Raw genomic sequence first — 57,671 nt, forward strand, 5'->3', positions numbered from 1 at the left:
TTGCTGACGAATTGGGCATCAACGTCGGTGACTATGTCACTTTGATGATCCCACAAATGGGCACTGGCAATAACGTTCAGGCACCAAAGCGTGTTCGAGTTCAGGTCATCGGGTTTTTAACCTTGAATGGCCAGATAGATCATTCGCTCGCGTTAGTCCCGTTAGCTGACGCACAGCAATATGCACGATTGGATGATGGTGTTACCGGTATTTCTCTCAAAACGAATGATGTTCTTAATGCCCCGGAAATCGTGCGTGAAGTGGGCGGTTTGGTCGATGTATATGTCTATCTGAAAAGTTGGCAGCTGCAATTCGGTTTCTTATACCGAGACATTCAGCTGGTACGAACCATCATGTATTTGGTTATGGTGCTGGTGATTGGTGTGGCATGTTTCAATATCGTTTCGACATTGATGATGGCAGTAAAAGACCGAGCAGCGGAAATCGCGATATTAAGAACGATGGGAGCAAAAGACAGCCTGATTAAGCGCATCTTTGTATGGCAGGGTGTATTTTCTGGTGTCTTTGGCAGCTTAGTTGGTAGTGTGGTTGGTGTGCTTGTCGCATTAAATCTCACGCCACTGATTACGGGGCTCGAGCGTTTAATTGGGCACCACTTCCTGTCGGGCGATATCTATTTTGTCGACTTCCTACCTTCACAACTCCACTGGCCTGATGTGGCTTTGGTGTCGATAACCGCAATTGTTTTGAGTTTGTTGGCAACCTGGTATCCCGCGTCGCGAGCGGCCAAGTTAAATCCAGCGGCGGTTTTGAGTTCCAAGTAAAGCGGGGCTCCTTTAGCTGAGCATAAAAAACAGAAAAAGGACCGATTACGGTCCTTTTTCGTATTTCCTATCAATTTGTCATTCGTGGATGACATCTCTTTTCAGTCAATCTGTTATTTGAGCCTCAGTACATATCCAAGGCGCTGATTTTTATGTAATGACGATTTATCTTACGTTTCGTTTTTGCCAACTGCGGACCACTGAGTAGCGCCACAATCCGCGAATGCCAAAGTATCCGATGATGGCTGAAGCAACACCACAAATAGCACATCCTAAAAGAAACGGAGGTCCAATCGTGCTCATCTGTTGCATGATGAATTCCCAAGACAGTTCAAAAGTGAAAGGCTGCGGCGGAACATGCATCACCAGTGCCCCGAGCTTATAAGCAAAGTAGAACAAAACTGGCATGGTGATCGGGTTGCTTACCCAAACCAAAGCCACGGAAAGCGGCAGATTGACGCCCATTAAAATAGCTAAACCTGCTGCCATAAGCATTTGGCTGGGAAGCGGAACAAACGCCATAAATAGGCCAACGGCAAAAGCACCTGACGCAGAACGACGATTTAAGCACCACAGGTTCGGGTTGTATAACACATTGCCGAAGACCTTTAATGCTTTTTGGCGCTTGATCACTTCGTGATCTGGCATGAAGCGTTTTATCAGCTTTCTAGGCATAGGACAGCATGACTCTCTCAGAAAAAAGTTTGACCTTGGCATTATTTGTAGCAAGCGTTGTTTCATCAGCGTGGTGGCCGACGATGCCAGACTGGCGTTGGTTGCTACTGGGAATCATTACCACAGGCTCAATAATTAAGTTACGCCGCGGCCTAATTAGCATAGGCGTCATTTGGGGCTGCATGGTTGTCATCATCCACGGCAATGCTATTGAGTATCAGCGACAAGCCCTTTTTAGAATTGGGGAGAATATTACCATAATTGGCAAAGTTGACAGCTCTTTTAAACAAATAAGTCATGGATATGAAGGTGTCGTAACGATCAAGCAGGTAAACGACCAAATTCTGTTACCTTTTTTCAAACCTAACGTGCGTTTAATAACTAAATTTCCTATCTCTGTTAACAGTGAATTCACGACTTCTGTTTTATTTAAACCAATTATTGGTCTTCGCAATGAAGCGGGTTTTGACGCTGAAAAGCAGGCAATGGGAAATGGCATTGTGGCCCGAGCCATAGTGCCTGAAGATGCGCGCTGGATTATCCGAACCAACCATTCCTGGCGGCAGATCATTATTGACAGAGTCATGGATGATCTATCCCATCTGAATCACCTGGCGCTGATTAAAGCGCTGGCTTTTGCAGACCGCACAACGCTGAGTGACGATACTTGGCAAGCGCTCAGAGACAGCGGATTGCTGCATCTGGTCTCGATTTCTGGCTTACACATCGGTATGGCCTTTAGCTTTGGCTTGTTGCTTGGGAGATCCATTCGAACTGCCTTTCCCGGGTTTGAGTTCATTCCCTCTATATTTGGATTGGCGGTTGCACTGGCCTATGCATGGTTAGCTGATTTTTCTCTGCCAACGACACGTGCTGTATCGGTATGTGTTATCTATGTTGCACTCAAATACGCTCTGGTTCATTGGAGTGTTTGGCGAGTCGTCCTTCTGGCCGTCGCTATACAGTTATTCTTTCAACCTTTTGCATCCTTAAGTATGAGCTTTTGGTTGTCGTATTTGTCGGTTTGTTTGGTGCTTTTTGCGATTAACTTAGTGCAAAAACAACAGGGAAATTGGTTAGTCAAGCTAAAGGTTTTGCTCGTCACGCAATTGGCGCTAAGTTTGTTAGTTATTCCTCTAAGCGGTTATTTCTTTTCCGGATTTAGCGTGTCAGCGATGGCTTATAACCTGATTTTTATTCCTTGGTTTGGGTTTGTCGTCGTTCCCTTAATGTTTCTGGCATTGTGTTTCTCCTTAATTAGCTCGGCATACGCGAAATATATTTGGCAGGGGGTGGACCTTTCTTTGTGGCCTTTGAGCGAGTCAATTCAGTATGCGCTTGGCAGTTGGCAGCCTTTGTCGATTCAACTCACATGGTTACTCATCCTGCTTAGCGGTTGTTTTATTATCAAACGCTTTTTGTCCAGACAGGCATGGTTACTGCTGTTCGCTGTGGTGGTCAGCGTCTTTTTATTATCGGAGCAGAGAAGGGGTGAGTGGAGAATTGATATTCTCGATGTGGGGCATGGGTTGGCTGTTGTCGTTGAAAAAGACGGAAAAGTGCTGCTTTATGACACCGGTAAAGCCTGGCCGGACGGCAGCATTGCTGAACAAGTTATTACGCCAGTACTTCATGGAAGGGGATACGTAACTATCGATACTTTGGTGCTCAGTCATTCCGATAATGATCACGCTGGAGGGAGGCATGTAATTGAAACCCATTTTTCTCCTGTCATTAAACGCAGTAGCCAGCAGTTTGATGGTTATCATACGTGCCATAGTGGTGCTGACTGGGATTGGCAGGGGCTAAATGTCGAGGTGTTATGGCCGCCTCAACCCGTGAAAAGAGCTTATAACCCTCACTCCTGTGTATTCCGGATTCGTGATCCAGCGTCGGGCTTTAAGGCGTTGTTTACAGGAGATATCGAAGCCATCAGTGAGTGGATACTGTTAAGAGAACCGGACAAACTTCGCAGTGACATCATGCTTGTGCCACATCACGGCAGCAAAAGTTCTTCCAATCCGCGCTTTATTGACGCGGTCTCACCGACGTTAGCCATCGCATCGTTAGCGAAAGAGAATCAGTGGGGAATGCCAGCAGAATCTGTCGTCGCTTCCTATATCGAGGCGGATTCCATTTGGTTAGACACTGGACATCGTGGTCAAGTTACCGTGAGGGTGAGCGAAGGAGAGTGGCGTTTTAGCACGAAACGAAGTGATACATTTGAGCCTTGGTATAGGCAGATGCTGCGTAAGCGGGTAGAATAAGCGCCTTAATGTAAGAAAATAAAGCACTTCTATGTCGATAAATACTGATGAAACGACTTGGCAGACGTTTAAGCGTCTATGGGTACATATCCGACTTTATAAAGCTGGTCTTATCGTTGCTATCATTGCATTAGTTATTAATGCTATCTCAGATACCTATATGATTTCTCTGCTGAAACCTTTGCTTGATGAAGGTTTTGGAAGCACAGATTCTGATTTCCTACGCACACTTCCGCTGATCATTTTTGCCATGATGTTTATTCGTGGTACCAGTGGGTTTGCCGCCGATTACTGCTTGAGTTGGGTTTCTGGTAATGTCGTCATGCGGATTCGTCGCATGGTATTTAACCATTTCATGCACATGCCAGTGTCTTATTTTGATAAAGAAAAGACAGGCAATTTGTTGTCCCGAATTACTTATGATTCGGAACAGGTCTCTGCTGCAACAAGCCGGGCCTTAGTGAGTATTGTGCGCGAAGGTGCAAGCATCATTGGTCTTCTCGTATTGATGTTTTACAACAGTTGGCAGCTTTCATTGGTGCTGTTTGCTGTTGCTCCGGTTGTTGCGTGGGGGATTGGGGTTGTTTCAAAACGCTTTAGAAAAGTGTCCAAAAACATGCAAACCATGATGGGGAACGTAACGGCTTCTGCTGAACAAATGCTGAAAGGGCATAAAGTTGTTTTGAGCTACGGCGGCCAGGACATAGAGCGTGAACGGTTCGAAAAAGTCAGCAACCAGATGCGTCAGCAAAGCATGAAGTTGGTAACGGCACAAGCCGCTGCTAACCCAATTATCCAGATGATAGCATCTGTTGCTATTGTCGCTGTGTTGTATCTGGCGAGCATTGATTCTATTAAAGAACAGCTTACTCCGGGTACCTTTACGGTTGTATTTTCTGCGATGTTTGGTTTGATGCGTCCTCTGAAAGCTCTGACTAACGTAACCTCTCAGTTCCAGCGAGGCATGGCGGCAAGCCAAACGCTATTCGCACTTATCGATCTGGATCCAGAGAAAAATGAAGGTAACCATAAAGTTGAACGTGCGAACGGTGATATATCCGTAAAAGACATTACGTTCACATACGAGGGGGCAGAGAAGCCTGCGTTAGAACATGTCAGCTTTGATATTCCTCGTGGCAAGACGGTTGCCTTGGTTGGGCGCTCAGGTTCTGGTAAGAGTACTATCGCGAACTTGTTTAATCGTTTTTACGATGTGGATAGTGGTGCGATCATGCTGGATGGGCACGACATTCGCGATTATGAGCTTAAAAACTTGCGTGAACAATTTGCGCTTGTTTCTCAAAACGTCCACCTGTTCAACGATACGATTGCGAACAATATCTCTTACGCGACAGAAGATAAGTTCCAACGTAGTGATATTGAAAAGGCGGCTGAGTTGGCCCACGCGATGGAATTTGTCAGCAAGATGGAAAATGGTCTCGACACGGTGATTGGTGAGAATGGCGCAAGTCTTTCTGGCGGTCAGCGTCAGCGTATTGCTATTGCTCGAGCGTTACTTCGTGATGCACCAGTTCTGATTTTGGACGAAGCGACTTCTGCGCTTGATACTGAGTCTGAACGCGCTATTCAAGCAGCACTGGACGAGCTGCAAAAAGATAAGACGGTACTGGTTATCGCTCACCGTCTGTCGACAATCGAAAAAGCCGATGAAATTCTGGTCGTTGATGATGGCACGATTGTAGAACGTGGCACTCATGCCGATCTGATTGCAAAAGATGGTGCGTACGCTCAGTTACACCGTATTCAGTTTGGCGGTTAAGTTGTGATCGAAAAAATCTGGTTCGACAACCATCCACTCAAATATCTCTTATGGCCGCTGTTGTGGCCACTGAGTCTGTTGTTTGGTGCAATCAGTCAGTCAAAACGTAAGCAATACCAAACCGGAAAAAAGCTCGCTTATAAAGCACCTGTACCTGTTGTGGTGGTCGGAAATATTACCGCTGGCGGCAATGGTAAAACGCCAGTGGTAGTGTGGCTGGTGGAACAATTACAGCAGCTTGGTTATAACCCGGGGGTTGTTTCTCGCGGCTATGGTGCTAAGGCACCGCAGTATCCATTAGTTCTGGATGACCAAACACCAGCGAAACATTGTGGGGATGAGCCTAAGCTTATTTGCGGTCGTACAGGTGCGCCTGTTGCGGTTGATCCGGTACGAGCGAATGCGGTCAAAGCGCTGCTGGAAGTCGGCGTGGATATTATTATTACGGATGACGGCCTGCAGCATTATGCCCTTGCACGAGACATCGAATTAGTGATTGTTGACGGAAATCGACGCTTTGGTAATGAAAGCTTGATACCTTTGGGGCCATTGCGCGAAGGTATAGAAAGACTGAGTGAAGTGGATTTCGTGATCACCAATGGTGGACATGTTCAACAAGATGAAATTGCGATGTCACTTGCGCCTGAGAAAGCAATTAACCTCAAGACCAATCAGCATATTGATGTGTCAGAGTTAAAAGAATTAGTTGCATTTGCGGGCATTGGGCATCCTCCGAGATTTTTTAATACACTGAATGTAATGAATGCTGATGTCAAAGTAACCAAAGGCTTTTCCGACCATCAAGACTTTGACCAGCAAGAATTAGAAGCATTGGCTCAACAAGGAGCGAATGTGATCATGACAGAGAAAGATGCCGTTAAGTGTCGCGATTACGCACAGGACAACTGGTGGTATCTACCTGTATCTGCACAGTTTAATTCAAACGACGCAGAGCGAATTTTAAATAGAATAAAAGAGGTTAAAGCGACTTATGGATCACCGTCTGCTTGAGATTGTAGCTTGCCCTGTATGCAAAGGTAAGCTGACGTACGACAAAGATAATCAAGAGTTGATCTGCAAATTTGATCGCCTTGCGTACCCGATAAAAGAGGGGATTCCTGTTCTGCTTGAGCCGGAAGCACGAACAATGAGCATGGACGAGGGACGCTAATGTCTTTTACTGTCGTCATTCCCGCTCGTTATTCCTCTACTCGCTTACCGGGTAAACCACTGGCTGATATTGGCGGAAAGCCGATGGTGCAGTGGGTGTATGAACAAGCGATGCAAGCTGGTGCGGAAGATGTGATCATCGCGACGGATGATGATCGTGTTGCTGCTGCGGTTGCGAAGTTTGGCGGCAAAGTCTGTTTGACATCGCCAAACCATGAATCTGGCACTGAGCGTTTGGCTGAAGTGGTCGAGAAAATGGCAATTCCTGCGGATCACATTATTGTGAATGTCCAAGGTGATGAGCCGTTAATTCCTCCTTCAATTATTCGTCAGGTCGCGGACAATCTTGCAGGTCGTGATGCTCCGATGGCCACACTGGCAGTAGAAATTGAGTCGGAAGAAGAAGTCTTCAATCCCAATGCGGTTAAAGTGGTGACAGATTCTCGTGGTTATGCGCTGTACTTTAGCCGTGCAACGATTCCATGGGATAGAGATAATTTTGCCAAGCAAGACAAAACGATCGTAAATCCTTTGATGCGCCACATTGGTATCTATGCGTACCGGGCTGGTTTCATCAATACGTATGTCAATTGGGCTCCGAGCGCATTGGAGCAAATTGAATGCCTGGAGCAGCTTCGGGTGCTTTGGTATGGCGAGAAGATTCACGTAGCAGTTGCTAAGGAAGCGCCAGTTGCGGGTGTTGATACGCCAGAAGATCTCGAAGCAGTACGAGCGATAGTAGCAACTAATACCAATCACAGTAAGTAAGTGACCATAAATAGCGCAGGAAAAATGCTTGAGAACAAGGCAGGATTTTTCGATAAGTAGTTATTCTACAATCAAAAATTCTAACGCAGTTATCGAGTATTTTAACAAGCTAGAATGACCAGATATTTACTACGATTGGTATAATGCAAAGTGAGTTCTCCTGACAATAAAAAGGCTCCGATTAAGGAGCCTTTTGTGCTTCAGGGGAGTGACATTTAAGGGGACTGCTCAGGGGTATCAAATATTATTATTGTTGTCATATTGATTACGCTTAGGGCAGGTTGCCAGCGTTTCTCTATGACCGGTATCTTTCACTTCTTGCAAAATAACGTCGAAGCCCCATATACGGTACACGTGTTTTAACACCTCATCATAGCTCTCATCTAATGGGATACGATTATGAGGAACATACTGAAGCGTCAGTGATCGGTCGCCACGGACATCAACGTTGAACACCTGAATATTCGGTTCAAGATTCGATAAGTTATATTGCGCCGCGAGTGTTTCTCGTATGCGTTTATAACCCACTTCGTCATGAATGGCCGCTATTTCAATGAAGTTTTTGTGGTCGTCATCTTTAATGGCGAACAGTTTAAAATCACGCATTATCTTTGGTGAAAGGTATTGGCTGATAAAACTCTCATCTTTAAAGTTGTGCATGGCAAAGTGCACCGCTTCAAGCCAATCTGTACCCGCCAAATCAGGGAACCATTCGCGGTCTTCATCGGTTGGTTCTTCACAGATGCGTTTGATATCACGGAACATGGCAAACCCAAGTGCATAAGGGTTTATGCCACTAAAATAAGGGCTATTGTAGGCTGGCTGAGCCACTACGCTCGTATGGCTGTGTAAGAATTCCAGAATGAATTTTTCAGACACCAAGCCTTCATCATAAAGATGGTTAAGAATGGTGTAATGCCAGAACGTTGCCCAGCCTTCGTTCATTACCTGAGTCTGTTTTTGTGGGTAAAAGTATTGGCTGATTTTACGCACAATACGGATGACTTCACGTTGCCATGGTTCAAGCAATGGCGCGTGTTTTTCAAAGAAGTACAGTAAGTTTTCCTGAGGTTCACTCGGGAAGCGCGCTACGATGTCCTCCTCTTTTGTTTTCGCTCTTGGTACAGTTCGCCATAGGTCGTTAATTTGCGATTGAAGGTAAGCTTCTCGCTCTTCTTGGCGTGCTTTTTCCTCAGTGATGGAGATTTTCTCTGGTCGTTTATACCGATCGACACCAAAGTTCATCAGTGCGTGACAGGAGTCGAGGAGTTTTTCGACTTCCAGAACGCCATACCGTTCTTCACACTCTGCAAGATACTTTTTCGCAAACAGCAAGTAGTCAATGATCGAACTGGCGTCTGTCCATGTCTGGAACAGATAATTACCCTTAAAGAATGAATTGTGTCCGTAGCAGGCATGGGCCATCACCAATGCTTGCATCGTGACGGTATTTTCTTCCATTAAATAGGCGATACAGGGATCTGAGTTGATCACTATTTCATACGCCAAACCCATCTGGCCGTGTTTATAATGTTGCTCCGTTTGAATAAACTTTTTACCAAATGACCAGTGATTGTAGTTTATAGGCATACCGATACTTGAGTATGCGTCCATCATCTGTTCTGAAGTGATCACTTCAATTTGATTTGGGTACGTGTCGAGACGATAGTGCTCAGCGACACGCTTGATCTCTTTGTGGTATCGCTCTAACAGTTCAAATGTCCAGTCCGGGCCATCTGGCAGAATCTTGCTCTTACTGTTGCGCTTCTTTTTTGGAGCCTCTTCAGAGAGGTTTTTTGTTGCTGTACTCATCCTAGCCTCCTTACGCCGTTTCTTTATGGAATAGTTCACGGAAGACAGGGAAGATATCCTCCACAGCGCGAATATTCTTCATAGCGAAGTTCGGAAATTCGTCAGTGAGTTTTTCATACTCATGCCACAATGTCTGATGAGAACGGCGTGTGATTTCAATATATGAGTAGTACTGACAGTTAGGTAGTAATTTATTGACCAATATGTCACGGCATCTCGGTGAGTCATCTGCCCAGTTATCGCCGTCAGATGCTTGGGCTGCATAAATGTTCCATTGCCCAACAGGGTAACGCGCTTTCACTATCTCATCCATGAGCTTTAACGCACTGGATACAATTGTGCCGCCCGTTTCCTGAGAGTAGAAAAACTCATGCTCGTCGACTTCCTTCGCTTGAGTATGATGGCGAATAAATACGACTTCGACGTTTTCATAAGTACGAGTCAGGAACAGATAAAGCAAGACGTAGAATCGTTTAGCGATATCTTTGGTTGCCTGATCCATTGATCCTGAGACGTCCATCAAACAGAACATGACCGCCTGACTGGATGGTACGGGGCGTTTCTCGTAGTTCTTAAAACGCAAATCGAACGTATCAATAAAGGGTACGCTTTCAATTTTTTTACGAAGTTCCGTTATCTCCTGTTTGATACGAGTTTCTTCAAACGGTTGAGCTGGTTCAGTGTTTTTAATGCGTGCGAGCTCTTCCTCTAACTCTTTAAGAAGGCGCTTTTTACCCGCCGTCATTGCGGTTCTGCGCGCCAGTGATTGCTGGAGTGAACGCACAACGGCTATGTTGGAAGGAATACCGGCGGTTTTGAAACCAGCACGATGTGTTTTCCACTCGGTAATCTTCGCTATTTGGTTTTTTTCTAAATTTGGCAGTTCAAGATCTTCAAAGAGAATATCGAGATATTCATCTTTCGAAATTTGGAACACAAACTCATCCTGGCCTTCGCCGTCTGCACTTGCATTACCTTCTCCAGAACCACTCCCTTGACCTCCGGACTTCGGACGTTCGATTTTATCACCTGTGATGAACTGGTCGTTTCCTGGGTGAACACGTTCACGCAACCCACCGCGTCCTTGATGAAAAATCGGTTCGTTAATGTCTTTGTGCGGTATAGAGACGTCTTCGCCCGTTTCCGTATTCGTGATCGAGCGTCGATTCACTGCGTCTGCTACCGACTCTTTGATTTGCTCCTTATGGCGCTTCAAGAAGCGCTGTCTGTTAACAGCGCTCTTGTTCTTGCCATTGAGCCTGCGGTCTATAAATTGCGCCATGAAATAGCCCTCTTCATGTTTCACAAGCGACCTAACTCAACACTGGGTTAGGATGACTTACGTACTCGTAGGTACCACTCAGAAAGTAGGCGAACCTGTTTCTCGGTATAGCCTTTTTCCATCATGCGAGCGACAAAGTCGTCATGTTTCCTCTGATCTTCAGAAGAGGTTTTCGCATTAAATGAGATAACCGGAAGTAGTTCTTCGGTATTGGAGAACATTTTCTTCTCGATCACTGTGCGCAATTTTTCGTAGCTGGTCCAAACAGGGTTTAGACCATTGTTAGTCGCTTTCGCACGAAGCACAAAGTTGACGATTTCGTTACGGAAATCTTTAGGGTTTGAGATGCCCGCTGTTTTCTCGATTTTCTCTAGTTCGGAGTTTAGAGAAGAACGGTCAAATAGCTGCCCGGTTTCAGGATCGCGGTACTCTTGGTCTTGGATCCAGAAGTCAGCGTAAGTGACGTAACGGTCGAAGATATTCTGACCATATTCAGAGTATGACTCTAAGTATGCGGTCTGAATTTCTTTGCCAATAAACTCGACGTAACGTGGAACCAGATACCCTTTCAAAAACTCGAGGTATTTTTCAGCCGTTTCTGTTGGGAACTGTTCACGTTCGACTTGTTGCTCAATGACATAGAACAGGTGGACAGGGTTCGCTGCCACTTCGGTTTGGTCAAAGTTAAACACACGCGACAGGATTTTGAAGGCGAAACGAGTGGATAGACCATTCATACCTTCATCAACACCTGCGTAATCACGATACTCTTGGTAGCTCTTCGCTTTCGGATCGGTGTCTTTCAGTGTTTCACCATCGTACACTCGCATTTTTGAGAAGATGGACGAATTCTCAGGCTCTTTCAGGCGTGAAAGAATACTGAACTGTGCCAAGGTCTCTAAGGTACTTGGTGAGCAAGGTGCTTGAGATAATTCACTATTTTCAAGCAGTTTTTTGTAAATCTTCACTTCTTCTGAAACGCGCAGACAGTACGGTACTTTAACGATGTATACACGGTCTAGGAACGCTTCGTTGTTCTTATTGTTACGGAATGTTTGCCATTCGGATTCATTCGAGTGCGCTAAAATCATGCCATCGAATGGAATCGCAGAAAGCCCTTCAGTACCGTTAAAGTTGCCTTCCTGAGTCGCGGTCAGCAATGGGTGAAGTACTTTGATTGGCGCTTTAAACATCTCAACAAACTCCATCAAGCCTTGGTTAGCTTTACAGAGCGCACCAGAGTAGCTGTAAGCATCTGGGTCATCTTGTGAGTAGTGTTCAAGTTTACGGATGTCTACCTTACCAACCAAAGATGAAATGTCTTGGTTGTTTTCATCGCCTGGTTCAGTTTTGGCCACACCGATCTGGTCGAGAATAGACGGACGTACTTTGACGACTTTGAACTTGGTGATGTCACCACCGAATTCATGTAAGCGTTTTGCTGCCCATGGCGACATGATTGAACGAAGGTAACGTGGGTCAATGCCGTACTCTTTTTTCAGGATCTCACCATCTTCAGTCGCTTTAAATAAGCAGAAAGGGTGGTCATTAACCGGGCTTCGTTTACCATCGGCACTAAGAATATAGATAGGCATCTGCTCCATTAGTGCTTTCAATTTTTCGGCAAGCGATGATTTACCACCACCAACAGGGCCGAGTAAGTAAAGAATCTGTTTACGTTCTTCCAAACCTTGAGCTGCGTGTTTTAGGTACGCAACAATTTGTTCTATCGCATCTTCCATACCATAAAAATCTTTAAACGTTGGATAACGCGATATCACTCGGTTTGAAAAGATACGGCTTAGTCTTGGATCTTTGGCTGTATCGATTATCTGAGGCTCACCGATTGCCATCAGTAGGCGTTCTGCTGCATTAGCGTATGCACTTTTGTCATCCTTGCACAGGGCTAAAAACTCCTGTAACGACATCTCTTCATCTTTTGCAGCTTCATATCTGGATTGATAGTGGTCGAAAATACTCATGTCGCTTTCCCCTTTAATAGTCAGTCTACCGACGAACGTTGATTAAGGCTTACCCACCTGTTGTCATGCTCTTGGTTGTCTAAATGTATACGTACGTCCATCTAATTTGGTTTGTACAGCACACAAGATTGGCGACACCAAAGACTTTTGTTTGTAGACAGATTTATCATCACAACGGTGAGAGGTGGATTTGAATCATTCAATCTCAGCCTTTCTCTACTTAAGACTAGTCTGGGATTTGCAATTTTGCTTAACAATTATGAATTTATTGCAAAAGTGACATTTTCATCACTCTTTGATAATTGGTGTAATTGTATTGGTTGTTGCACATTGATAAATCAAATGTTTGGCGCACTGGTGCCAACATTAGTGATTCATGTTTGGGATTAAACAAAGATTGAAAAAATCGTGCTAAAGGAAAAAAGAGGGGGCGACAGCGGAATAAAAAAGGAGAGCATTTGCTCCCCTTAGTAAATAGTTACATATTTATGCACTAAAGATTTGTGCCAGCTCGTTTGGACATAAGTGGTACTGACGAGGGCAATTGCGCCATGTTTGTAGCATACGACGGTATTTGTTCAGCATTGGCATCTGACTATTAAAATGATGGTCAGCCTTGTCAAATTGCGGATATAAGCCTTCAGAGTCCACTAAAAAGCGTACGTAGTGTACTTGCTGAGCTTCTGTTGCAATGTCAAAACCAAGAAACTGCAGACGGCGTTGATCGACTTTGCTTCGTTCTTCGGTTTCGAGTAAGTTGTTGGACTCTTGCATTGCATGATACATCTCCATGATGTCGATAATTTCACGACATTCTGCTTCCGTAATGCAGCCAAAATTTTTGTTTAGCTCGCACATTTGCAATCCGTATCCACGTTCAACTATCGTCTGTAGGCGTTTGTATTTCGCGGCATTACTTGGATCGAGTTGAGACATTAGGTTGTACTGGTTTGATAGAATCAAACGTTGAGCGTTTGACATTTCCATGATGACCTCACTAAATAATCTAATACATTTTTAATGTGCTTAGGTTAACGCTTCAGACATGAGTGAAACATGATCTCAACACATATTTAATATGAAAAAATGACAAGAATTACTTAATACATCTAGTCGTCAGCACGATATCTTTCAAACTAATGCTATTTTTTATGGTAGTGGTTGTATATGTAATCTCTATCGGAGAAGACTCTCAACCATTCGGGTTTGAAGACCGTAAGTACGGCAAGTGACATGCCATTTAACAAACCTTCAGGAAAGGCGAGCAGAGGGACAAAAATAAAGTAATTGTGTTGAATGGTTTCCCAATCGTAGTGACCGACAGTTAAGTGATAGAACGAATTGATCAGCAAGTGCAGGCTACCGGTAATGGCCCCGTTAAAGAAACCTGCAACGAAAATAAAGACAAAAATATTGCGTGGCAAATAGTGGTAGCTGAGCAGGAATACAAAGTAACTGATCAGAATAGGAAGTAGGGCGGAGAGGATCAGAGAGCTTGGCAGCAAGACGAGACACACACCTTGTATCCAATGATTAACGACCATGGCGGGAATGCTTATCAAGAACGCCATTCGCCATCCATACATCATGGTTAAGGTAGTGACTGCGAGAAAGTGGATTTTTAGCCCATCTTTTACGCCCGCCTGAGCGGACCACAAAATCGTTAACAGGAACACAGTGGCAAAAACAATGTGCTGAAAAGATTTTTCTGTTTCAAGCTTAGGCCAAACTGTCTTTCTCCAATCAGGTAAGCAAAAGGCAATAATTACCCAAATGATGACAGCGAATGCTCCTAAGTTAAACCAATCCATGATGACTCCCTGATGCTACTTTTTGTTACGTTTACGTTAAGAGTTTTGATGGGGTGCTATTGTACACATAGGACGAATTGAAATAAGGTATTCGACTCCACGAAACAAAAAAATACCAGCGTGAAGCTGGCATTTTTCTCTAGGGCGGAAGTGGTTTGATTTAGTATTTTACATTCGAGTGGTACTGAGAAAGGATCGATTTGATTTCATCCATGGTCTCTTTAGACGGTGGGTTTACGCCCTCAAGCGGATATTCGAAGCCCAGCGCTTCCCACTTATGGGCACCCAGCTTGTGGTAAGGAAGCAGTTCTACTTTCTCAATGTTATCCATGTCTTTGATAAATTCACCAAGCATGTGCGCTGCTTCTGGGTCGTCGGTATAACCTGGAACCACAACGTAGCGAATCCACGTTTTTTGGCCAATTTTATGTAAGTATCGAGCGAAATCCAAAGTACGCTTGTTCGATACTCCGATTAAGTCCTGATGAACCTCATCTTTCATGTGCTTGATATCCAACATCACTAAATCGGTGACATCGAGCACTTCGTCAATGACTTCGGTGTGTTTACGGACATAGCCATTGGTATCAAGGCAGGTATGAATACCTTCTGCTTTCGCTGCTCTGAAAAAGTCGCGCACAAACTCAGGTTGCAGGATTGCCTCTCCGCCAGAACAAGTCACACCACCACCAGATGCATTCATGAAATGACGGTATGATTTCGCCTCAGCAATGATTTCTTCAACAGTGACTTCTTTACCTGTATGCGTATCCCAGGTATCGCGGTTATGGCAGTACTTACAGCGCATCAAACAACCCTGCAAGAAGACGATAAAACGAATACCAGGTCCGTCTACGGTACCACATGACTCAAATGAGTGAATACGACCAGTTGTTGACATCTTTTGCTCTCATGACTAGTAAACTGTTGCTGTTATTTTATTACAAAAAGCAGGGTTAAAACAGTCTTGTAGGCGTTTAGCTTGTGGAATGAAGGCAAACAAAACGTCCAATGGAGTTTTCATCGGTCTTAGGCCGGGGGTTATTTAAAAAAAGGCGAAGACAGAGAAAGAACCAGTACCGTATACGTCGGTTTGAGCCTCTTTATATTCGGGAGTTTTGACCGTAAACGTAACGCTCGCACCGTAACTTTGGTTATACCAGGCCGCTCCAGCTACGGCACTGCTTTGCCAGTGCGCCAATGTGACGTCGTAAACGTCTGAGTCACCAGAAATACCGGAACGATCACCTTCGATAGTGATATCGTTGAAACGGTAATGGCCTTCCAATCCAGCAAATAGGAACCAGCTGGTGGTGTTTCTCGCTAACATGCTAGCTGAAAATGGGCTTTCCACGCTGATATTGGCCGCGCCAATGCTATTGGATAAGTGGGTTCCCCAGCGGAACATCACGCCCTGAGAGATATCACTGCGAAAGTTACCAGCATTGATATTGTTAATGTTGGTGACTTCCCACTGAGTACGGTTCCCCTCACTGCGAATTAACTTATTGAATGCTCGGTAGCCAACACTGAACGCCAGATAATCATCGATTTGGTAATCCCACCCTTGTGGATCGGGAGAGCCGGTAATGGTGTGAACCAGAGATTGTGCTTTTTCTGATAGCGCTCGTTCACCCGTAGTGCCAATAGTAAAGTTATAACGCACCGCTTTATCTGCGGTGAGAGAAAGGTAGTTGAGTTCCGTATGCAAATAACCGGCATATGGGCGCTCGTTTGCCAGTGGATAATCGGCATCTATATCTCTTGGCGTCCACATTTTATGGCCCAGCACCAGTTCTATTTTATCGATGCTGGAGGATTCCGGGTTGCTTAGGCTCAGCCAATCCCATTCTCTCTTTTTTGTTAGTTGTCCGGTTGCGTAGGAGAGAAAGATCCCATTTGTATAATCGTGATCCACACCGAAGATACCGTCATTGTCGAGTGTAAATGAAACGGTGGATTCGGTGGATGCGAAAGCAGCAGGTGACAAAAGGGCAAAGATAAGTAATTTTTTATACGTCATATAAAGCACTAACAAATATTTATTTGCATGATACGTAAGAATGACAGTGAAATCCTTTGCGGTGTCACAAGAATGAAGTTGAACATAAAAAAAGCCGATGCATTCTCAGCATCGGCTCTTGTGGTATTACTAAAACGTTATGTCGCTAAAGTCTTATAGAGACTCTGTGAATGTACGAGCGATAACGTCAGCTTGCTGTTCTGCAGTCAGAGAGTTGAAACGTACAGCGTATCCAGATACACGGATAGTTAGCTGAGGGTATTTCTCTGGGTGTTTAACTGCGTCTTCTAGAGTTTCACGGTTAAGCACGTTTACGTTTAGGTGCTGACCACCTTCAATGCCTGCTTCGTGGTGGAAGTAACCATCCATCAGACCAGCAAGGTTAGCACGTTGGCTGTCTTCTTCTTTACCTAGTGCGTTAGGTACGATAGAGAAGGTGTAAGAGATACCATCTTGAGCGTCAGCAAACGGAAGTTTCGCTACTGAAGTCAATGATGCTACTGCACCTTTCTCATCGCGACCATGCATTGGGTTTGCACCTGGAGCAAATGGAGTACCAGCACGACGACCGTCAGGCGTGTTACCAGTTTTCTTACCGTATACCACGTTTGAAGTGATAGTAAGAATTGACTGAGTAGGAATCGCGTTGCGGTAAGTCTTAAGCTCACGGATCTTGTTCATAAATACAGAAACAAGTTCACAAGCAATGTCATCTACGCGAGGGTCGTTGTTACCGAATTTAGGGTAGTCGCCTTCGATTTCGAAGTCGATTGCAATACCGTCTTCGTCGCGAATTGGTTTAACCGTTGCGTATTTGATAGCTGATAGTGAGTCAGCTGCAACAGACAGACCAGCGATACCACATGCCATAGTACGTTTAACGTCCAGGTCATGAAGAGCTAGTAGAGACGCTTCATAGCTGTACTTGTCGTGTGAGTAGTGGATAGCGTTCAATGCAGTAACATACTGTTTTGCCAACCAATCCATGAAGTGGTCCATTTTGTCCCACAACTCATTGTAGTCAAGTACTTCAGAAGTGATCTTAGGCATTGCTGGACCAACTTGTGCTTTAGATTTTTCATCAACACCACCGTTGATAGTGTAAAGCATAGTTTTAGCAAGGTTCGCACGAGCACCGAAGAACTGCATTTGTTTACCAATAACCATTGGCGATACACAACATGCAATTGCGTAGTCGTCAGATTCCATGTCTGGACGCATTAGGTCATCGTTTTCGTACTGGATAGAAGAAGTATCGATAGATACTTTAGCACAGAAACGTTTGAAGCCGTCTGGAAGTGCTTCAGACCAAAGAACAGTGATGTTTGGCTCTGGAGAAGGCCCCATAGTGTATAGGCTGTTTAGGAAACGGAAGTTAGAACGCGTTACTAGCGTACGACCGTCAAGACCCATACCACCCATAGATTCTGTTGCCCAGATTGGGTCGCCAGAGAATAGTTCATCGTACTCAGGAGTACGTAGGAAACGAACCATACGTAGTTTCATTACGAAGTGGTCGATCATTTCCTGAGCTTGGTCTTCTGTGATCTTACCAGCAGCGATATCACGCTCGATGTACACGTCTAGGAACGTAGAAGTACGGCCTAGAGACATTGCAGCACCGTTTTGAGATTTAACAGCAGCTAGGTAGCCGAAGTAAGTCCACTGGATAGCTTCTTGTGCAGTTTCAGCTGGACGAGAAATATCGAAGCCGTATTTCGCAGCCATTTCTTTGATTTGGCCAAGAGCGCGGTGTTGTTCTGCTACTTCTTCACGAAGCTGCATTGTCATTTGAAGATCTTCGCCGTTTTCGAATTTCTCTTGTAGAGAAGAGAACTGTGCGAATTTGTCTTTCATCAGGAAGTCGATACCGTATAGCGCAATACGACGGTAGTCACCGATGATACGACCACGACCGTATGCGTCTGGAAGACCAGTCAGAACGCCTGATTTACGACAAGCAAGAATTGATGGCGTGTAGATATCGAAAACTGCCTGGTTATGAGTTTTACGATATTCTGAGAAGATTTTTGAAACCATTGGATCAAGTTCACGGCCGTAAGTTTTGCATGAACCTTCGATCATGCGAATACCACCGTTAGGGATGATCGCACGTTTTAGTGGAGCTTCAGTTTGAAGACCAACGATAGTTTCAAGGTCTTTTTCGATGTAGCCTGCATCGTGAGCAGTGATGGTAGAGATAACAGAGGTGTCAAAGTCTACAGGAGCGTGAGTAGAGTTCTCCTGTTTGATACCTTCCATTACTTTAGCCCAAAGCTTGTTAGTCGCTTCAGTACCTTCAGAAACTAGGAAAGATTCGTCGCCTTCGTACGGAGTGTAGTTCTTTTGAATGAAATCACGAACGTTTACTTCGTTTTGCCACTCACCTGCAGCAAAACCTTCCCAAGCTTTAGCAAATTGCTCTGCCATGACATACCTACCTTTTTAGTAGAAAAAAATACGTACTGCTTCGCCGTTGAGCCAGCTATCCCCAGTTTCATCAGTTCCGTGGGGAACAGTACACTCTTATGAATAACAATATTTATAGTCTTAAATTTCTAAATTTGGGTTACAAAACTATAAATATTGTCACTGCATGTGACGCTCACTCTTTGAATCAACAACTGCAGGTTAAACTAAAAAATTTCTGCAAACCTTAAACTAAATCAATAAATGATCAACTTTACGGATAAAAATGGGGTAGCGACTAGCGCTACCCACAATTATTTTTGAGCTTTTGACATTATAGCCAAGCTTTTAATCCATATTGTGCTTCAAGCATACCAACTGCAAGCATAGCAACTAAACAAATAACAAACACACCAATTGGGATAATGATTTTGTCGACAAAGGACAAGCGACCTGCACGCTCTTTGTCACCAATCAGACCATTGTTGTCCAGGAACATCGTCAGTGCCCAAGCAAGAACAGGGTTGGCAACAATAGATGCAAAAATACAAACCCCTGCTGCTTGTGAATCTTTAGTATCACGAACCATCTGCATACCGGCTTCTAGTAGAGGTAGAGATACACCTACTAGCAGAGCAACACGCATTACTGGCGGCCATACTGCAACATCCATAGGAAAACCAAGAATTGCCACAATAATTACGATTGAACCTAGTAAGATGGCACCACCTGGAATTGGGCGCTTAGCAATAGCTGCAGGAATCATGTAAGTACCCCAAGATGAAGTGATGTTACCACCACCTACTGCGGTACCTACCATCTGACGTACAGAACACATGGTCATGGTGTCATCAACGTCCATTAGCACATTCTCAGTCTTACGTGGGTAGTTCATCTCTTGGAAAATACGATGACCAAGGAAGTCAGGAGACCACATAGCAACAGCCAGAATTGCAAATGGTAAAGACGCAATGAAGTGTTCAACATTTGGTAAACCAAGCATCCAACCTTCTTCTGTACTGCCCCACCAGTAAACTGGGTTCAGGTTTGGTAAGCCCATTTCGGTTTCAAACTTAATATCGAAACCCGCACCAAGTATCAGAGCAATCGCCAGACCTGAGAACGCGCAGACCGGAATGGCTAACCAGCGCTTATTCACTTTTGCCAGGTAGGCATAAATAGCCACAGTCACACCGAGGACTATCAAACCGACGTAACCCATGCTGCCCGCAGCGACATCCGCAGACTGCAGTCCAGTCGCCCATTCCTGAATGGAATTAATTTGGCTGATAGTACCCGTTAAGCCGAGGAATATGAGCAATCCACCAGCGGTACCTTCAGAGGTTAAGTTGACGAGCTTGGATCCCCCTTTCAAGAAACTGAGGATGAGGCCAAATATACCGATAAGAATAGCCAGTGCCAGCGGGTGAGCACCAGCAAGTGCGATAGTACCGATCAAAGGAATCATCGGACCATGGTTACCCGCAAGGTTAGCTTTAGGGTTAAAGACACCCGATGCCAAAATACAGAAAAGGAGAGCAGGAATAAGCATTTCGACTCGCGCAATTTCAATGGCAAACTCTTTAGTCAAATGCACATGATCCCATGCTTGGGTTAGGCCCTCTGCCCATGACATCGATACGGATGAGTACATCGCAATAATACCGATGGTACCCGCAAGCGCTGGAACCAAGTCTTCAAGCTCAAATCGAAAATCGCGGCCTGGCAAGTTTAAGCCGAAGCGACGTGGCTTCATAATTTGTAGTTCGTGATCTAGGTAGTCTGAACGGCTGGCGAACTCAGATGCTGGACGATGAAGCTCACGGTAGCTTTTGGTCTCGATATCCGAATCAGAGTGCACTTTATTAACTGCTTCTGACATAGATTCCTCATATATTTAAAAGTTATGAATTCTTGATTCAGTTTTGCTGTGCTGCATCTGCGGCACATCCTATGCTCTAGCTATTATTAGATTTGTTGCACGTACATTCCGTGCCTAAGCATAGCTAATAACTTGTTGTGTTGAGGCACAAAAATTTCCTCAGATTGTGGTTGGAGTCTAACAAGATAGCTATTTAGGATGATTGATTTAGATCACTTTAAGAATTGATGTGAAATAAAACTACAGAAAGTGACAACCTAAAGGATTACTTGGTTATTTTACCTGTAAATTCATTACACAAGTTGCATAAAATTAGCAAATAGCAAGGATATATCACACAAGTAGCACGTGATCTATCAACATTCACAGAGTGTATATAAAGCTGGCTTTATTCTTGCTTTAAACGGCGAAAGACAATGGTTATGGCTATTTATTGCCGTTCAGTTTAGGAAGAATAGATGAAACAGTTTAAATTACTGCCGCTAGTGGCGATTATTTCAGGGTTTATGGTCGGTTGTGGCGGCGGCGGCGGTGGCGGTAGTGCACCTAAGACACTGTTTAACTTTACCTTTGTTGCGCCTAAGACCCAATCCTTGGCGAGTAACGGCTCATGTACGATTTACGATAGATTTACGACCAATGGTGTAGAAAATGTATTGAATTACCATGCGCTGGGCGGAGTTCTCGATACACAATTAATCGCGTTTTATTCGAATGCGTCGGGTGAACGTGTTGGAGACGTCGTCACGACAAGTAATGACAAGCTGACGATAACGCTACAGTCGATTCCTGACGAAGGCAGCGTTACTATTCAAGAGTTTAATGGCACTCTTATCAATGCTCTTACGTTTTCCAAGCAGTTATTGGCAGCAGATTCTTCACTGCGTAATGCCTATCTGTCTGTGGACGCCAATGTGAGCAACACCACTTGTTTAACCGGTAACAACGATAAAACGACAAATAAGACGAACCTCGATTACAAAGTAGCGGCAGATGCCGAAGGTAACCCATATTCTACGTTCTACTTCGATTCTCAATATGAAACCGTTACGGCAAATGAATCACGCTTCACGAAAGGTGAAACTTTATCGGCAATAAGCACTGAAAATACAATGGTTGCGCAGTACCGTACAGATTCACGTTCTTCACTTTACCAATACGGTTTTGAGGACTGGACGGATGACCGCATGGTATTTGCTGGTAATACATCTACTCCAGTGGTGAGTAGTTCAGGTATTCAGTTCTCCGCTATTGATATCGACACTATTTACAAAAACTTCTCTTATCGTCTGGCTGAAGTGGCTAAGGCGGGCTCGTTTAATCACCCAGATTCACTCAATGGTGATGTTTGGACATTTAGTGTTGACGGAACCATTGTTACTCCTGGATGGGAAGCTGGCTACACAGATGTCGTTGCTGATGACTGGAGTATTGTGGTTGATGATGCCTCACTATTTGCGGTAAGTAATACGCAAGACAGCAAACCGGGTGTTACTGATAGCCGAGTGAATTTAGGAGACAGTATCGGCCTCGGGAATGAAAGTGGGCTACAGCGAATAAGTTACCAGCAAGCGACTACGGTAGGGTCAACTCCGTATATCGTTCGTCACTCTGTCTATTCCTACATCAATGATACCGTTGTCGTACCTGATCTGGATTATTCAAGTGTCCCGTCTGGTGCACGAGATTCTCTCGCGATCTCAAAAAATTCTTTGATTTCACAAAGTTATGTTTTCACCCAAGATGAAGGTGATGTCCAAGTAGCTGATTTTCTGACGGCCTTTGCAAATGGTGATGGTACAGACACGACAGAAGATGTGCTTGGTATTGTGAAGAATGAGCAGGAAGTGCGAGCAGTAGCTAACCGCATCGCTCAAACGAAGACACTTTCGTTAGAGAGAACTGACTAACACTTTTATAATATTATTTGCCCCTCTCTGTAGGGGCTTTTTTATGCAGAATATTCACCATTAGAAGAATATAGTGCTAGATAGTGCATATTAATTTAGCTATCCTATCTAACTATTCTAATTATTTAGGTTAATCATTTGTTGCAACTTTTGGGCCATGGTGCTAATTTGTTCCGAATTAGCTAGGGCGGAGTCCCTTATCGCAGTGAAAAAACACAGGGAGTAAAGCGCATGAATGATGTACCAGCGCTAGATATAAAAGACCTGCACAAAACGTTTGGACAAAACGAAGTCCTTAAGGGAATTTCTCTTTCCGCGCACAAAGGGGATGTTATCTCCATCATTGGCTCTTCTGGTTCCGGTAAGAGCACCTTTCTCAGATGTATCAACTTGTTAGAGACACCAACCGCCGGAGAAATCTGGGTTAATGGCGAGCTTATTCAGATGAAGAATAACCGAGCTGGTGAATCTGTGCCTGCCAACGAGAAACAAGTACAGCGAATTCGTTCGCGCTTGGCGATGGTGTTCCAGGGTTTTAACCTTTGGTCTCACCTGACTGTTCTAGAAAATGTCATTGAAGCACCAGTGCATGTATTGGGTGTTCCCAAAGCTCAAGCGATTGAAAACGCAGAGATGTTACTTAAAAAAGTGGGTCTCTATGAGCGTAAAGATTATTACCCGGGACATTTATCCGGAGGTCAACAACAGCGTGCAGCTATCGCTCGTGCCCTGGCAGTTGACCCTGAGGTAATGTTGTTTGATGAACCTACATCTGCATTGGATCCAGAGCTGGTTGGTGAAGTGCTGGGAGTCATGCGGGATTTGGCTGAAGAAGGGCGTACAATGTTAGTGGTGACTCATGAAATGGCTTTTGCTCGTGATGTCTCTAACCACGTTATGTTCCTTCATCAGGGGCTGGTGGAAGAACAGGGTGAACCCGCTAAGCTGTTTACCAATCCAGATTCAGCGCGACTTAAGCAGTTTATTTCATCGATTTACTAACGATTTTTGGCGGCAGTTTTTTGCCTCCCAGGTAAACACAGCAACAAAATTAAATACATTGGAAATCACAGGAGTATGGAAATGAAAAAGTGGTTATTAGCAGCAACACTTGCTGCGACGGCTGTATCGGGTGCCGTTCAAGCGAAAGAATGGACAACAGTTCGCTTCGGTGTAGAAGGCGCTTACCCTCCATTTAGCTGGACTGAAACAGATGGCTCTCTAAAAGGCTTTGACGTGGATATGGCAAATGCGCTTTGTGAAGAGATGCAAGTTAAGTGTCAAATCGTTGCTCAAGACTGGGATGGCATCATTCCTTCTCTACTAGCACGTAAATACGATGCGATCATTGCCGCTATGTCTATTACTGAAGAGCGTAAGAAGAAAGTTGATTTCACTGGTAAATACGCCCTCATCCCGAACAAATTTATCGCGAAGAAAGGCGCTAACCTAGATTTCGATAACCTGGCGGGCAAAAAAATCGCAGTACAGCGTGCAACTACTCACGACAAATACCTGACTGACAACTACGGTGACAAAGTTGAGATCGTTCGTTACGGCTCATTTGATGAAGCTTATCTGGATCTTGCTAATGGTCGTGTTGCTGCAGTACTAGGTGATGCCTCAGCGTTGGAAGAAGGTGTTTTGAACAAAGCTGGTGGTGATGCATACGAGTTTGTTGGTCCGTCACTCACAGATCCTAAGTGGTTTGGTGAGGGATTTGGTATTGCCGTTCGTAAGCAAGATAAAGATCTCACGCAAAAACTTGACGCAGCGATTTTGTCATTGCGTGAAAAAGGCGTTTACCAACAACTTGCTGGTAAATACTTTAAATACGATGTTTACGGCGAATAAGTCGTAATTAAGCGACCGTTGGCCTGTTCCTAGAAGTAGTCGACGGTCGGTTTTTGAGTTTAGGGATTAGGAACTCACCTATGCTGGATTTACAAGGATATGAAGCTTCCATCTACACAGGAGCTTTAGTAACCATTCAAGTTGCAGTGCTCTCGCTGCTGCTTGCGGTAATTTTAGGTATGCTTGGTGCTTTGGCTAAGCTGTCACCTTACAAGTGGGCAAAAGCCATTGCCACTCTTTACACCACCATTATTCGCGGTATCCCGGATCTGGTTCTGATGATGCTGATTTTTTTTGGTGGCCAGATACTTTTGAATAACAGCCTTTATTCTATCAATGAAACGCTAAATGAGTGGTTTGCATCGAGTGATCCTAACCATGAGTGGACGTCATATCTGCCAGATTACATCGACGTGAGCCCATTCATTGCTGGTGTACTGACCATTGGCTTTATCTTTGGCGCATACATGGCAGAAACGTTCCGTGGTGCGATCATGGCCGTTGACAGAGGTGAGCTAGAGGCTGCAAAAGCCTATGGTATGAGCGCTGTTCTATCGTTTCGAAGAATCCTTTTACCTCAAATGATTCGCCACGCACTACCGGGTTTTGGTAACAACTGGCTCGTTCTGCTTAAGACAACGGCACTGGTGTCGATCATTGGTCTTGATGACATGGTGCGAATGAGCTCTTTGGCAGCCGGTTCAACCAAAATGCCGTTTACGTTCTACATGGCGGTAGCCATCATCTTTCTGGTCTTTACCAGTGTTTCAACGGGGCTACTTAAACTTGTTGAGCGTAAATTCAGTATTCATGCGAGGTAAGTTATGGATTTTTCACTGATAATTGACAGTTTGCCTATTTATCTCCAAGGACTTTGGACCACAGTATGGTTGGTGGGCATTTCACTGATCATTGGTTTATGTGTCTCCATTCCAATGGCCATTGCGAGAAATAGTACGAACTACGCAATCAGTTTACCTGCATGGGGCTTTATCTACTTTTTCCGTGGAACACCTTTGCTGGTTCAGCTCTATTTGATCTATTACGGGATGGACCAGTTCTTCCCGGTAAAAGATACGCTGTGGGAAAATGCCTGGTTCTGTGCTCTGGTTGCCTTTGTGTTGAATACTTCTGCGTACACAGCAGAGATTATTCGCGGTGCCATCAATGGATTACCTAAAGGTGAAGTTGAAGCCGCCAAAGCGTATGGAATGAGTCAGTTCAAGACTTACAAACGCATTATTTTGCCGAGTGCGTTGAGAAGGGCATTACCGGTTTATTCCAACGAAGTGATTTTCATGCTGCACGGCAGCGCGGTAGCCGGCATTGTTACCATTATGGATCTGACCGGAGCAGCACGTTTGGTGAACTCGCGTTACTACGCACCGTTTGAGTCATTCTTAACGGCTGGTTTATTCTACATGTTGCTAACGTTTATCATCCTTTGGTGCTTTAAACATGCGGAAAAACGTTTCCTCGCGTACGCAAGGCCGCTAAGTTAATATCGTTACAACGCCCAATAGAAAAGAGCGCAGGATTAACGCGCTCTTTTTGTTGGAATTTTAGTAACTTATTTGAACGTGGACCAGATAGGAGCATGGTCCGAAGGCTTCTCAATTCCGCGCAGCTCATAGTCGATACCAGACTCTGAGCACTTTTGAGCCAGAGACGGAGTCGCCAAAATCACATCAATGCGAAGGCCACGGTTGTCATCAAAGCCACGAGAACGGTAATCGAACCACGAAAAACGGTCATTCACCTCTGGATATACCTTACGGAAGGTATCTTCAAAGCCCCAGTCTAACAGCGCTTTCAGCCATTCACGTTCTTCTGGCTGGAACGAACATTTCCCCGTTTTTAACCAGCGTTTACGGTTAGGTTCACCAATGCCAATGTCGGCGTCGATAGGGCTGATGTTGATGTCACCCATGACTATCAGCTGCTCATCATTGGTGTGATGGTCATTGAGATAGGTCATCAAATCTTTGTAGAACTGGCGCTTATATGGAAATTTGGTTTCGTGGCTAATATTGTCCCCTTGAGGGAAGTAGCCGTTAAGTACCGTTACCTTTTCACCATTTTCGTCTTCAAAGGTCGCCATGATCATGCGCTTTTGATGTTCTTCGTTATCGGTTGGAAAACCTTTCTGCACACTGATAGGTTCTTGCTTACAAAGCATCGCAACACCGTAGTGCGCCTTTTGACCATGAAAATACACTTTGTAACCCATGGCTTCGACATCTGCTATTGGAAACGCTTCATCGTGGACTTTGATTTCCTGAAGCCCAATAACGTCAGGCTGGTGTTTGTCGATGAGCGCCTGGAGCTGATGCAGTCTTGCACGGAGTCCGTTGATGTTAAAGCTGATTACTTTCATATACTTTTGAACCTATTGTTATCCCTTGCAATGCCTTTTGGCTAAAGGGTTTTTGAAAACTAATAAAGTGTATTTTGATGGATGATGGCGAGGTTTGTTGAGTAACGCCGCCACTTTGTCGCCATTTTTATCGCTATACTTTGAGGCTGCTGATAGGGTTGAAATTGACTACCGACAAAAGGTGATCTGGCGTAAACCATCGTTTGTTCAATTTTGACATGACCTAGTGCCGCTTTCAAATCGAGGATATTACCGCCATTACGCATGAAAGCCCTTGCTTTAGGCTATGCATGGCTCCTTCCACTTTCCTGACAAAGTTTAATCCATGCCTCTGCAGCTTTAGAGATATATCTCTCTTGATTCCAAACCACGCCAAGTTGCCAATTGATGGAGGGCTGAATTGGTATTATCAGCAGATCTTCGTCAAGAATACGATTACATAAAGGTTGGGGAAGAAAGGTCACACCAACTCCACTTTTCACGAGAGCAACGAGAAAGTCCCACTGGCTACTACGGGCTGAAATTTGCGGAGAATACCCTGCTTGTTGGCATTGGCTCTGAATGTAATCACTCAAAGTAAATTCTTCTGTGTAGATATAGAAAGGTTCCTCTTTTAGCTCTTCCCATGAGATCGAGCTTTTTTCTGACCAAGAAGTTGTGTCAGGTAAAATGGCATGAATGGGATATTCATCAAGGACAAGGTTTGTTAAGCAATCACTATTCTGAGTCGCTAACATGGTGATTGCAACATCAAGATCGCCTTCGATAAGTGCCTGCTCAATCCTCCTGCCTCCGTATTCGACGATCGTTAGTTCTACATTCGGGTAGAGTTGTTTATATTGGCGAATTAATCCAGCGTACAGGGGACCAACCATAGGTGGGATGCCTAAGCGAAGATGACCTCGTTCTAATTTGTTGAGATCAATGAGTTCGGAGTTTAATTGTGCCATTGTCTCTAATATTTGTTTTGCCCGAAGATATACGATTTCTCCTGCATCAGTTAGCCAGAACTTTCTCCCCTCACGATGTATCAGAGGTTGTGCAACAGACTGTTCGAGACTTTGTATCATTTTGCTGATTGTTGGCTGGGTCACGTATAAATTTTCTGAAGCCCGGGTGAAACTTTTTTGATCAATGAGTTCGACAAAATAACGAAGTGATTTAATGTCCATGCTTTGCTCAATTTATCTATTAGAAAACTATTCCATTTTGGCATGCTTTTGATAATAAAAATTCACTATATGACTATTTTTGATCTGGATATAATGTGATCAAAATCTCAGAATGGAGTGAGAAGTCATGAAGGTATTTACTGGTGGATTGCTTACCTTGCTGCAAATTGGCTTGTTATCTGCGATATGGTTGATTGCCGAGTATTTGGTTAAACAGTTTAATTTTCCGGTGCCAGCTAATTTGGCTGGGATGTTGATATTACTGTTGTGTCTGTTTCTTGGTGTGATCAAAGCAAGCTGGTTACGTAAAGGTGCAACTTGGCTGTTAGCTGAAATGTTATTGTTCTTTGTGCCAGCTGTAGTTGCCGTGGTGAAATACCAATCACTGATGGAAACGGAAGGATTACGAATATTTGTTGTATTACTGATTAGTACAGTTTTAGTTTTGGGAATTACGGCTGCGGTTGTTGATCGTGTTTATCGTTTTGAGTTGCAGTTGTCCCGGAGAAAAAGCAACAGACACTACCAAAAACTGACAAAACATACGGAGCACTAACTATGTTCGAAACAGATTTTGGATTGGGTATATTGTGTTTATTGATGACGGTTGTTTTTTATTATTTGAGCAAAATACTTTATCAGCGTAAAAAAGCGATTTTTTTGATGCCTTTGTTGCTGGCGCCCTTGTTGCTAATTGTGGTCGTGTTCGCTTTTCATATTCCTTATCAATCTTATATGTCAGAGTCTCATTGGCTGTTGTGGATGCTTGGCCCTGCCACTGTTGCTTTTGCTATTCCTGTGTATGACAACCGTCGTCTTATTCAACGGCATTGGTTATCCATGTCAATTGGTGTTCTTACGTCCATTTTTGTAGCCATAGGAAGCTCTGTTTTGTTGGCCAAAATCTTTGGCCTGTCAGCGATTTTGCAAAAAAGCTTAGCAATGCGTTCTATTACGACGCCTTTTGCGGTTGAAGCGAGTAAATTGATAGGTGGTCAAGAAGATTTAACGGCATTATTTGTCGTGATGACTGGTGTCATCGGAATGGCTGTTGGAGAAGTAATTCTTACCGTTTTATCCATTCGTTCACGCTTGGGTAAGGGGTCAAGTCTGGGAGCTTCTGCTCACGGAGCGGGTACTGCAAAAGCCTATCAACTGGGAAGTTCTGAAGGGGTCATATCCAGCGTTGCGATGATGCTCGCGGGTATGATTACTGTGTTATTGGCACCCGTTATTGGCCATCTTTTATGGTAAACAAGGGTTTTCAGTTTGTACCTATTGTAGAAACAAACTGAAAACAAAACCTGAAGAAGGGAAGCTACTGTGTTTCTTTTAATTTGTTCTCTAAATCTACTTGTACGATTTTCAACGCATTTAGCGCGGTCTCAGGATCAATGTCGTTTGATTCAAGCAGGTATATGAGATCGACAGCTAACTTTATTTCTGCTGGTGCGTCCTCTAAAGACGATTTAGGTTGGTCAGACATTATTGATGTTTTTCCCTGTGAGTTATCTGGTTTTCTAGCTTCACTAATGCTGCTTCACAGCGTTCCAGTCTTTGTTCTGTCGCGAGCAAAACCTTCTGTGCCTCCGCACGCATAAAACTTGGTGCTGACTCTACGGCTCTTTGTTTATCAAGTACCATTTCTCGTAAGCGTCGCGCCCACTCCTGGTGCTGTGCCAGTTCTTGGTACAGGACATTGATAGGTTTGCGGAAGTGGCTGCTGTGTTTAATTTCGTTTTTGCGGATTTTTGTCGTCGATATCTCGCGTTGAATCGCAGCAATTTGTGCCACTAAGCGCTCGGTTAGGTATTCAGCGCGAAGTGCGGTTAACTTATCATCATTTTGTTCGCGTACGATAGCCGCTAATGTCGCTTTGGCTTCTTTTACACACGGGGTTAATAAGCGAGAACGACAACTAAAGAGACGCTCGTCAAACAGTGGCACATGATGCTCGCCTCTTTGACGATCCAGCATCGCGGCTTGCTTTGCCATCTGCTCTAAATGTTCTGAGAGTTGCTCGATGTTCATGTTAAACCTACAAACCAGGCGTCATAAGCCAATTTGATCGCAAGGATACTTACTACGGTCACAAAAACGGGACGAATGAACTTGGCTCCAAAGTGGATCGCGGAATGAGCGCCAACAAATGCGCCTGCCATTAAGCATAGACCCATCGTTAAGCCTAAGACCCAGTTGATGTGTCCTAATACAGCAAAGGTAATCAGCGACGTAAAGTTACTGGTAAAGTTCATCGCTTTGGCAAGACCAGAAGCCAGCAAGATGTTAAGGCGATACAATGCCATGGAACTCACCGTCCAGAATGCCCCTGTACCTGGACCCGCTAATCCATCGTAAAAACCGAGTGAGAATCCTTGCGCACATTGCTTTTTATGCAAAAGAGGGCAGGGTTCTGGGATCGGACTTTGATGGGTTGCGTGAGGCGTTTTATGGAAGATGGTATACAAAGCGGCTGCCAAAATGATCAATGGCAACACTTTCTCTAACCACTCTGTACTGATCGCGTCAACAAACAAAGTGCCTAATGCTGCCCCGATCAATGTAGCAATAAAGGATCTACCCCAAGACCGCGGGCGAAATAAGCGCTTTTTGTAGTAGGTGAACGCGGCGGTGGAAGAGGCAAAGGTTGCAGCAAGTTTATTCGTACCCAAAGCAATATGAGGGGGTAATCCCAAAGACAACAAAGCAGGTACAGTCAGCATGCCGCCACCTCCGGCAACCGCATCAATAAATCCAGCAACAAAAGCGACAAGCGCCAACACCAGTAACATGCCTGGCTCAATCATTTCCATAAATGGTTATTCTTCTAATATTCTATTTTACGTTTAAATGGTGGCAGCGAGTCGATTAGGGCTTTCCCATAACGTTTCGTGACGAGGCGTCTGTCTAGAATCGTTACTCTACCAGAATCCCGTTCTTTACGCAGTAATCGACCAACGCTTTGGATCAGCTTTTTGCTAGCATCCGGTACAGTGATCTGCATAAACGGATTACCGCCTTTCTTTTCTATGTACTCGGAATGCGCTTGCTCGACTGGCGAGGTCGGTACACCAAATGGTATTTTGGTAATGACCAGGTTTTCTAAAAGCTCACCAGGTAAATCAAGACCCTCCGAAAAGCTGCCTGTACCAAATAGAATGCTGGTTTTATTTGATTCTATTAGCTTTTTATGTTTTTTTAGAATTTCCTGACGTGAGCTTTCCCCCTGTATTTGCAAAGCCCAACCCCGTTTAATGAAGTCTGAAGCTAAAGCTTCCGCGACCTGGTTCATTTGCCAGTAGGAAGAGAATAATACCAAGTTAGCTTTTTTGTCTTCTAAGTACTTAGGCAAAATATCAATAAGATATTCAGTAAACTGCGGCGCGGAGGGTTCATATTTCATCACCGGAATATGCAGTTCTGCTTGGTTCTGATAATCAAATGGAGAAGCCAGGGCCAAAAATTGAGTTCCTGATTCCGCTTTACCATTAATGCCTGCTTGATGACAAAAATAGTCGAAAGAGTTTAGTGCTCTAATCGTTGCGGATACCAATACGGCTCCCACACAGCGGCTCCAAATCTGTTGATCAAGCTGCCAGCCGATTTCCAGCGGGGAAACGCTGACGACGAAGTCTCCCTCACGATCTGGATGTTTTTGTAGCCATCTCGCCAGAGGTGCGCCTTTTTCGCGTGTAGGCTCCGCCATCAGGCGCCAGACTTGGGCGAGATTTTCCAAGCGTTGAATATAAAACCCCAGCTCAGCTAATGCAGGTTCGGCCAATCTAGCGGAAAGCTCACCATCTTTGACACGTTCTGCAATAAGATCGGCTATTTTTGCCACACTTTGATTGGCTTTTTTGCTCGCTTGTTTGAGATCTTTAGATTGATTTTCTAGCCAGGAGGGCAGTTCACCATGTTCAAAGCGATAAATCCCTTCTTCAAAGTGTGCAGGGTCGAACTGCTTGGTTAATTGGCTAAGCTCTGGAATCAACGTTTGGACTGATTCTTGTAAATCGTTACGGAATCTCGCCACGCGTTTTTCATCGGCTAGTGACGAAAACTTACTAATCGACTGATTGAGCTTTTCTAACCATGCCGCAGCGCCTTTCAAACTCGCTGATGCTGAAGCATGATCGCGGGCTACATGAGGTAAATGGTGCGCTTCATCAAACACATAGATGGTGTTTTCTGGTTCTGGCAATATTACGCCACCACCCAAATCCGCATCAGCCATGACCAATGAATGGTTTGCAATGATTACGTCGTTTTTATCCAGCTCTGAGCGAGCCTTTTGAAATGGACACCCACGATGGCCCGGTAAGCTGTTATTGCAACTGTGTTTGTCACTCACTATCAACTGCCACAGTTGGTCATCGATAGGTTTCGGCCAAGAGTCGCGGTCGCCATCCCATTTGCCCTGAGCAAGTGAGCGATACATCGTCTCTAGCAACTCAATGTCTTTCTTTTTAGGTTTGGTTTCAAACATCGCCAACTGGCCGCCATCAACACCGCTGGCCGTCGCCAACTTTTCTGCACAGCAATAACGTTGTCGCCCTTTCGCGAGAATAAAAGAAAACTCTCTATCCGTTATGCGACGAAATAGTGGTAAATCCTTGTTAATGAGCTGCTCTTGTAAGGCCACGGTCGCAGTGGAGATCACCACTTTGCGATTGTTGAACACGGCGACAGGAATTACCGCCATAAGGTAGGAGAGTGATTTACCGATTCCGGTACCCGCTTCCGCAACCAGCATTCGGTTAGACTTATGATATTGACCACACAGCGTTTTGGCTATTTCTGCAACAAGATAGTTTTGGGCGCGCCTTGGAACAAAGTTATCAAGCTGTGCTTGCAGATTTTGATAACTATTGCGAATCGATTTTTGAATGTTACTGGTCAGCATACGGGCCTCAAATGCGTTGGAGACGCATAGTAGCACACATCACTAGGTGTAAGTTAGTTCACAAAATGGAATGCTTTTGTTGTGAATGTCGATCCTCTTCACAAAAAAAAATTGAACCTTAATCAAGTGAAATTAATTTCATTATATGAAAAATATAAAACTCCAAATACATGAACTCCACAGTTAATTATTCTGACTTTCTGTTTAATTAATGACCAAAACAATGATGATATTTTCGTTGTCTGCGAGTGTGTAAATTATAAAAAATCAAGGTGATTGATTGGAAGTTAATCGCATAACTAAAATAAATAAAATCAAGCGTATGATTTAAAAGGATATTTTTGTTTTTTTACATTTGGATTTATAAAATTTGACAGGCAGAATAATCTTTTGCACTCTAGAGCTCAGATTTTGGGAATGCATTGCGTAACAGTTAGTTAACGCCGCATACCAAAAAATATAAAAAAGGGAACCGGAAAAGGATATCCCAAACTAAGAAAAGGCAGTGGATTAATCATGAAAAAGACTCTTTTAGCATTAGCAGTTGCAACTGTATCTACTTCTGCGCTTGCAGCAGGCAACATCTACGATGACGGTACGACTTCATTCAACGTTAAAGGTGAAATCGATACTTTCCTAAACGCTGGCGAGCGCACAACTACAGCGTTCGATGGCACTACTAGCAAAGACGAATCTGATGTAGACGTAGATCTTTGGGCAAAAATCCAAATCGATGCTGCTCACAAACTAAACGACGACGTAACGCTATTCGGTTCGTTTGAAATGGAAAACGGCAACGGTTACGGTGCATTCAATGGTAAATTGGATGATGACAACTCAGTGTCAACTGACGACCTTTACTTCGGTGCTTACATCGGTGAGAACTTTGGTATTGCTGCTGGTGAAGTTGGTGACTTCGGTGATTCACTAGACGCAGTGACTATCGATAACACAAACGAAGGCTTCAGCTACATGGATGACTTTGTAAACTCACTTGAGAGCAAAGGTCACGCTATCTCACTGAAATACACTACTGGTGGTCTAAAACTGATCGGTGATGCTTACCTTTCACAAGAAGAAGATAACGATGTAGCGTACGGTGTGTCTGCTCAATACACATTCAACGAAATGTTTACTGCAGGCGCTACTTACCAAGACCAAGGTAACCGTGGTTTTGGCACTGATCACCAAATCATGGGTGTTGCAGCACGTTTCAACGTAGCTAACTTCGGCGCGGCAGTGAACTACATCTTCGAAGACATCGATGGTGCGGATGACCTAGAAACAATTTCTGCTGCTCTTGATTACCAAATCGACAAAGCACGTCTATACACAACATTCGGTTTCACTGAAGACGAGCACGATGGCGAGCTAAACTACTACACTCTAGGTGCTGACTACGCGGTATCTAGCAACCTACTAGCATTCATCGAATACACTGATTTCGACAATGACGCTACAGTTACTGATGTAGCTAAAGTAGAAGCAGACGGCGCAATCGCAGGTCTATACTTCACGTTCTAAGACTTGATGCTAAGTTGAGTTTTAAATACAAGGTCGCATTTATGCGGCCTTTTTGTTTTACTCAAATCTAAATTTCTTGTCTTGCAAAATAGTATGGCGGTAATCGCTGTTTGGGAGTTTGTACTGAATACTTTTGCTGTTATTCTCAGAAAAATATAAAAGTAGTGCCCTCGCTTCATCAGCCAGCAGGCGGTCAGTACTTAGGGTTGGACATAAATTCAACGATTTGATGTTGATGATTTTAAAGGTTTAAAAAATGAATCTGAATATTTGGACTACAGCATTAGCCCTTTCGGTTGTTGCTACAACGGTGAATGCGGAATCAACCGATCAGAATGGCGTATTAACAACATTTCAAGCTGAGCAAGGCGTTGAAGTCTTGTTTGTAAACAGTATAGATGCAGATGATTTATCTTCACCATTTATGCTTCCTGCGGGTAATAATCAGCTGGTTATCAGAATTGACAAAGCCATCGGTCGCGGAGACAAACGTACTCAAATTAAATCCGCGCCTTACATTATCAACGTAAACGTTGGTTCCGGAACGCTTTATATTGACTCTCCAAGCTTTCAAGATGCACGTGAAGCCGAAAAACTGTTCTCAAATGACCAGTTAGAGTGGAATGTGACACTGAATGATCAAGCCATTGATTATAAGCAATACAAAATGCCAGGTAACAAAGGCATATTCCCTTATGCGAATCTTGATCAACAGCTCGCGAAATACAATCTTGCCAATGGTTTGCCGGTTGCTAATGCCACAACAGCAGAGACTTCTGTTAGTCGTAAAGTAGACAGCCCGGAACTCAATCAAGCAAAAAATATTTATCTACAGATGTCAGACAGCGACCGCACTGAATTCCTTAAATGGTTGTCTGAGAAATAAGTCTTTATGAGGGCGGGGGGACAGAGTACTCCCGCTCTTCTAATGCCGCTCGCTACTGTAACATTGGAAATAATGTTCATTGCGGAATAGATAACAGCCCTTATACTTCGATTTCTCGCCACTCTCCCGGCTGTAGATCACCCAGTTTGATACTCCCCATTGAATACCTTACCAAGCGCAGAGTAGGGAAGCCGATATGAGCAGTCATGCGTCTCACCTGACGGTTTCTGCCCTCAATAATAGTAATTGCCAGCCATGTGGTAGGAATATTAGCGCGAAAACGTACTGGTGGTATTCTGTCCCAAATTGCTGGCGCTGCCATGATTTCAACGTTTGCTGGCAGAGTCATACCGTCTTTAAGTTCTACACCTTTGCGTAATTTATCCAGATCGGCTTCTTGAGGCGCACCATCGACTTGTACCCAGTAAGTTTTAGGAGATTTAGACGTAGGCTGGGTCAGCTTTGCTTGCAAAATGCCGTCATTAGTGAGCACCATCAGCCCTTCACTATCGCGATCCAGTCGGCCAGCAGCATAAACATCTTTCACTGGAATATAATCGGCAAGTGTTTTGCGCCCGTCACCGTCGGTAAACTGGCTAAGCGTGTCATAAGGCTTATTGAAGATGATGACTTTACGGTCTTTTGGGGTGATACGTGGCTTTTGACTTTGTGATGCACGGGTAGGTCGGCGTCTATTCTTTGCTTGTTCTTGCGTACGATTTGATTGTCCGGAATGTTTTAAATGTCCCGCTTTAGATTGATGACTACGACGACCTTTTTCAGAACCTGTGCGAGATGACATGTTAACTACCCTACAAAAATGTAAATGAACTGTGTTTGAAAGTTTCAACTTTTCTTATGATCGGATATCATTTGCGCGCCTAAATTTAATAAACGCGAACAGAATGATAGACTATTTCGTGTTAATTGTTTAATTATATCAGTGCACTCATGGATTCAGAGCCCAGCGCTTCAAACTATAACAAAGGGTGCACACCGCGTGCCTGGCTATCTAGGAGCAACTTGCTTCTAAAGCAGGGCTGTGCGTCGAATAAACCAACTCAGATCTTGAGTTGATCAACCAACAAGTTGATTAAATAATAGGGAAATTTCATGCCTACAGAAAAGCCTACAATTATCTACACCATCACTGATGAAGCACCGGCGCTAGCAACTTATTCATTACTTCCAATCATCCAATCGTTTACTGCATCGTCTGGCATCAATGTAGATACTCGTGATATTTCACTAGCAGGTCGAATTATCGCTAACTTCCCAGAGCATTTGAAAGAAGAACAACGTGCTGGCGACGCGTTGACAGAGCTTGGTAATCTAGCGCAAACACCAGAAGCGAACATCATTAAGCTGCCAAACATTTCAGCCTCTATTCCGCAGTTGAAAGCGGCAATTAAAGAGCTTCAAAGCAAAGGTTACGATCTACCTAATTACCCTGAAGAACCTAGCACTTACGAAGAGAAAGCGATTAAAGCAACGTACGACAAAATTAAGGGTAGTGCAGTAAACCCTGTTCTGCGTGAAGGTAACTCAGATCGTCGTGCTCCACTTTCTGTTAAGAACTACGCAAAGAAAAACCCGCATTCAATGGGTGCATGGTCTGCAGACTCTAAATCACACGTAGCAAGCATGTCTGGTGATGACTTCTTTGGTAGCGAAAAATCGACCACGATTTCAGGTGCGACAGACGTTAAAATCGAATTTGTCGGCAATGACGGTACAGTTAAAGAGCTTAAAGCGGCATTCCCTCTACTGGACAAAGAAGTGATCGACAGCTCAGTGCTGAAGAAGAAAGCCCTTGTTGAGTTCTTCGAAAAAGAGATCGCTGAAGCAAAAGCGCAAGATGTGTTGCTGTCTTTACACATGAAAGCGACCATGATGAAGGTTTCAGACCCAGTCATCTTCGGTCATGCAGTAAAAGTTTACTACAAAGACGTATTCGTTAAGTACGGCAAGCTATTCGAAGAGCTTGGTGTTGATGTGAATAACGGTCTTGGTGACGTTTACGCAAAAATTGAATCATTGCCAGCGGCTCAAAAAGAAGAGATCGAAGCGGCAATTCAAGCGGTGTACCAAACTCAGCCTGAACTGGCAATGGTGGACTCTGACCGCGGTATCACTAACCTACACGTACCAAGTGACATCATTGTTGACGCATCTATGCCAGCAATGCTGCGCTCTTCTGGTCAGATGTGGGGACCAGACGGTAAACAGAAAGACACGAAAGCATTGATACCAGATCGTTGCTACGCAGGTATTTACCAAGCGGTTATTGATTTCTGTAAAGAGCACGGTGCATTTGATCCAACAACAATGGGCAGTGTGCCAAACGTTGGTCTAATGGCTCAAAAAGCAGAAGAGTACGGCTCACACGATAAGACATTTATCCTAGACGCAGCAGGCACAGTACGTGTTGTTGATACAGCAGGTCAGGTTCTACTTGAGCAAGCGGTAGAGGAAGGCGATATCTTCCGTATGTGTCAGGTGAAAGATGCGCCTATCCAAGATTGGGTGAAACTAGCAGTTACTCGTGCTCGTGCAACGGGTGTTCCTGCAGTGTTCTGGCTAGATGAAAACCGTGCACACGATGCTGAACTGATTAAAAAGGTAAACGCATACCTGCCTGATCACGACACTGACGGTCTGGAAATCAAGATCCTGTCTCCTGTAGACGCTTGTAAGTATTCGCTTGAGCGCATTAAAGCGGGCCTAGATACGATTTCTGTAACGGGTAACGTACTGCGTGACTACCTGACAGACTTGTTCCCAATTCTAGAGCTCGGTACATCTGCGAAGATGCTTTCGATTGTTCCGCTGATGAATGGCGGCGGCCTGTTCGAAACTGGTGCTGGTGGTTCTGCTCCGAAGCACGTTCAACAAGTAGAAAAAGAGAACCACCTTCGTTGGGATTCTTTGGGTGAGTTCTTGGCACTGGCGGCATCACTTGAGCACCTAAGTGTGGTAACGGGTAATGCTAAAGCACAAGTGCTTGCTGATACTCTGGATAAAGCGACAGGTGAATTCCTGGATACCAACAAGTCTCCTTCTCGCAAAGTTGGTGAACTGGACAACCGTGGTAGCCATTTCTACCTTGCTTCATACTGGGCGAAAGCATTGGCTGAGCAAACGGCGGATGCTGACCTTGCTGCTGAGTTTGCACCAATTGCTAAAGCATTGTCAGAAAATGAAGAAGCGATTGTTGCTGAACTCAACAATGCTCAGGGTGTGAAAGGCGAGCTAGGTGGTTACTACTTACTTGACGATGCACTGACATCTCAGCTAATGCGTCCAAGCGCGATTCTGAACTCAATCATCAACAAGTAACCTAGGTTAAAACGCATCATTCGTGGTGCGTTTTACAGAAAATAAGAAACCCGCTGACTTGGCGGGTTTATTTTTCTCTTCGTAAAGCGAATTAACGCTTACGAGAGCAAAGATTTCTATTCTACAGCGCTTAATTATTTCGCTTGGTCTTCAATCGGCACTACGCTGCTGGCGTGACAGCCTTTTGGACCTTTTTCGATCTCGTATGAGACTTGTTGGCCTGCTTTCAGTGTACGATAACCGTCCATCTGGATAGTTGAGTAGTGGGCAAAGATATCTCCTTCTTCTTCGTCTGAACAGATAAACCCAAATCCTTTGGCATTGTTAAACCACTTTACTGTACCTGTAGCCATGCTTTTACATCCCTCATGCATTTTTTACTGATGTTGTTACTATCACCAAGTCAGACCTTTAACTTGGTACTACTATTTACGACTTGTGACAAACGTCTCTATTATGCTTGTCTCGCTGACGTCAATCTTCGTCTCGGAGCTACTGTACTGTGTGACGAGTTAGCTAAGATGAGGATTTATGCATCAACACATTCCACTGTAGTCAATGAATCCATACAGTCAATAGTGCATTGCAACAAACAGAAACATTATTGAAAACAAATCACTTTTGAGATTAACAATTTTGCAAACAATTTTTCTGATGTACGACGATGTTTAGATATATTAGCTAATAAAAGTCGATGTTGAACAAGCGCCATACTGCATGCTTTGCGTGTAGTAGTGAATTCGACTAATTGAATAAAAAATGATGTTTTCGTGATAAATATCGGATTATTTCGAACGAATTGGGAACTAAACCGGAAGAAATTCATTATTGGTCTAGCAGGTTCCAGAGTGAAAATTTTGTAGAGAATGTGTGAATGGTTTGAGTAATAACTGATGACATGTCGATAAGCATCTTTTATTTGCGCGCCCGCTAGAGGTGCATTAGTCTCTATATAAGGTAGTAACTTTTATCGATCAAAGTTCTATTTCGGTGTCACTTCTCACTACACCGCTCGGCATGCTTGTGGTAGATTGTTTTTATAGGTCGAAAACATCAACCCTTTGATACGATATCTTTAAAAGTGCCATGAGTAAAAATTTTGAATGGGTCACTCCGGACTCTGATCTTCTGGAGCGAGAAAGTACAAAAATTCAGCCACCTAAGCTGTATAACGTTGTACTCAACAATGATGATTATACACCTATGGATTTCGTCATAGAGGTACTTGAGCGATTCTTTTCTCACGATATTGAAAGAGCGACTCAAATAATGCTCAAGGTTCACTATGAAGGAAAGGCAGTTTGCGGAACTTACAGCGCAGAAATTGCCGAGACAAAAGTAGCGCAAGTTACGATGTACGCAAGGGAAAATGAACATCCGTTACTTTGCACTATGGAGCAAGCGTAAAAGAAGACTTGCTCGAACAACCCAAGTTGTCTTTTCGGGAGGTACTTATGCTAAACAAAGAACTAGAGTCAAGCCTTAACAGTGCATTTGCTCGTGCGCGAGACAAACGTCACGAGTTTATGACTGTCGAACACCTCCTACTCGCATTGTTGGAGAATGATGCAGCTAAGGAAGCGCTTATCGCCTGCAAAGCAGATCTTGATGCTTTGCGTAACGAACTCGATATATTCATCGATCAAACGACGCCCCTCATTCCTGACAGCGATGAGACACGCGAAACCCAACCAACATTAAGTTTTCAACGCGTACTGCAACGAGCAGTGTTTCATGTTCAGTCGTCTGGAAGAAATGAAGTTACGGGTGCGAATGTATTGGTTGCCATTTTTAGTGAGCAGGAATCTCATGCAGCCTATCTTCTGAAGAAAAATGACATTTCTCGCTTAGATATCGTTAATTTCATTTCACATGGTATTACCAAAGCTTCTGGTGCGAGTGAGGATCCTTCCTCATCTGATTCTTTTGGTTCAGACAGTGTTGAGGATTCTAATTCCGACGAACGCTTAGAAAGCTTCGCAACCAATCTTAACCAAGTCGCGAAAGAAGGGAATATTGATCCGCTTATTGGTCGAGATAAAGAACTTGAACGGACCATCCAGGTATTGTGCCGTCGCCGCAAAAATAACCCGCTATTAGTGGGTGAAGCCGGGGTAGGTAAAACAGCAATTGCTGAGGGTCTAGCCTGGAGAATCGTTGAAGGTCAAGTGCCTGAAGTCATTCAAAACAGCGTAATTTATTCTCTTGATATCGGTTCGTTGCTTGCGGGTACAAAATACCGAGGTGATTTCGAGAAGCGTTTCAAAACCATTTTGAAACAGCTTGAGAAAGAAAAAGATGCGATTCTCTTCATTGATGAGATTCATACCATCATCGGCGCTGGTGCGGCTTCTGGTGGTCAAGTTGATGCTGCGAACCTGATTAAACCTCTGTTGAGCAGTGGTAAACTTCGCTGTATTGGTTCAACCACGTACCAAGAGTACAGCAACATTTTTGAGAAAGAACGTGCTCTTTCTCGTCGCTTCCAGAAGATTGATGTCGTTGAGCCATCGCTTGATGATACCACTAAGATTTTGATGGGGCTGAAACCTAAGTACGAAGCGCACCACGAAGTTCGTTACACCAATAAAGCACTCCGTGCTGCTGTGGAGCTATCGGCTAAGTACATTAATGAACGCCACCTGCCTGATAAAGCGATCGATGTGATTGATGAAGCGGGTGCGTGTAGTCGTCTGGCTCCTGCTAGTCGTCGTAAGAAAACAGTGGGCGTGGCCGAAATAGAAGCCATGGTTGCCAAAATGGCACGAATTCCAGAGAAGTCAGTGTCCTCTTCAGATAAAGATATCCTGAAGAATCTCGACAAGAAGATGAAGATGCTGGTATTTGGTCAGAACAACGCAATCGACGCGCTGTCGGAAGCCATCAAACTGACCAGAGCGGGTTTGGGTGTAGATAATAAGCCGGTTGGTTCTTTCTTATTTGCTGGGCCTACTGGTGTTGGTAAAACCGAAGTCACTGTTCAGTTATCTAAGCTGCTCGGTATTGAACTGCTGCGCTTTGATATGTCTGAGTATGGTGAACGCCATTCGGTGAGCCGTTTGATTGGTGCTCCACCGGGATACGTCGGTTATGATCAGGGCGGTTTGCTGACTGATGCGGTTATCAAACATCCTCACTCAGTCGTTCTGTTAGATGAAATTGAAAAAGCGCACCCAGACATCTTTAACTTGCTACTGCAAGTCATGGATAACGGGACGCTGACAGACAACAACGGCCGTAAAGCGGACTTCCGTAATGTGATTCTTGTCATGACCACCAACGCGGGTGTTGCGGAAACCGAGAAAAAATCGATTGGTTTGATTCAGCAAGATAATACTCACGATGCGATGGCGGAAATTAAGAAAGTGTTTACACCTGAGTTCCGTAACCGTCTTGATAATATTATTTGGTTTAATAGCCTTGATGAGACGGTTATCCATCAAGTCGTTGATAAATTTATCGTTGAACTTCAAGTGCAGTTAGATGCTCGTGGCGTTTCAATGGAAGTGTCGCAAGATGCTCGCCATTGGTTAGCTATCAAAGGTTACGATAAGGCAATGGGTGCTCGTCCAATGGGGCGTGTCATTCAAGAGCAGCTTAAGAAACCTTTGGCTAATGAACTATTGTTTGGTTCATTAGTTGATGGTGGCACCGTGAGGGTAACGCTTGTCAACGACGCACTTGAGTTTGAATACTTAAGTGAAAAAGAAGCGGCGATGCACTAGTTTCATATTCACTGATACGACAAAAAGATGCGGATGTTCGCATCTTTTTTGTTTTTGTAGGCATCGATATTGCGTCATTCGAAACGAACATCAAGCGATAAGAGGCCTGCTCTGAAGCCACAAATCGCCATATTTCAAATTCACAAATAAAAAACGGAGCCATGTGCTCCGCTTTTTATTTGCATTCGAAAATCAAAGATTAACGAGCACGGAAGACGATGCGGCCTTTAGATAGGTCGTATGGAGTCATCTCTACAGTTACTTTGTCACCCGTAAGGATACGGATGTAGTTCTTACGCATCTTGCCAGAGATATGAGCAGTCACAACGTGGCCGTTTTCAAGTTCAACACGGAACATAGTGTTTGGTAGAGTGTCAAGGACAGTGCCTTGCATCTCGATTACGTCTTCTTTAGCCATTTAATCCTCTTTAGAAATTAGGCAAATATTAGCGGGCGGTATTGTGCCGCTAAATAGTAATTATGTAAAGTTGGGGCGTATTCTACCCTTGCCAACGCTGATTTACTAGCCTTTGGTGCCGTTGAAAACGTGTTTTATAGTTCATTGCCGGACATTCATCAATCTGATAACCCAAGTATAGCCATTGTTGTTGGTTTTCCTGACAATACTGGATTTGATACAAGACGGCCAATGTTCCAACGGACAGCGGATGGTCAGGATCGAAGAAAGTATAAAACGCACTTGAGCATTGCTTCATTACGTCAGTTACGCCGACGGCAATCAATTTGTCTGATTCATCATAGACATGTAAGAAGAGGGTTGTGAGCCAGTTTGTTTGTGCAAAACGAGCAAACTCATCGCGCTTTGGAGGATACATCGTCCCGTTCTGATGCCTTTTAGAAATATACCTGCCGTAAAGATCAAACCATTCAGCGTCCATTTCCGGTTTCATTTCCCAGCGAAAATGCTGAACTTTTTTCAGCAATCGCTTCTGACTTTTCGATGGAGCGAAATCTGCTATCGCGATACGTATAGGCTGGCACGCGTTACAATGCTCACAATGTGGCTTGTATATTGTGTCCCCGCTGCGACGAAAGCCATTTGCCATCAGGATTTGGTAGTTCTTTTCCGTGTGTAATTCGTCATCAAGTGCGACGGCAACTCGTTCTTGCCGTTCTGGTAGATAACTGCACGGGTGATTCGTCGTTAAGCCGATACGAATGTGTTGTAGATCTGAGCTCATGATACTGAATTCCGCAAAATTTGAGGCTCAAAAGTGCCTGAAGCTGTTTGCTTTTCTCTTAAAGATAGTAGCTTTTGCATGAACTCGTCTCTGTCCAATTCAAATGCTCCAAGAGATGCCAGGTGCGGGTTCATCACCTGACAGTCAATCAGTTGACCTTGCTTTACTTTCAAGTGATTACATAAATACCACAAGGCAATCTTTGATGCGTTATCCTTTAAGCTAAACATAGATTCACCGCAAAAAAGTTGACCAATACTTAATCCGTATAAGCCGCCAACTAATTCATGGTCATCCCATACTTCTATAGAATGGCAATGGCCGAGTTTAGCAAGCTCGACATAGGCTGCTTGCATGTCCTCGTTTAACCAAGTTTCACTTGCAGGACGGGTTGATGAACAGAGTGTGATGACTTGTTCCGTTGCGTGGTTCAGGGTTACCTGATAGTTATGTTTGCGTTGAAATTTTTTCAGGCTTTTTGATGGCTTAAACGTTTGAGGATCAAAAACAGCCCTTGGTGAAGGACTCCACCAGAGGATAGGCTCGCCGGGTCCATACCACGGGAAAATCCCCTGGTGATAACCTTTGAGTATTCTCATGGGGTCCAAATTACCACCAAAGGCCAGTAAACCATTAGGTTCGCGCAGTGCCTTATATGGGGATGGAAAGTTGAATGTGTTATCAAGTTCCGTTAAATAAATTGCCATACAGAATTCATTACCAACATTTACGCCAGAGGAGTTTGTGATGACCCGAACACAAAACAGAGTGAAAGCATGGTTTTGGATCATACTGCTTTTGCCATTATTCGCCAATGCAGCGTACGAAAGAAATGTTGCAAAGCCGGTAAATCAGGTGATCTATGGGACCGTCGATTCGGTCCGATACATTACTCAACAGGAGGTTGTTCAGTCTAAAAGTAGTGGTTGGAAAACGTTACTTGGTGCAACGATTGGAGGTTTAATCGGGAATCAATTTGGCGGTGGAACGGGCAGAGAGGTTGCTACTGCTGTCGGCGCATTAACAGGTGCTGCTGTCGTGCAAAATCAAAGTATGGGCCAATTTACTGTTGAATCTCAGTTGGTTGAACTGTTGATAAAGGTTGATGGCGATAAACTCATCAATGTGATTCAGGATGTCGATAAGAACATGCTGTTTAGCCGTGGTGATGAGGTTCGTATCTTGTATTTTGATGATGGTGTACGGGTAGATACGGTCTATTAAGTCTGTGCTTTCAGGTAAATAGATACGTTGACTAATTATTCATAAATTAGCGTAGATTTGCTCTGGTTTTGTATTGGTTTTTTCGTTAGTCTGAATCCACGAAGAATTGTTCAGCTCTCATCAAATCGTGAAATGAGAGCACAAAGGATTATCAACTTTCAATGGAAAGCCTAACGTTACAACCAATCAATAAAATCCAAGGGGAAGTAAATCTTCCTGGCTCAAAAAGTGTTTCTAACCGAGCGCTTTTGCTTGCGGCTCTAGCCAAAGGTACCACTCGCCTGACCAACCTTCTTGATAGTGACGATATTCGTCATATGCTTAATGCTCTTACCACGCTTGGTGTTCAGTATCAGTTGTCTGAAGACAAAACTCAGTGTGTTGTTGAAGGGCTTGGCCATCCGTTTTCTGTGTCTGAGCCAGTAGAACTATTTTTGGGTAATGCGGGAACGGCAATGCGTCCGCTGGCTGCTGCACTTTGTCTGGGCGAGGGTGAATACGTATTGACGGGTGAGCCGCGCATGAAAGAGCGTCCAATCGGTCACCTTGTCACTGCGTTACAGCAAGCTGGTGCCAATATTGAGTATCTGGAAAACGAAAACTACCCGCCATTAAAAATTGTGGGCACGGGTCTTAAATCGGGCACAGTGTCGATTGATGGTTCCATTTCAAGTCAATTTTTAACCGCTTTCCTGATGTCAGCGCCACTTGCAGAAGGTGAAGTTCGCATTAAGATCGAAGGTGAATTGGTCTCCAAACCCTACATTGACATTACTCTTCATATCATGAAGCAGTTTGGTGTTAATGTCGTAAACAATGACTATCAAGAATTTGTTATTCCTGTAGGTCAGCATTACGTTGCACCAGGTGATTTCCTGGTTGAAGGGGATGCGTCTTCAGCGTCTTACTTCCTGGCTGCCGCCGCGATTAAAGGTGGTGAAGTTAAAGTCACAGGCATTGGTAAAAACAGTATTCAGGGCGACATTCGATTTGCTGATGCGTTAGAAAAAATGGGCGCAGAAATTGAGTGGGGTGAAGATTACGTCATTGCACGTGCGGGCAAGCTAAAGGGGATTGATATGGATTACAACCATATCCCTGATGCAGCAATGACGATTGCGACCACCGCTTTATTTGCTGAAGGTACAACAGCTATTCGCAATGTTTACAACTGGCGCGTAAAAGAAACCGATCGCTTGTCTGCGATGGCAACGGAACTGCGTAAAGTCGGCGCAGAAGTTGAAGAGGGTGAGGATTACATTATCGTTAAGCCTGTCGCGCAGCTAAAACATGCGGCGATTGATACTTATGATGATCATCGTATGGCAATGTGTTTTTCATTGGTTGCCTTGAGCGATACCCCCGTGACAATTAATGATCCTAAGTGTACGTCGAAGACATTCCCGGATTACTTCGATAAGCTTAAATCACTGAGTTGTTAGCTGTTTTTCGAATAATAAAAAACCAGAGCATGTCGCTCTGGTTTTTTATTTCACAACTTACGGACTATTTGATTAGCGTAAATTCTTTTGAAAGGTGATGCGCCAGATATTTGAACATGTTGAAAACAGCCGTGGTGTTCATCGTTGGCATCCCTTTTTCGTCAAGAAAATACTCGCCTTTAAATACTAAAACGTCATCTTTTTCTTCTACACTTGTCGCGCGCATACCCTTGATGTAATCATCGTGTTCCTGGATGATTTGGTTCGCGATTAAAAGAAGGTCGAACTCTTCAATAAACTTTCTATCAGACATAACGTTCCCGTCATTCATTACTAATTTAGTGCTAAGAAGTATACCTACATTTAACATGGTCTCACAGGCCCAATCTACAATGGTTTGCAAAGACCAACTCGGCTTCGAAGGCTGGAGGCTGAAGTTAGTTGGTTAACGCCCGCTCGTCATGAGAGAAACCTAAGGTTACACTCAGTAAATAAAAATATTTTGTGATGAGTAACAAAATTTCCTGAATTCGATTAGCAGTAGTAAAGTTTGCCTGCTTAGATATGCCGCTCAAGGTCTTTCTTTTTGATGTATAAAGACGATGAATTGTCAACCAATCGGATCTGAATTTCAAAAAAGCAGTTGATCTTCTTTTCATCTCGCACAATAGTAAAAAAAGAAGCAATGAAATAGAACATTATGCGGGTGGGCCTCAAGTCGGGGTTCTACCCGCATTATTATGAAGGACGTTAGAGTCAGTTATGGGTAAATCACTCGTTATAGTGGAGTCACCAGCCAAGGCAAAGACAATAAATAAGTACCTTGGAAAAGACTTTGTTGTGAAGTCTAGTGTTGGTCATGTGCGTGATCTGCCTACGGCTGGTCAAAGCACTGGTGAAAAAGCTGCTGCCATTTCTACAAAAGGGATGAGTGCTGAAGAAAAAGCACGAGTCAAAACAGAGAAAGATCGCAAAGCGCTGATCAAAAAAATGGGGATTAACCCATATCATGACTGGGAAGCGAACTATCAGATTCTTCCTGGCAAAGAAAAAGTTGTCAGTGAACTACAAAAATTAGCTAAAGATGCTGATTGCGTTTATCTCGCAACCGATTTGGACCGCGAGGGGGAAGCAATCGCATGGCACCTTCGTGAGATCATCGGTGGCGATGAAGAGCGATACAAACGAGTAGTCTTTAACGAAATTACCAAAAATGCTATTCAGCAAGCTTTCCAGACTCCTGGTGAGTTGAATATGGATGGCGTTAACGCACAACAAGCACGTCGATTCATGGACCGTGTGGTTGGTTTCATGGTTTCTCCACTGCTGTGGAAGAAAGTCGCACGTGGTTTGTCTGCGGGGCGTGTTCAATCGGTAGCGGTTAAGTTGCTGGTAGAGCGTGAACGAGAAATCAATGCGTTTGTACCAGAAGAGTTCTGGGATATTCACGCGAATACTAAGACAAAAGACAAGTCTGATTTCAAACTGCTCGTTGCGCAGAAAGACGATGTTGCGTTTAAGCCAGTCAACGAGACAGAAGCGAAAGCTGCAGTTTCAGTGCTTGAAAATGCAAGCTACGAAGTGTGTAAACGCGAAGACCGTCCGACGAAAAGTAAGCCGTCAGCACCTTATATTACTTCAACACTGCAACAGGCGGCGAGTACGCGCTTAGGCTACGGTGTTAAGAAGACCATGATGCTGGCGCAGCGCTTGTATGAAGCAGGTTACATCACTTACATGCGTACGGACTCGACTAACCTGAGTACCGAAGCAGTAGACGCCGTTCGTGACTACATCGGTTCTGAATTTGGTGATAAGTACCTACCATCGAAACCATTAACCTACGGTAGCAAAGAAGGCGCACAAGAAGCGCACGAAGCAATTCGTCCTTCAGATATGTCTGTGAAGTCCGAGGACTTACAGGGTGTTGATACTGACGCTCACAAACTTTATTCGTTGATCTGGAATCAGTTCGTTGCGTGTCAAATGACGCCAGCAGAGTATGATTCTACGACCATCAGCGTTAAGGCGGCAGAATACACGCTTAAAGCGAAAGGTCGTATTCTTAAGTTTGACGGTTGGACTCGTGTACAACGTCCAATGGGCAAAAACGAAGACACTATCCTGCCAGCGGTTCAACTTGGTGACAAACTCGATCTTGAATCGCTAGATCCGAAGCAGCACTTTACCAAACCGCCAGCACGTTTCACTGAAGCCGCATTGGTTAAAGAACTGGAAAAGCGTGGTATTGGCCGCCCGTCTACTTACGCTTCCATCATTTCTACGATTCAAGATCGTGGTTATGTGAAGGTTGACCAGCGTCGTTTCTACGCTGAAAAAATGGGTGAAATCGTTACTGACCGTTTGGATGACAGTTTCAACGATTTGATGAACTACGACTTTACTGCTCGTATGGAACAGAAACTGGACCAAATCGCAGAAGGAGAAGTGAACTGGAAATCGGTACTCGATAACTTTTTCGCTGACTTTACCGGCGATCTGGAGAAAGCGGATCTTGACGAGTCAGAAGGTGGTATGAAACTGAACCACATCGTAATGACAGACATCGAGTGTCCGACATGTGGTCGTCCAATGGGTATTCGTACCGCATCTACCGGCGTGTTCCTGGGATGTTCTGGTTATGCGTTGCCACCGAAAGAGCGTTGCAAAACCACGATTAACCTCGGTGATGAAGAGGGCATCATCAATGTCTTAGAAGAAGACGTTGAAACGGCAGCACTTCGCGCCAAGAAGCGTTGTCCGATTTGTGAAACGGCCATGGATGCTTACCTTATCGACGATAAGCGCAAGATGCATGTTTGTGGTAATAACCCGAACTGTGAAGGCTACATTGTTGAATACGGCGAGTTTAAAGTGAAAGGCTACGATGGCCCAGTTGTCGAGTGTGACAAGTGTGGTTCGGACATGGTGCTTAAGAATGGCCGTTTCGGTAAATACATGGATTGTACGAGTGAAAATTGTAAAAATACTCGTAAGATTCTAAAAAATGGTGAAGTCGCTCCACCGAAAGAAGAACCGGTACATTTCCCTGAGTTTCCTTGTGAAAACTCGGATGCTTATTTTGTACTGCGTGATGGCGCGTCTGGTCTGTTTATGGCCGCGAGCAATTTCCCTAAATCTCGTGAAACCCGAGCGCCACTCGTGTCTGAGTTAACCCGTTTCGTAGAGCGTTTGCCAGAGAAGTTCAAGTACTTGGCAACTGCGCCACAGGAAGACCCTGATGGTCGTCCGGCAGTGGTTCGTTTTAGTCGTAAAACGAAAGAAAACTATGTCCGTACAGAAGACGATGGTAAGCCTAGCGGTTGGACTGCACTGTACATCGACGGCAAATGGGAAGTGACCGACAAGCGCAAAAAAGCAAAAGCAGAAAGCTAATTTCGATGATTTTTGATGAGTAGTAGGGCAGCGGATTCGCTGCCCTATTTTTTTCAGTTTTGCCTCTCTACCACTGTCATTCCAAATGTACGTTCACTCAAATTTCCGGCAATTTAATTTCGGTTTTTTGAATCTCATTTCTTTAAGTGTCCTGATTTCATTTTATAGTCATATGTATGACGTAATCTCAAACGCTGTGCGATTCCAACTTAAACAAGCAGCCTGGAAAGTTTAGAGATAACGAGCTCAATAAATTGAACGCTATTGTGTAGTTATTCAGTTCGTAAATTGTTTTCAGAATGTAATCCATTACTTGGCCTTGTGTGATCTACATATCGTATTGGGTAACTAGTACCTACCTTGCACACAGAATGGCGTATTTAAAATTGTAATTAAGATTCTGCTTGGATAATTTACTACATAATAAATGCAACTATATGCATTATTTAGCGGCGAAAATTAAGAACTATTTTTGGCTCAAAGGAAGCTGACAGGGTACATATACTGAAAAAGTGTTCACTCTTTGCGAGCAGAGCTAGGGTGAGAACACACGGTATTCCCTTCACCGTAATAAAACGCCTTTGCCGTTATTACCCCAATTCGGGATGACGTCGAGTGCGAATTAAGAAAGTAAGTACGCCTTAGATTAAGATATTGTGCATAGAGATAAATGCCATATCTATTATGTCCGCATGACAAGAGCTCAGAGAAGCCAAATACGGACTAAAATAATGTTCACTTGATACCCCAATTTACATTCGATCAGGTGGACATCCATTCCAAGCTATAACGATATGGAGAACAACAATGGCTGGTGTATTGGGAATGATTCTTGCTGGTGGTGAAGGCTCTCGTTTGAGACCTTTAACTGAATCTCGTAGTAAACCTGCAGTACCGTTTGGCGGTAGCTATCGACTGATTGACTTTGCGCTGAACAACTTCGTGAATGCGGATTTGATGCGCATTTATGTGCTCACTCAATTTAAATCTCAATCTCTGTTTTATCACTTAAAGAAAGGTTGGAATATTAGTGGGATAACGGATCGTTTCATTGACCCAATCCCGGCGCAAATGCGCACTGGTAAGCGCTGGTATGAAGGTACAGCCGATGCCATTTATCAAAACTTACGTTTTATGGAGCTATCTGAACCAGATCAAGTTTGTATATTCGGCTCTGACCACATATACAAAATGGATATCAAACAGATGCTGGACTTCCATACCGAGAAGGGTGCGTCACTGACGGTTTCTGCTTTACGTATGCCGCTGAGTGAAGCATCCCAGTTTGGTGTGATTGAGGTTGATAGCGAAGGTCGTATGATTGGCTTCGAAGAAAAACCTGCAAATCCAAAATCGATACCAGGGGACCCTGATTTTGCACTGGTGTCGATGGGGAACTATGTATTTGAAGCCGAGATTCTGTTTTCTGAACTGATAGAAGATGCGGATAATGAAGAGTCTTCGCATGATTTTGGCAAGGATATTATCCCTAAAATGTTCCCTCGTGGTGATGTGTATGTTTACGACTTTAGCACCAACCATATTACCGGTGAGAAGGAAGAAGTGTATTGGCGTGATGTCGGTACTATTGACTCGTACTGGCAAGCCCATATGGACTTGCTAGCGAAAGATGCACCGTTCTCGTTATATAACCGTAAATGGCCACTGCATACCTACTATCCACCGTTACCACCTGCAACGTTTACCGATTCCGACAACGGTCGAGTGCAGATTATCGATAGTCTGGTCTGTAGCGGCAGCTACATTCGTGGCTCTAGAATAGAAAAATCTGTGCTTGGTTTTAGAAGTAATATTGCATCTGCTTGCGATATCAGCGAATGTGTACTCCTTGGTGACGTTAAAATCGGTGAAGGCTGTGTTTTACGTCGAGTAATCGTGGACAAAAACGCTGATATTGCACCTGGCACTCAAATTGGGGTAAATCTTCAAGAAGATAAGAAGTTATTCCATGTGTCAGATGACGGTATTGTCGTCATTCCTAAAGGAGCAAGAGTTGGCTACTAACAACTTATCTATTCTGTTTGTAGCGTCTGAAGTCGAAGGATTGATCAAAAGTGGTGGCTTGGCAGATGTTGCCAAGGCACTGCCTGAAGCTCTTCACCAACTTCAGCAAGATGTACGAATTACCATTCCAGCGTACAATGGTATTAAAAACTTGGCTGATGCTGAGGTCTTGTTAGAGACGCAATTAACATCATGGCCACATACAGAATATCGAGTATTGAGGCTTTTTCTCGGTGATGTGCCGGTCTATTTGATAGATTGCCAGCCATATTTTAATCGCCCATCTATGTACGCGGAAAATAACCAAGCTTATCCGGACAACGGAGAGCGTTTTGCTTTCTTTAGTGCTGCGTGTTTGGATATGTTACCAAAACTGGATTTCAGACCAGATATCGTGCATGCCAATGACTGGCACACAGGACTTGTTCCGTTTTTGTTGAAACACCGCTATGGTTCAGATCCATATTTCGTGAATACACACAGTGTGATTTCTATCCATAACGCAGTGTTCAAAGGTGTGTTCAGCTACGATGATGTGCAATGCCTTCCAGAGTTTCAGAGCCGAAGCGTTCACGATGCCGCAGTAAGTTCAACTCACATCTCAATGCTGAAAGCGGGCGTGATGAATGCTGATAAAATTAATGCCGTGAGTCCTACCTATGCTGAAGAATTGAAAACAGAGTTAGGCAGTCACGGAATGTCCTGGGAATTTCAGCAGCGAGCGCACGACTTAGTCGGTATTCTCAACGGTTGTGATTACTCGGCGTGGCATCCTGACACAGACAGTTACCTACCATCTAACTACCAGGCAAACTTCGACAGCATGGTGGCAGGCAAAAAAGCGTGTAAAACTGCACTGCAACAAAGGTTACAGTTAGCTGAATCAGATTGTGCGATGTTTGGTATGGTTTGTCGTCTTACTATGCAAAAAGGGCTGCATTATTTGCTGCCTGCATTGGCGGATTTCCTCAAACACGATGTACAACTTGTTTTGGTCGGAACGGGAGATCCTTCTCTGGCTGCTCAGGTGCGTGATGTTGCGGCTGAGTACCCTAACAAATTTGTCTTTGTTGAAGCTTATGATAACGAGCTAGCTCACTTAGTTGAGGCTGGGTCCGATTTCTTTTTGATGCCTTCTGAATTTGAACCATGTGGTTTAAATCAAATCTATAGTATGGCTTATGGCACCTTGCCTATTGTGCGCGGTGTAGGAGGCCTGAAAGACAGCGTCAATGACTATGATTCTGACCCTTCTAATGCTACGGGGTTTGTCTTCTATGAGCCAACACCGCAAGCGTTGCTGTTAGCTATGCTCAGGTCTCTACTGCTTTATATTCAAGATAACGCTGAACTGAAGCGAGTGCAGCTCCATGCGATGCAGCAAGACTTCTGCTGGCGAAAGGCCGCGGAAGAATATTTGCAGCTTTACCACTCAGCGTTAAAGCTGTTTATTCCGCATTGATGCCATTTAAGCTAACCTAAAATTGTAACAAAAGGCACCGGTAAAGGTGCCTTAGTTATCTAGAGTGGGCGGAGTGTGGTAGGATTACCTCACTCAATTGATAAACTTGTTTTTTACTTTGGTATATGACTCAGCCACTACTTTTCCATAAAACCTATTTGCACCCTACCAGTAACGAGTGGGTCGTTTTTGTGCATGGTGCTGGTGGCAGTTCTTCGATTTGGTTTAAGCAAATTAAAGCTTATAAGCAGCACTTTAATTTGTTGTTGATTGATTTGCGAGGACACGGCAAGTCAAATCAGTTGTTAAAAGAGCTGATGACGAGTCGTTATACGTTTACTGAAGTTACACAAGACATTTTAAAAGTATTGGATCATCTGAAAATCCAATCGGCTCACTTTGTCGGGATGTCGTTAGGCACGATCATCGTGCGAAATATTGCAGAGTTGGCGTCTGAGCGGGTTAATTCAATGGTATTGGGTGGGGCGGTGACTCGTCTCAACATTCGCTCACAAATTCTGGTAAAGCTGGGTAACTTTGGCAAACATATCTTGCCGTACATGTGGCTGTATAAACTGTTCGCCTATATCGTGATGCCACAGCGTAATCAACGAGAGTCTCGTCACTTGTTTATTCGAGAAGCTAAAAAGCTTTGCCAAAAAGAGTTTAAGCGCTGGTTTATTTTGGCGTCAGATGTGAACCCGTTGATGAAGTACTTTAAAGACCGGGAATTAGAAATTCCAACGCTCTACCTGATGGGGGACAGGGATTATATGTTCATCCAGCCAGTGAAAGAGATGGTTGCGGCACATAAACTGAGTGTATTGCTCGAAATCCCAAATTGCGGTCATGTTTGTAATGTAGAACGTCCGGAAGACTTCAATCAGCACTCGATTGAGTTCATCAAGCAACAAAGTTTAGTTGTTTAATCTATAAGGTTCTAGGTCCTAGGTTTTAGGCCCTAGGGGGAGCTCTCTTTCTGTACTCAGTTTTCTGTAAGCGAAGCGCTCTGTATCCCCATACAACAAATACCAACGTTTAATCAAAGCACCGCAGTTCCAGCGAGCAATCCTAGGATCTAGGATCCAGGGCCTATCCCCTTAACTACCTAGAGCCTTTGGTCTTACTTTCTTCATCACCCATTTGGCAATGATAGGAAACAGTCCCAGCAAAGCAAATGAAGCTAACACACCAGGTGAGACGATATCTGACAAGCTTTCGATATTGGCCAATTGTGTCCCTGCATTGAGATAGACGGCCGTCCCTGGGAGCATACCGATTTGGCTCGTGAGATAAAAACGGCCAACGTTCATCGGAGTTAATCCCATCAATAAATTGATCAGGAAAAAAGGAAAGACGGGAATCAAACGTAATGAAAGCAGATAGGACGAGCCATCGTTTCCAACACCTTGGTTGATAGCTGTGAGCTTTTTCCCGAACTTGGTTTGTACCCAGTCTCTTAATAGGTATCGGCTACTCAGGAAAGCAAGGGTTGCGCCTATGGTACTGGCAAACGAAACCAAAACTAAGCTTATCCAAAAACCGAATAGAGCAGCACCTAATAGAGTAACGACTGCTGCACCGGGAATAGAGAACGCTGCGACAGCGATGTAAGCCAAGAAATAGAGGGTCGTTGCAATAATAAAATTTTGTTCGATATAGGCATTCAGTGCCTCTTGTTGAGATTTAGCGTTTTCTAATGTTAAGTTCTGACCAAAGTTAACGGCTAAAAGAATGACCGTTAAGAGCAGTATTAACCCAAAAATGAGTTTTCTGTTCATAATCGTACTCCAGTTGGGTTACTTTTCTCTAAAACGTTAACAGGTACCATTTGGGAGGAAAGGGACCTGCTAACTATTGTATGTTTTACAGACTAATAGACAGGTTAAGGTCTAAAAAAATTTCAAAAAAAACCGCAGACTAAGCTGCGGTTTTAAAACTAATATCAGAAAAGCTGTTAAGAAAGCGCATTTTTCAACTCTTCTCGGCGAGACTGGGGAACGACGCTCCAATGAGTGCCGTTAATTGCGCCCTCTAAGGCCCAAAGCAGCTCAATGCTTACCTTTGCAGAATGTGAGTCACGTATCGCTTTATAGGCGCTTAGAGCGCCTTTCTGTTCTAACTGCTCTACTGATTCAATACCCGCCTTCTTTAGCATTCGCTCGGTAGCCAGCCTCAGGTTGGGCAAGTCTTTCAATCTGTTCGGCTTAGTACTGGCTTGTTGCTTTTTTTCTAATTTGGCCTGTGCTAACGACTGCTGCGCTACTTCTATCAAACGCTCACTTGATTCCCATAAATCATTGGAAATCGCGTAGTATTTAGTAACGACCGGAAACCCACGCTTTTTATATACGTAGGGTTTGAGTCCTTGCGTCTCGAAGTTAGATGAAGTTTGTTGGTCTGCTCGGATGTGAAGTTGATCATTCACAACCAGTGCAAACATCGTCTCATCAGCGAAAAGTCCAAAGCCACCAAACATTGAGCGCGACTTGATTGTACCAAGTGCCTCAAATAGCTTCATAGAATCTTTGAGTATCGGTTTATCCATGATGTGTTATCTCGGTGTAATTAACATTACGCCACCAAAAGTCAGGTCCGAGAGGTTAGCAAATACATACAGGAACAATGTCATTAAAGGGTAAACTCATCATATGTATATTTGCCATCGGTAACCCCGCTACCTTCCATTAATCAAATGGTTCAGGCCGGAAGCTTTGCGTCCCACCCTTTCGGATGGTTTGCCCTGTGCGTGACCTGTCGAGAATACTTTGTCTCTTGAATTAACATCACATTCTAGCGAATGAAGTGTGATGTTAGTTCAGGAAAATTAATCAAGATTATGTCTTGGTGTTCATATCTTGGGCAAAGGTTTTTCAACGAGAGGTATGGGTGTGAGAAAAGGACTACACGCAGCTAAAACAGCAACTTACCAAACATTTAACTTTTAGTCGTAGCGTTATTGAGTAAAAGGCTTATGTTGAGACAAAAAATAAGCGCTCCGGAGAGCGCTTGTTGCCAATTAATTGAGCTTTTTCACTGTATTACGAACGACCAGTTCTGGCTGCATTTCGAAAATGCGCTTCTCGTGCTCTTTGTCTTTAATGCGTTCAAGTAAAATTTCGAATGCATTTTTACCAACACGGCGTTTCGGTTGGTGAATGGTCGTAAGTGGCGGAGAAAAGTATTCTGCCAATTCGATATTGTCATAACCAACCACGGAAACATCGTCCGGGATCTTAATGCCATTTTGTTGTAAACGACTCATTAAGCCCAAAGCCATTGTGTCGTTGAAACAGAATACTGCGGTAGGACGCTTTTTCATTGCGGTAATTTTGTCAGCAACCAGAACCGCGGTATCACATTCAAAGTTACCTTCAAGAATCCAATCTTCGTTTACGGGTATATTCGCTTCTGCCATTGCTCGGCGGAAGCCCATAATGCGCTCTTGGCACGCGAGTTTTTCGAAGTGACCACTTAAGCAGGCAATATCAGTATGACCGTTGTCAATCAGATACTTAGTTGCGATGTAGCCGCCTTCTTCTGAGTTATCCATGATCTTGTCGGCTTGTGAGCTCTCAGGGCCCCAATCCATGACCACTTTTGGAATATCAGAATGACGGTCAAGCATCTCTTTTAGTTCTTCCGTCAGGTCTGAACACATCACTAAAATCCCATCCACACGCTTTTCAGCCAGCATTCGAATGTAATCGCGTTGCTTTTCGTAGATACCACCGGTATTACATAGGATCAGAGTGTAACCTTGACGATAACAGTAGCTTTCAACACCATCGATAACTTCTGAGAAGAATAGGTTAGTCGATTGAGTTACCAACATTCCGATGGTACGAGTTGAGTTACATTTCAAGCTACGAGCAACTGCGCTCGGTGCGTAATTGAGCTCATCAACTGCTTTCATTACTTTTTCTTGAGTTGCTTCTGCAACAAAACGCGTCTTGTTGATGACGTGCGAAACTGTAGTAGTAGAAACGCCGGCTAATCGAGCAACGTCTTTTATAGTGGCCATAAAGGTGTCCTGTATCGAGCTACTAATATACCTTGGAGTATAAAACCTTTTACTGAGTGCCTTTTGTAAACTTAGTGCCGCATAAACGTGTACGCTGAATCTGTTTCGCAGTGACAGCTCCGAAAACGGTAGAAGGTCTGTAGCAATACGGTTGATGAATATTATCGTCTTTCTCTGAGCGAAGAAGAGAACGTCAACCTAGTAAGAAAACACAAAAACCGCTTTATTTCAGCGGTTTACATAAAAATCATATTTAATCGTTTGCGTTCACATTTTAGCCCTATGTGGGTTGGCTGGCAATGACTTCAGCAGCAGATTTGTGTCTTTTATGTCACATTTTGATTGCTAAAAAAGCAAGCAATGGGACTCAATGAAGGGCAAACGAATAAAAATTGGGGAGCGCGAAAATAGGCTCCCAATCATTGGTGGCAATTATTCACCAAGAAGGTAAGCGCTGTCTAGTTTGCAAAATGCAACTAATAGTTGCGCGACGCTTGCGTAGAAACCGAAATCATCCATTTGCTGACATTTTGCTGCAAATTGTGGCAGCCAAGATAAGA

At 44.0% G+C, this 57,671-nt stretch carries 51 protein-coding genes and 1 riboswitch (2 of these 52 cut by a window edge); of the genes, 24 read left to right on the forward strand and 27 right to left on the reverse strand.

Features of this window, described 5'->3' with window-relative positions; translation table 11 throughout:
• Positions 1-785 carry the 3' portion of a lipoprotein-releasing ABC transporter permease subunit LolE gene (gene lolE / locus ACWYU8_RS14700; RefSeq protein WP_457520401.1) on the forward strand. The gene continues 460 nt to the left of window position 1, outside the view, so the window shows 785 of its 1,245 coding nt (coding positions 461-1,245); its start codon lies beyond the left edge, outside the window; it ends in the stop codon at positions 783-785.
• A 165-nt stretch (positions 786-950) separates the two neighbouring features.
• On the opposite strand, the gene ACWYU8_RS14705 is transcribed toward lolE, so the two are convergent.
• Positions 951-1,460, reverse strand: a complete 510-nt coding sequence (locus ACWYU8_RS14705) for a DUF2062 domain-containing protein (RefSeq protein ID WP_457520402.1) — start codon at positions 1,458-1,460, stop codon at positions 951-953.
• An 8-nt stretch (positions 1,461-1,468) separates the two neighbouring features.
• Between ACWYU8_RS14705 and ACWYU8_RS14710 the strand changes: the two genes are divergently transcribed.
• Genes ACWYU8_RS14710 through kdsB form a run of 5 tightly spaced genes read left to right on the forward strand, consistent with a single transcriptional unit; the run spans position 1,469 to position 7,445 of the window.
• On the forward strand, positions 1,469-3,727 hold the full coding sequence (locus ACWYU8_RS14710; protein ID WP_457520403.1) for a DNA internalization-related competence protein ComEC/Rec2: 2,259 nt from the start codon (positions 1,469-1,471) through the stop codon (positions 3,725-3,727).
• 31 nt (positions 3,728-3,758) lie between these two features.
• Entirely contained in the window at positions 3,759-5,507 is a 1,749-nt protein-coding gene (msbA, locus tag ACWYU8_RS14715; protein ID WP_457520404.1) for a lipid A ABC transporter ATP-binding protein/permease MsbA, read from the forward strand.
• 3 nt (positions 5,508-5,510) lie between these two features.
• Entirely contained in the window at positions 5,511-6,518 is a 1,008-nt protein-coding gene (gene lpxK, locus ACWYU8_RS14720) for a tetraacyldisaccharide 4'-kinase (RefSeq protein ID WP_457520405.1), read from the forward strand.
• Positions 6,499-6,678, forward strand: coding sequence for a Trm112 family protein (locus ACWYU8_RS14725; RefSeq protein WP_444495743.1), 180 nt, complete (start codon positions 6,499-6,501; stop codon positions 6,676-6,678). Before lpxK ends, ACWYU8_RS14725 begins: the two co-directional genes overlap by 20 nt.
• Positions 6,678-7,445: a 3-deoxy-manno-octulosonate cytidylyltransferase gene (gene kdsB, locus ACWYU8_RS14730; protein ID WP_457520406.1), complete on the forward strand. Its 768-nt coding sequence runs from the start codon at positions 6,678-6,680 to the stop codon at positions 7,443-7,445. The genes ACWYU8_RS14725 and kdsB overlap by 1 nt, the downstream gene beginning before the upstream one ends.
• A 237-nt stretch (positions 7,446-7,682) precedes the next feature.
• Here the strand turns inward: kdsB and ACWYU8_RS14735 are convergent, their stop codons facing one another.
• From ACWYU8_RS14735 to ACWYU8_RS14775, 9 genes are all read right to left on the reverse strand, one after another.
• Positions 7,683-9,257, reverse strand: a complete 1,575-nt coding sequence (locus tag ACWYU8_RS14735; RefSeq protein WP_457520407.1) for a SpoVR family protein — start codon at positions 9,255-9,257, stop codon at positions 7,683-7,685.
• A gap of 10 nt (positions 9,258-9,267) precedes the next feature.
• Positions 9,268-10,539 carry a YeaH/YhbH family protein gene (locus ACWYU8_RS14740; RefSeq protein WP_457520408.1) on the reverse strand — a complete coding sequence of 424 codons (1,272 nt, stop codon included), beginning with the start codon at positions 10,537-10,539 and terminating at the stop codon, positions 9,268-9,270.
• Positions 10,540-10,586: 47 nt separating this feature from the next.
• Positions 10,587-12,521, reverse strand: a complete 1,935-nt coding sequence (locus tag ACWYU8_RS14745; protein ID WP_457520409.1) for a PrkA family serine protein kinase — start codon at positions 12,519-12,521, stop codon at positions 10,587-10,589.
• Between the two features lie 486 nt (positions 12,522-13,007).
• Positions 13,008-13,508, reverse strand: coding sequence for a YfbU family protein (locus ACWYU8_RS14750; protein WP_444495738.1), 501 nt, complete (start codon positions 13,506-13,508; stop codon positions 13,008-13,010).
• Positions 13,509-13,663: 155 nt separating this feature from the next.
• Positions 13,664-14,332, reverse strand: a complete 669-nt coding sequence (locus ACWYU8_RS14755) for an energy-coupling factor ABC transporter permease (protein ID WP_457520410.1) — start codon at positions 14,330-14,332, stop codon at positions 13,664-13,666.
• A gap of 160 nt (positions 14,333-14,492) precedes the next feature.
• Positions 14,493-15,233, reverse strand: coding sequence for a pyruvate formate lyase 1-activating protein (pflA, locus tag ACWYU8_RS14760; protein WP_457520411.1), 741 nt, complete (start codon positions 15,231-15,233; stop codon positions 14,493-14,495).
• Positions 15,234-15,377: 144 nt separating this feature from the next.
• A complete protein-coding gene (locus ACWYU8_RS14765) occupies positions 15,378-16,355 on the reverse strand; it encodes a lipid A deacylase LpxR family protein (protein ID WP_457520412.1) in 978 nt (325 codons plus the stop codon).
• A 153-nt stretch (positions 16,356-16,508) separates the two neighbouring features.
• On the reverse strand, positions 16,509-18,785 hold the full coding sequence (pflB, locus tag ACWYU8_RS14770) for a formate C-acetyltransferase (protein WP_457520413.1): 2,277 nt from the start codon (positions 18,783-18,785) through the stop codon (positions 16,509-16,511).
• A gap of 313 nt (positions 18,786-19,098) precedes the next feature.
• Positions 19,099-20,646, reverse strand: coding sequence for a DUF3360 family protein (locus ACWYU8_RS14775; protein ID WP_457520414.1), 1,548 nt, complete (start codon positions 20,644-20,646; stop codon positions 19,099-19,101).
• Between the two features lie 458 nt (positions 20,647-21,104).
• Here ACWYU8_RS14775 and ACWYU8_RS14780 point away from each other — a divergent pair, with 458 nt between their 5' ends.
• The 5 genes from ACWYU8_RS14780 to ACWYU8_RS14800 all read left to right on the forward strand — a co-directional run bounded on the left by ACWYU8_RS14780 (position 21,105) and on the right by ACWYU8_RS14800 (position 25,912).
• Entirely contained in the window at positions 21,105-22,556 is a 1,452-nt protein-coding gene (locus tag ACWYU8_RS14780; RefSeq protein WP_457520415.1) for a flagellar sheath protein A, read from the forward strand.
• 231 nt (positions 22,557-22,787) lie between these two features.
• The gene (locus ACWYU8_RS14785; protein WP_457520416.1) at positions 22,788-23,558 is read left to right on the forward strand and encodes an ABC transporter ATP-binding protein; all 771 of its coding nucleotides are present in this window, start codon (positions 22,788-22,790) and stop codon (positions 23,556-23,558) included.
• A gap of 81 nt (positions 23,559-23,639) precedes the next feature.
• Complete coding sequence (locus ACWYU8_RS14790; protein ID WP_457520417.1) at positions 23,640-24,410, forward strand: ABC transporter substrate-binding protein; 771 nt, start codon at positions 23,640-23,642, stop codon at positions 24,408-24,410.
• Between the two features lie 80 nt (positions 24,411-24,490).
• Positions 24,491-25,231 (forward strand): ABC transporter permease, encoded by a 741-nt coding sequence (locus ACWYU8_RS14795; RefSeq protein ID WP_457520418.1) that lies wholly within the window; start codon positions 24,491-24,493, stop codon positions 25,229-25,231.
• Positions 25,232-25,234: 3 nt separating this feature from the next.
• Positions 25,235-25,912 (forward strand): ABC transporter permease, encoded by a 678-nt coding sequence (locus tag ACWYU8_RS14800; RefSeq protein WP_457520419.1) that lies wholly within the window; start codon positions 25,235-25,237, stop codon positions 25,910-25,912.
• 68 nt (positions 25,913-25,980) lie between these two features.
• Here the strand turns inward: ACWYU8_RS14800 and xthA are convergent, their stop codons facing one another.
• Genes xthA through ACWYU8_RS14815 form a run of 3 tightly spaced genes read right to left on the reverse strand, consistent with a single transcriptional unit; the run spans position 25,981 to position 27,959 of the window.
• Entirely contained in the window at positions 25,981-26,787 is an 807-nt protein-coding gene (gene xthA / locus ACWYU8_RS14805) for an exodeoxyribonuclease III (RefSeq protein WP_457520420.1), read from the reverse strand.
• 59 nt (positions 26,788-26,846) lie between these two features.
• Entirely contained in the window at positions 26,847-27,053 is a 207-nt protein-coding gene (locus tag ACWYU8_RS14810) for a hypothetical protein (RefSeq protein ID WP_457520421.1), read from the reverse strand.
• An 18-nt stretch (positions 27,054-27,071) separates the two neighbouring features.
• The gene (locus ACWYU8_RS14815) at positions 27,072-27,959 is read right to left on the reverse strand and encodes a LysR family transcriptional regulator (protein WP_457520422.1); all 888 of its coding nucleotides are present in this window, start codon (positions 27,957-27,959) and stop codon (positions 27,072-27,074) included.
• A 127-nt stretch (positions 27,960-28,086) separates the two neighbouring features.
• On the opposite strand from ACWYU8_RS14815, the gene ACWYU8_RS14820 reads away from it, so the two are divergent.
• Positions 28,087-28,515, forward strand: coding sequence for a CidA/LrgA family protein (locus tag ACWYU8_RS14820; protein ID WP_065296591.1), 429 nt, complete (start codon positions 28,087-28,089; stop codon positions 28,513-28,515).
• A 2-nt stretch (positions 28,516-28,517) separates the two neighbouring features.
• Positions 28,518-29,213 carry an LrgB family protein gene (locus ACWYU8_RS14825; protein ID WP_457520423.1) on the forward strand — a complete coding sequence of 232 codons (696 nt, stop codon included), beginning with the start codon at positions 28,518-28,520 and terminating at the stop codon, positions 29,211-29,213.
• Between the two features lie 64 nt (positions 29,214-29,277).
• On the opposite strand, the gene rsmS is transcribed toward ACWYU8_RS14825, so the two are convergent.
• Genes rsmS through dinG form a run of 4 tightly spaced genes read right to left on the reverse strand, consistent with a single transcriptional unit; the run spans position 29,278 to position 32,862 of the window.
• Positions 29,278-29,445, reverse strand: a complete 168-nt coding sequence (rsmS, locus tag ACWYU8_RS14830) for a pleiotropic regulatory protein RsmS (RefSeq protein ID WP_440879155.1) — start codon at positions 29,443-29,445, stop codon at positions 29,278-29,280.
• Positions 29,445-29,990 (reverse strand): primosomal replication protein, encoded by a 546-nt coding sequence (locus ACWYU8_RS14835; protein ID WP_457520424.1) that lies wholly within the window; start codon positions 29,988-29,990, stop codon positions 29,445-29,447. The genes rsmS and ACWYU8_RS14835 overlap by 1 nt, the downstream gene beginning before the upstream one ends.
• Complete coding sequence (locus ACWYU8_RS14840) at positions 29,987-30,772, reverse strand: sulfite exporter TauE/SafE family protein (protein ID WP_457520425.1); 786 nt, start codon at positions 30,770-30,772, stop codon at positions 29,987-29,989. The genes ACWYU8_RS14835 and ACWYU8_RS14840 overlap by 4 nt, the downstream gene beginning before the upstream one ends.
• Before the next feature lie 14 nt (positions 30,773-30,786).
• Positions 30,787-32,862, reverse strand: coding sequence for an ATP-dependent DNA helicase DinG (gene dinG, locus ACWYU8_RS14845; RefSeq protein ID WP_457520426.1), 2,076 nt, complete (start codon positions 32,860-32,862; stop codon positions 30,787-30,789).
• A 516-nt stretch (positions 32,863-33,378) separates the two neighbouring features.
• On the opposite strand from dinG, the gene ACWYU8_RS14850 reads away from it, so the two are divergent.
• Together ACWYU8_RS14850 and ACWYU8_RS14855 are read left to right on the forward strand one after the other, a co-directional pair.
• Positions 33,379-34,386 (forward strand): porin, encoded by a 1,008-nt coding sequence (locus ACWYU8_RS14850; protein WP_457520427.1) that lies wholly within the window; start codon positions 33,379-33,381, stop codon positions 34,384-34,386.
• 256 nt (positions 34,387-34,642) lie between these two features.
• A complete protein-coding gene (locus tag ACWYU8_RS14855; RefSeq protein WP_457520428.1) occupies positions 34,643-35,272 on the forward strand; it encodes a DUF2057 family protein in 630 nt (209 codons plus the stop codon).
• 100 nt (positions 35,273-35,372) lie between these two features.
• Here ACWYU8_RS14855 and ACWYU8_RS14860 read toward each other — a convergent pair whose 3' ends face one another.
• Positions 35,373-36,074, reverse strand: a complete 702-nt coding sequence (locus ACWYU8_RS14860) for a pseudouridine synthase (protein ID WP_457520429.1) — start codon at positions 36,072-36,074, stop codon at positions 35,373-35,375.
• A gap of 311 nt (positions 36,075-36,385) precedes the next feature.
• Between ACWYU8_RS14860 and ACWYU8_RS14865 the strand changes: the two genes are divergently transcribed.
• Positions 36,386-38,611, forward strand: coding sequence for an NADP-dependent isocitrate dehydrogenase (locus tag ACWYU8_RS14865; protein ID WP_457520430.1), 2,226 nt, complete (start codon positions 36,386-36,388; stop codon positions 38,609-38,611).
• A gap of 134 nt (positions 38,612-38,745) precedes the next feature.
• On the opposite strand, the gene cspD is transcribed toward ACWYU8_RS14865, so the two are convergent.
• Positions 38,746-38,964 carry a cold shock domain-containing protein CspD gene (gene cspD / locus ACWYU8_RS14870; RefSeq protein WP_014231319.1) on the reverse strand — a complete coding sequence of 73 codons (219 nt, stop codon included), beginning with the start codon at positions 38,962-38,964 and terminating at the stop codon, positions 38,746-38,748.
• A gap of 733 nt (positions 38,965-39,697) precedes the next feature.
• On the opposite strand from cspD, the gene clpS reads away from it, so the two are divergent.
• Complete coding sequence (clpS, locus tag ACWYU8_RS14875) at positions 39,698-40,018, forward strand: ATP-dependent Clp protease adapter ClpS (RefSeq protein WP_457520431.1); 321 nt, start codon at positions 39,698-39,700, stop codon at positions 40,016-40,018.
• 47 nt (positions 40,019-40,065) lie between these two features.
• Positions 40,066-42,336, forward strand: coding sequence for an ATP-dependent Clp protease ATP-binding subunit ClpA (clpA, locus tag ACWYU8_RS14880; RefSeq protein ID WP_457520432.1), 2,271 nt, complete (start codon positions 40,066-40,068; stop codon positions 42,334-42,336).
• Positions 42,337-42,535: 199 nt separating this feature from the next.
• Here clpA and infA read toward each other — a convergent pair whose 3' ends face one another.
• The 3 genes from infA to aat all read right to left on the reverse strand — a co-directional run bounded on the left by infA (position 42,536) and on the right by aat (position 44,245).
• Positions 42,536-42,754: a translation initiation factor IF-1 gene (gene infA, locus ACWYU8_RS14885; protein ID WP_001040192.1), complete on the reverse strand. Its 219-nt coding sequence runs from the start codon at positions 42,752-42,754 to the stop codon at positions 42,536-42,538.
• Between the two features lie 82 nt (positions 42,755-42,836).
• A complete protein-coding gene (locus ACWYU8_RS14890; protein WP_457520433.1) occupies positions 42,837-43,538 on the reverse strand; it encodes an arginyltransferase in 702 nt (233 codons plus the stop codon).
• Positions 43,535-44,245, reverse strand: coding sequence for a leucyl/phenylalanyl-tRNA--protein transferase (gene aat / locus ACWYU8_RS14895; RefSeq protein ID WP_457520434.1), 711 nt, complete (start codon positions 44,243-44,245; stop codon positions 43,535-43,537). The genes ACWYU8_RS14890 and aat overlap by 4 nt, the downstream gene beginning before the upstream one ends.
• A 40-nt stretch (positions 44,246-44,285) precedes the next feature.
• Here aat and ACWYU8_RS14900 point away from each other — a divergent pair, with 40 nt between their 5' ends.
• A complete protein-coding gene (locus ACWYU8_RS14900; RefSeq protein WP_457520435.1) occupies positions 44,286-44,762 on the forward strand; it encodes a glycine zipper 2TM domain-containing protein in 477 nt (158 codons plus the stop codon).
• Positions 44,763-44,923: 161 nt separating this feature from the next.
• Positions 44,924-46,204 (forward strand): 3-phosphoshikimate 1-carboxyvinyltransferase, encoded by a 1,281-nt coding sequence (gene aroA / locus ACWYU8_RS14905; RefSeq protein ID WP_457520436.1) that lies wholly within the window; start codon positions 44,924-44,926, stop codon positions 46,202-46,204.
• A gap of 64 nt (positions 46,205-46,268) precedes the next feature.
• On the opposite strand, the gene ACWYU8_RS14910 is transcribed toward aroA, so the two are convergent.
• Positions 46,269-46,517 (reverse strand): YciN family protein, encoded by a 249-nt coding sequence (locus ACWYU8_RS14910; protein ID WP_457520437.1) that lies wholly within the window; start codon positions 46,515-46,517, stop codon positions 46,269-46,271.
• Positions 46,518-46,966: 449 nt separating this feature from the next.
• Between ACWYU8_RS14910 and topA the strand changes: the two genes are divergently transcribed.
• From topA to ACWYU8_RS14930, 4 genes are all read left to right on the forward strand, one after another.
• Positions 46,967-49,600: a type I DNA topoisomerase gene (gene topA / locus ACWYU8_RS14915; RefSeq protein WP_457520438.1), complete on the forward strand. Its 2,634-nt coding sequence runs from the start codon at positions 46,967-46,969 to the stop codon at positions 49,598-49,600.
• A gap of 807 nt (positions 49,601-50,407) precedes the next feature.
• Positions 50,408-51,625, forward strand: coding sequence for a glucose-1-phosphate adenylyltransferase (gene glgC / locus ACWYU8_RS14920; protein ID WP_457520439.1), 1,218 nt, complete (start codon positions 50,408-50,410; stop codon positions 51,623-51,625).
• Positions 51,615-53,087: a glycogen synthase GlgA gene (glgA, locus tag ACWYU8_RS14925; protein WP_457520440.1), complete on the forward strand. Its 1,473-nt coding sequence runs from the start codon at positions 51,615-51,617 to the stop codon at positions 53,085-53,087. Before glgC ends, glgA begins: the two co-directional genes overlap by 11 nt.
• Positions 53,088-53,212: 125 nt before the next feature.
• Positions 53,213-54,016: an alpha/beta fold hydrolase gene (locus ACWYU8_RS14930; RefSeq protein WP_457520441.1), complete on the forward strand. Its 804-nt coding sequence runs from the start codon at positions 53,213-53,215 to the stop codon at positions 54,014-54,016.
• Positions 54,017-54,187: 171 nt separating this feature from the next.
• Here the strand turns inward: ACWYU8_RS14930 and ACWYU8_RS14935 are convergent, their stop codons facing one another.
• The 4 genes from ACWYU8_RS14935 to torD form a co-directional block, all read right to left on the reverse strand.
• Entirely contained in the window at positions 54,188-54,868 is a 681-nt protein-coding gene (locus tag ACWYU8_RS14935) for a TVP38/TMEM64 family protein (RefSeq protein ID WP_457520442.1), read from the reverse strand.
• A gap of 176 nt (positions 54,869-55,044) precedes the next feature.
• Positions 55,045-55,635, reverse strand: a complete 591-nt coding sequence (locus ACWYU8_RS14940) for a TfoX/Sxy family DNA transformation protein (protein ID WP_457520443.1) — start codon at positions 55,633-55,635, stop codon at positions 55,045-55,047.
• Positions 55,636-55,751: 116 nt separating this feature from the next.
• Positions 55,752-55,840, reverse strand: a riboswitch (cyclic di-GMP riboswitch).
• 266 nt (positions 55,841-56,106) lie between these two features.
• Positions 56,107-57,111: an HTH-type transcriptional repressor PurR gene (gene purR / locus ACWYU8_RS14945; RefSeq protein WP_457520444.1), complete on the reverse strand. Its 1,005-nt coding sequence runs from the start codon at positions 57,109-57,111 to the stop codon at positions 56,107-56,109.
• A 432-nt stretch (positions 57,112-57,543) separates the two neighbouring features.
• Positions 57,544-57,671 carry the 3' end of a molecular chaperone TorD gene (gene torD / locus ACWYU8_RS14950; RefSeq protein ID WP_457520445.1) on the reverse strand. 520 nt of this gene lie beyond the right edge of the window, so the window shows 128 of its 648 coding nt (coding positions 521-648); its start codon lies beyond the right edge, outside the window; its stop codon occupies positions 57,544-57,546.

Source organism: Vibrio limimangrovi (assembly GCF_054064025.1).

Bases quoted from the DNA above. Each gene is read 5' to 3' on its own strand.
- ACWYU8_RS14775 (WP_457520414.1), bottom strand. From the start codon at position 20,646: ATGTCAGAAGCAGTTAATAAAGTGCACTCTGATTCGGATATCGAGACC.
- pflA (WP_457520411.1), bottom strand. From the start codon at position 15,233: ATGTCAACAACTGGTCGTATTCACTCATTTGAGTCATGTGGTACCGTA.
- aat (WP_457520434.1), bottom strand. From the start codon at position 44,245: ATGGCAATTTATTTAACGGAACTTGATAACACATTCAACTTTCCATCC.
- dinG (WP_457520426.1), bottom strand. From the start codon at position 32,862: ATGCTGACCAGTAACATTCAAAAATCGATTCGCAATAGTTATCAAAAT.
- ACWYU8_RS14865 (WP_457520430.1), top strand. From the start codon at position 36,386: ATGCCTACAGAAAAGCCTACAATTATCTACACCATCACTGATGAAGCA.
- ACWYU8_RS14735 (WP_457520407.1), bottom strand. From the start codon at position 9,257: ATGAGTACAGCAACAAAAAACCTCTCTGAAGAGGCTCCAAAAAAGAAG.
- ACWYU8_RS14780 (WP_457520415.1), top strand. From the start codon at position 21,105: ATGAAACAGTTTAAATTACTGCCGCTAGTGGCGATTATTTCAGGGTTT.
- ACWYU8_RS14740 (WP_457520408.1), bottom strand. From the start codon at position 10,539: ATGGCGCAATTTATAGACCGCAGGCTCAATGGCAAGAACAAGAGCGCT.
- topA (WP_457520438.1), top strand. From the start codon at position 46,967: ATGGGTAAATCACTCGTTATAGTGGAGTCACCAGCCAAGGCAAAGACA.
- ACWYU8_RS14940 (WP_457520443.1), bottom strand. From the start codon at position 55,635: ATGGATAAACCGATACTCAAAGATTCTATGAAGCTATTTGAGGCACTT.
- ACWYU8_RS14930 (WP_457520441.1), top strand. From the start codon at position 53,213: ATGACTCAGCCACTACTTTTCCATAAAACCTATTTGCACCCTACCAGT.
- cspD (WP_014231319.1), bottom strand. From the start codon at position 38,964: ATGGCTACAGGTACAGTAAAGTGGTTTAACAATGCCAAAGGATTTGGG.
- ACWYU8_RS14785 (WP_457520416.1), top strand. From the start codon at position 22,788: ATGAATGATGTACCAGCGCTAGATATAAAAGACCTGCACAAAACGTTT.
- ACWYU8_RS14810 (WP_457520421.1), bottom strand. From the start codon at position 27,053: ATGCGTAATGGCGGTAATATCCTCGATTTGAAAGCGGCACTAGGTCAT.
- aroA (WP_457520436.1), top strand. From the start codon at position 44,924: ATGGAAAGCCTAACGTTACAACCAATCAATAAAATCCAAGGGGAAGTA.
- clpS (WP_457520431.1), top strand. From the start codon at position 39,698: ATGAGTAAAAATTTTGAATGGGTCACTCCGGACTCTGATCTTCTGGAG.
- glgC (WP_457520439.1), top strand. From the start codon at position 50,408: ATGGCTGGTGTATTGGGAATGATTCTTGCTGGTGGTGAAGGCTCTCGT.
- ACWYU8_RS14840 (WP_457520425.1), bottom strand. From the start codon at position 30,772: ATGGAAATGATTGAGCCAGGCATGTTACTGGTGTTGGCGCTTGTCGCT.
- ACWYU8_RS14900 (WP_457520435.1), top strand. From the start codon at position 44,286: ATGACCCGAACACAAAACAGAGTGAAAGCATGGTTTTGGATCATACTG.
- ACWYU8_RS14725 (WP_444495743.1), top strand. From the start codon at position 6,499: ATGGATCACCGTCTGCTTGAGATTGTAGCTTGCCCTGTATGCAAAGGT.
- ACWYU8_RS14790 (WP_457520417.1), top strand. From the start codon at position 23,640: ATGAAAAAGTGGTTATTAGCAGCAACACTTGCTGCGACGGCTGTATCG.
- rsmS (WP_440879155.1), bottom strand. From the start codon at position 29,445: ATGTCTGACCAACCTAAATCGTCTTTAGAGGACGCACCAGCAGAAATA.
- ACWYU8_RS14935 (WP_457520442.1), bottom strand. From the start codon at position 54,868: ATGAACAGAAAACTCATTTTTGGGTTAATACTGCTCTTAACGGTCATT.
- ACWYU8_RS14705 (WP_457520402.1), bottom strand. From the start codon at position 1,460: ATGCCTAGAAAGCTGATAAAACGCTTCATGCCAGATCACGAAGTGATC.
- ACWYU8_RS14850 (WP_457520427.1), top strand. From the start codon at position 33,379: ATGAAAAAGACTCTTTTAGCATTAGCAGTTGCAACTGTATCTACTTCT.
- ACWYU8_RS14910 (WP_457520437.1), bottom strand. From the start codon at position 46,517: ATGTCTGATAGAAAGTTTATTGAAGAGTTCGACCTTCTTTTAATCGCG.
- ACWYU8_RS14860 (WP_457520429.1), bottom strand. From the start codon at position 36,074: ATGTCATCTCGCACAGGTTCTGAAAAAGGTCGTCGTAGTCATCAATCT.
- msbA (WP_457520404.1), top strand. From the start codon at position 3,759: ATGTCGATAAATACTGATGAAACGACTTGGCAGACGTTTAAGCGTCTA.
- kdsB (WP_457520406.1), top strand. From the start codon at position 6,678: ATGTCTTTTACTGTCGTCATTCCCGCTCGTTATTCCTCTACTCGCTTA.
- ACWYU8_RS14765 (WP_457520412.1), bottom strand. From the start codon at position 16,355: ATGACGTATAAAAAATTACTTATCTTTGCCCTTTTGTCACCTGCTGCT.
- ACWYU8_RS14825 (WP_457520423.1), top strand. From the start codon at position 28,518: ATGTTCGAAACAGATTTTGGATTGGGTATATTGTGTTTATTGATGACG.
- clpA (WP_457520432.1), top strand. From the start codon at position 40,066: ATGCTAAACAAAGAACTAGAGTCAAGCCTTAACAGTGCATTTGCTCGT.
- ACWYU8_RS14745 (WP_457520409.1), bottom strand. From the start codon at position 12,521: ATGAGTATTTTCGACCACTATCAATCCAGATATGAAGCTGCAAAAGAT.
- infA (WP_001040192.1), bottom strand. From the start codon at position 42,754: ATGGCTAAAGAAGACGTAATCGAGATGCAAGGCACTGTCCTTGACACT.
- ACWYU8_RS14820 (WP_065296591.1), top strand. From the start codon at position 28,087: ATGAAGGTATTTACTGGTGGATTGCTTACCTTGCTGCAAATTGGCTTG.
- ACWYU8_RS14835 (WP_457520424.1), bottom strand. From the start codon at position 29,990: ATGAACATCGAGCAACTCTCAGAACATTTAGAGCAGATGGCAAAGCAA.
- ACWYU8_RS14710 (WP_457520403.1), top strand. From the start codon at position 1,469: ATGACTCTCTCAGAAAAAAGTTTGACCTTGGCATTATTTGTAGCAAGC.
- ACWYU8_RS14750 (WP_444495738.1), bottom strand. From the start codon at position 13,508: ATGGAAATGTCAAACGCTCAACGTTTGATTCTATCAAACCAGTACAAC.
- ACWYU8_RS14815 (WP_457520422.1), bottom strand. From the start codon at position 27,959: ATGGACATTAAATCACTTCGTTATTTTGTCGAACTCATTGATCAAAAA.
- ACWYU8_RS14755 (WP_457520410.1), bottom strand. From the start codon at position 14,332: ATGGATTGGTTTAACTTAGGAGCATTCGCTGTCATCATTTGGGTAATT.
- xthA (WP_457520420.1), bottom strand. From the start codon at position 26,787: ATGAAAGTAATCAGCTTTAACATCAACGGACTCCGTGCAAGACTGCAT.
- ACWYU8_RS14890 (WP_457520433.1), bottom strand. From the start codon at position 43,538: ATGAGCTCAGATCTACAACACATTCGTATCGGCTTAACGACGAATCAC.
- ACWYU8_RS14795 (WP_457520418.1), top strand. From the start codon at position 24,491: ATGCTGGATTTACAAGGATATGAAGCTTCCATCTACACAGGAGCTTTA.
- purR (WP_457520444.1), bottom strand. From the start codon at position 57,111: ATGGCCACTATAAAAGACGTTGCTCGATTAGCCGGCGTTTCTACTACT.
- ACWYU8_RS14855 (WP_457520428.1), top strand. From the start codon at position 34,643: ATGAATCTGAATATTTGGACTACAGCATTAGCCCTTTCGGTTGTTGCT.
- ACWYU8_RS14800 (WP_457520419.1), top strand. From the start codon at position 25,235: ATGGATTTTTCACTGATAATTGACAGTTTGCCTATTTATCTCCAAGGA.
- pflB (WP_457520413.1), bottom strand. From the start codon at position 18,785: ATGGCAGAGCAATTTGCTAAAGCTTGGGAAGGTTTTGCTGCAGGTGAG.